We start from the raw sequence: 55,080 nt of genomic DNA, 5'->3' as shown, positions 1-55,080 counted from the left end.
AGCTGGCAGCGCTTGACCCGCCTGCTGGAGCAGATGCCGGCGCAGACGATGCCGACCCAGTTGCAGGCGCCCACCAGCCGGCTCTCGGTCGAGGGCGTCGCCATGGTGCCGCCGGGCGACCAGCGCCTCATCGTGCAGGACATCACCTTCGCGCTCGCCGCCGGCAACGGTCTCGGCGTGATCGGGCCGAGCGGCTCCGGCAAATCCTCTCTGATCCGTGCGCTGGTCGGCGTCTGGCAGCCGGTGCGCGGCAAGGTGCGGCTCGACGGCGCCGCGCTCGACCAATGGTCCTCCGACATGCTCGGTCGCCACATCGGCTATCTGCCGCAGGACGTCGAACTGTTCGGCGGCACCATCGCGCAGAACATCAGCCGCTTCGACCCTGAGGCCGCCTCCGACGGCATCATCGCCGCGGCCAAGGAGGCCGGCGTGCACGAGATGATCATCAAGATGCGCGAGGGCTACAACACGCAGGTCGGCGAGCAGGGCGCCGCGCTCTCCGCAGGCCAGGCGCAGCGCGTGGCGCTGGCGCGCGCGCTCTACGGCAATCCGTTCCTGATCGTGCTCGACGAGCCCAACTCCAATCTCGACACCGAAGGCGACGAGGCGCTGACCCGCGCCATCCGCGCCGCCCGCGAGCGTGGCGCCATCGTCGTCGTGGTGGCGCATCGGCCCATCGGCGTCGAGGCGGTCGACCAGATCCTGGTGCTGCGCGACGGCCGCATGCAGGCCTTCGGCCCGAAGGAGCAGGTGCTCGCCCAGGTGCTCCAGCCGCGCGTGACGCCGCCGGCACCGATCAAGGTCGTCAGTGAGGGCGGAGTGGCCAAGTCATGAGCACGATGGCGATCGGTGGCGGCAAGCCCACGGCCAAGAGAACCGTGCGGGACTCCATCAGGTTTCACTTGATGCTCGGGCTCGGGATCGTGCTGGTCCTGGCCGTCGGCCTCGGCGGCTGGGCGTCCACGGTGCAGATCTCGGGCGCGCTGATCGCGCCGGGCCAGATCGTGGTCGAATCCAACGTCAAGAAGGTGCAGCACCCGACCGGCGGCGTGGTCGGCGAGCTGCGCGCCCGTGATGGCGACGTGGTCAAGGCCGGCGACATCGTGGTGCGGCTCGACGACACCGTCACCAAGGCGAACCTCGCCATCGTCACCAAGAATCTCGACGCCGCGCTGGCGCGCGCGGCACGGCTCCAGGCCGAGCAGCGCGGTGTCGACAGGATTGAATTCCCGCAATCATTGCTCGATCGCGGCAACGACCCCGACGTCAAGACGCTGCTCTCCGCCGAAACCAAGCTGTTCGACGTCCGCGTCAACGGCCGTGCCGGCCAGAAGGCGCAGCTTCGCGAGCGCATCCAGCAGCTCAACGAGGAGATCGAGGGTCTCTCGGCGCAGGAGCGTGCCAAGGACAAGGAAATCTCGCTGGTGCAGCAGGAACTCACCGGTGTCCGCGATCTCTATGAGAAGCACCTGGTGCAGATCTCGCGCCTGACCACGCTCGAGCGCGACAGTGCCCGCCTCAACGGCGAGCGCGCGCAGTACATCGCCTCGCGGGCGCAGGCCAAGGGCAAGATCACCGAGACCGAGCTCCAGATCATCCAGGTCGACAAGGACATGGTGAGCGAGGTCTCCAAGGATCTGCGCGAGACCAACGACAAGATCGGCGAGATGATCGAGCGCAAGGTCGCAGCCGAAGACCAGCTGCGCCGCGTCGATATCCGCGCGCCGCAGGATGGCATGGTGCTGCAATCGACCGTGCATACCGTCGGCGGCGTCGTCACCGCCGGCGACGCGCTGATGCTGATCGTGCCGCAGGCCGACGATCTCCAGGTCGAGGCCAAGGTCAATCCGGTCGATATCGACAAGCTCCAGATCGGCCAGAAGACGCTGCTGCGCTTGTCCGCCTTCAACCAGCGCACCACGCCCGAGCTCAACGGCGTCGTCAGCCGCGTCTCGCCCGACGTCACCACCGACCAGCGCACCGGCCAGAGCTACTACACCATCCGCGTCTCGCTGCCGGCGGAAGAGATCGCCCGCCTCGGCGACTCCCGGATCATCCCCGGCATGCCCGTGGAAGCCTTCGTCCAGACCGGCGACCGCACCATGCTGTCCTATTTGATGAAGCCGCTGCACGACCAGTTCATGCGGGCGTTCCGGGAGAAGTGACGCGCGAAAGCGCGTCATCCCGCGCGCGCGTGCTGCACACTCGCTGTCATCGCCCGGCTTGACCGGGCGATCCAGTATTCATTGGCGGCTGTGATTGACCGCGACGCCGCGGCGTACTGGATGCCTCCGTCAAGCCGGGGCATGACAGCGGTGCACGTGATGCGCAAGCCGCCCTGCGCTGACGACGCCCATCGTTCTTGCTATAGTTCGACTCAAGCCCCACGAACCCGGCCTTCGAACAATGCAGACTCCGCCCTCCATCGCCACCGAATCCTTCTCCGACGCGTCCGCGGCCGTCGCCCGGCTCGAAGAGATCTACGAACGCAACACGAAGTTCCTGCGCGACCGGTTCGAGGCCTATGTCAACGGCGAAGCGATCACGACGCGGGCGCGGGCCTACTATCCCTTTGTCCGCCTCACCACAGCGACGCATGCGCGGCTGGATTCGCGTCTCTCCTACGGCTTCGTCGCCGGCCCCGGCGTGCACGAGACCAGCGTCACGCGGCCGGATCTCTTCCGGGCCTATCTGACCGAACAGATCGGGCTGTTGATCCAGAACCACGGCGTGCCCGTGGAGATCGGCGAGTCGGCGGAGCCGATCCCGATTCACTTCGCCTATCGCCGCGACATCAACATCGAGGCCGCCATCACCACCGGCGAGAATTCCCTTGTGGCGCGATCGCTGCGGGACGCGTTCGATGTGCCCGATCTCGCCACCATGGACGATTCGATCGCCGACGGCACATTCGAGCTTCAGCCGGGGGGGCCCGAGCCGCTGTCCCTGTTTCGGGCTGCCCGCGTCGATTACTCGCTGCGGCGGCTCTATCACTACACCGGCACCGATCCCGAGCACTTCCAGAACTTCGTGATCTTCACCAACTACCAGTTCTACGTCGATGCCTTCGCGCAGCTCTGCCAGCAGCGGCTTCAGTCCGGCGAGGCCGGCCTCGAAGCCTTCGTCGCGCCCGGCAATGTGATCACGCGGAGCGGCGGCGCGACGAGCGGGGACGCGCCGACACGCACGCCGCAGATGCCGGCCTTCCATCTGGTCGAGCCCGGCTATCGCGGCATCACCCTGATCAACATCGGCACGGGCCCGTCCAATGCGCGCAACGTTACCGACCACGTCGCGGTGCTGCGCCCGCACGCCTGGCTGATGCTCGGCCATTGCGCTGGCCTGCGCAACACGCAGCGGCTCGGCGACTACGTGCTCGCGCATGGTTACGTGCGCGAGGACCATGTGCTCGACCGCGAGCTGCCGCTCTGGGTGCCGATCCCGGCGCTCGCCGAGATGCAGGTCGCGCTCGAGGAGGCGGTCGAGGACGTCACGGGCCTCGAAGGCTTCGAGCTGAAGCGCCTGATGCGCACCGGGACGGTCGCGAGCGTCGACAACCGCAACTGGGAGATCTCCGGGCCTGAGGTGATCCGCCGCCTGTCGCAATCGCGCGCGGTCGCACTCGACATGGAATCGGCCGCGATCGCCGCCAATGGTTACCGCTTCCGTGTCCCCTACGGCACGCTGCTCTGCGTCTCCGACAAGCCGCTGCACGGCGAGATCAAGCTCGCGGGCATGGCCAGCGAATTTTATCGCCGTCGCGTCGGCCAGCATCTCGAGATCGGCATGAAGGCGCTGGAGCGGCTCAAGCAGCAGGAATCCGAGCGCCTGCATTCGCGAAAGCTGAGAAGCTTTGCCGAGGTGGCATTCCAGTAAAGGACAACAGAACTGTCGTACGAACGCTGACGTCTCCGTGAGCACTGCGTCACGGAATATCGAAGCCAACGCAGGGTTATCAATTCGTCCGGGGCCGCTTGGATGGAGACAGGAGACAGAAATGATCGAAACGATGATCAGGTTCGTTGCGCTGGGGACGTTTGCGGCAGTGCTGGCGTCCCCGGCATATGCTGCAGGAGGCGGCGGAGGCGGTGGCGGAGGTGGCGGCATGGATCCTTTTGCGAGCACCTATTCAGCGCCGAGCGCGGCCCAACCGACCTATCCGAAGCGCTCGGGAACGAAGGCCACGCAGAAGAACAAAAAGCCCAACAACCAGTCCAGCATAGGCGATCCCGCATTCGCGGCCGGTTACCGCGCGGCCTATGACACCATCTACGAGCGCAACGACTATGCGACCGCGATCGCGCAGTTGAAGTCGCTCGGTCATGACGACCATCCGAACGTCGCCAACCTCATCGGCTACTCCTACCGCAAGCTCGGTGACTACGAGCAGTCGCAGGTCTGGTACGAGCGCGCATTGAAGGCCGATCCGAACCACGTGCTGACGTGGCAATATTACGGACTGTGGCAGCTCGAGCGGGGCAACCGTGAGCAGGCGCTCTATCACCTCGGCCGGATCGCATCCATCTGCGGGACCGATTGCGAGGAGTACCGATCGCTGGCCGCGGCACTCGATAAGCCGACCGGCACGGCGTTCGCCTACTGAAGGTGGCGAGTCGCCGTCTCATAGCGCCGCGCTGGTTGATAGGCTCCGTATGACTGCCATGTCCCCTGGCGCGGATGGTGACAACGCGCCAGATTTTCAGCATTGTCCCGTTCGGGGGCGCGAACGGGACAATTGGATGCCGCTGACGCGCGACAAAATCATTGGTCATGATCTCGAACGGCTGGCCTTTCGCTTCACCATGCTGAACGACGGCGAGGTCGTGCAGTGTCAGATCAGCGACGCCGCTATGGACGAGCTCGCGGGCATGCAGGGCACCGAAAGCAGCGCGCGGCAGGCGCAGTTCCTGTCGCTGCGCGAGACCATCGAGCGGATCGCGTCAGACCTCTACGACGAAGCCCCGCGGTTTCAGGGATATGTGGTGCGGATCTTCATGCGGCATTTGGGCAGGTAGAGTCGCCTTGTTTTCCGCTGTCATCGCCCCATCCTCCGCTGTCATCGCCCGCGAAGGCGGGCGATCCAGTACTCGGAGACGGCAGTGATTGAATCGAGAAGCCGCGGCGTACTGGATGCCCCGCCTTCGCGGGGCACGACAGCAACTATGTAGCAAGACGGTCCCGACTCACTCGCGCAGCAGCTCACCCCTCCAGCTTCCTCAGCAGCAACCTCAGCGCCGTCGCCGCAAATACCTGCATGTTCGCAAACCGGTCGCTGCTGCCCGTCTCCAGCGTCATCACCTCTGCCGCGGGGCCTGCGACCGCCATGCAGCTATGGCCGGCGTCGTCGCCATAACGGTTGCCGGTGGGGCCGGCGGCGCCGGTTTCGGACAGGCCCCAGTCGCAATTGAAGCGGCTGCGCATCTGTTCGGCGAGGAGCTTCGCGTAGGGCTCCGACGAGGAGCGAAAACCCTTCATTCCTTCGTCCGAAATATCCATCAGCACGCGCCTGGCATCGCGGGTGTAGACCACGGCGCCACCGAGGAAATAGGCGGACGCACCGGGCACCGCGAGCAGGCTGGCCGCGATCAGGCCGCCGGTCGAGGATTCCGCCACCGCGATGGTCTGTTTGCGCGCGATCAATTGGGCCGCGACCTGTTCCGCAATGCCGACGAGCTCCTTCATCCCTTTAACCTCTCATTCCCTCGCAACCGAGCTCAGCCTTCCTAGCATAAGCTGGCTGCCTTGGCCGAGTTGCGGGCGACGGTCAGGCCTGCTTGAATGGCGCACACAAGGCGGAGCGGCCTGGCCGCTCGCGAGAAGACGTGACGAGGAAACGTGAAGGAGACGTGATGGCGTCCCTGATCGCCGGCGGGGTGGATTGCGACGTGCATCCGGCCGTGCCGCATCTGACCAACCTGCTGCCGTACCTGAACGATTATTGGCGCGATCAGGTGACGACGCGCGGCATGGTCGATCTCGTTTCGCAATCCTACCCGCAGAACTCGCCGATCGTGGCACGTCCCGATTGGCGTCCCGAGCGCGGCAAGCCGGGCGCGAGCCTGGAAGACATGCAGTGCCACGTGCTCGATCCCTTTCAGCTCAAGCATGCCATCTGCAATCCGCTCTACGGCGTGCAGATGGTATTTTCCGAGGACATGCAGGCTGCGTTCTGTCGCGCGCTGAACGACTGGCTGGTGAAGGAATGGCTCGATCGTGACAAGCGGCTGCGCGGCTCGATCGTGATCCCCACGCAAAGCGTCGAGAAGGCCGTCGCCGAGATCGAACGCTGCGCGCAGGACCGGCGCTTCGTGCAGGTCTTGATGTTGGTCATGGGTGACACGCCACTCGGCAAGCGCGCGCTGTGGCCGATCTACGAGGCCGCGGAACGGCTGGACCTCGCGATCGGCATCCATGCCGGTTCCGCCTATCACAATCCGCCGACCGCGGTCGGCTGGGGTTCCTACCACATCGAGGATTATGTCGGTCAGGCCCAGGCGTTCCAGACCCAGCTCACCAGCGTGATCGTCGAGGGTGTGTTCGCCAAATATCCGCGGCTGAAAATGGTGATGCTGGAGTCTGGCGTCTCCTGGATCTCCCCTTATCTCTGGCGGCTTCACAAATTCTGGCGTGGGGTGCGGATGGAGACGCCCTGGGTCGATCGCGCTCCGCTGGAACTTGTGCGCAGCAACATCCGCTTCTCGTTACAGCCATTTGATGCGCCGCCGGAACCCGAGACATTAATTCGCCTGTTTGATCATATGCAGTCGGACGAATTGGTCCTATTCTCCACGGACTATCCACACTGGCAGTTCGACGGCCAGGACGCGCTCCCCCAGGGCCTCACCCCCGATCTCGTGCGCAAGATCATGATCGACAATCCGCATGCGACCTATCCCCGCCTGACTTAGCCGCTGCCAAAGGAGGCAAGGCGATGAATATTCAATTCCGCGAGAGCACCGAAGCCGCTTCCCCCCTGACGACCAAGACCGCGATCGCGGATTGTGACATCCATCCGGCCCGCGCGACCCGTACCGAGCTCTATCCCTATCTCGCCAAACGCTGGCAGCATCATCTCGAAGTCTACGGTGTGCACGCCTACCAGGGCATGATGGAAGGCCCGCCCTATCCGAAGGCCCAGCCCAATGCCTCGCGCCGCGACGCCTATCCGCCGGAAGGCGGGCCGCAGGGTTCCTCGCTCGCCTTCATGCAGAAGCAGCTGCTCGACCCCAACAACGTGCAGCTGGGCGTGCTCAATCCGCTCAACACGGGGCAGGGCATCCGCAATCACGAGCTCTCGGCCGCTTTGTGCTCGGCGATCAACGACTGGCAGATCGACAAATGGACCAGCAAGGACAAGCGGCTGAAAGCGTCCATCGTCGTCGCCAATGAGGACGGGCTGTCGGCCGCCGCCGAAATCCGCGAGCGCGCCGGCGACAAGAATTTCGTTCAGGTGCTGCTGCTCAGCCGCAACGTCGAGCCGCTCGGCCAGCGCCGCTATTGGCCGATCTATCAGGCCGCGGAAGAGGCCGGCCTTCCCGTCGGCGTCCACGCCTTCGGCTTCGGCGGTAACCCGATCACGCCGTCGGGCTGGCCTTCCTATTACATCGAGGAAATGGTCGGACATTCGCAGTGCCAGCAATCGGCGCTGGCCAGTCTCGTTTTGGAAGGCGTGTTCGAGCGCTTCCCGAAGCTGAAGATGGTGATGATCGAGGCCGGCTTCGGCTGGGCGCCATCGCTTGCGTGGCGACTGGACAAGGCCTGGCAGCGGCTCAGGAGCGAAGTGCCGCATGTCAAGCGTCCGCCGTCGGAATACATCCGCGAGCAGGTGTGGTGGACCACGCAGCCGATGGAAGACCCTGAGCGGCGCGAGGATCTGTTCGACGTCATCAAGTGGATCGGCTGGGACCGCCTGCTGTTCGCGACCGATTATCCGCACTGGGACTACGACGAGCCGTCGCGCGTCTTGCCGGCGGGCGTCAGCGATACCAACCGCGAGGCGTTCTACCTGGGCAACGCCCGGAAGCTCTACGGAACCAATTGATGGCGCGTCACGTGATCGCGCCAGTGGATGAGCTTCCGCCAGGCACGCGAAAATTCCTGGAGATCGAGGGACGGCCGATCGCGGTCTTCAACATCAAGGGCGAATATTTCGGCCTGATGAACCGCTGCCCGCATCAGGGCGCGGCGCTGTGCGAGGGGCCGCTGATCGGGCTCGCGCAATCGAGCCATCCCGGCGAGATCGAATACACCAGGCTTGGCGAGATCATCCGCTGTCCCTGGCACGGCTGGGAGTTCGACATCCGCACCGGCCAGTCCTACTGCGACCCCCGCCGCTTCCGCGTGAAGGCCTATTCGGCCCATGTCGAGCCGGGCGCGAGCGTCGTGAAGGGGCCGTATGTCGCCGAGACTGTCACGGTGAAGGTCGAGAGCGATTACGTGGTGGTGGAGCTGTAGGCCCCCACTGTCATTCCGGGGCGATGCGAAGCATCGAGCCCGGAATCCATCGTGCGACAGGAATGCTGGGAGAAATGGATTCCGGGCTCGCCTCTTCGAGGCGCCCCGGAATGACACTGAGCTAGTGCCCCGCAACCGGCTCCGCCACCGCATCATATGTCGGCACCGCCTTGCCGCCGCTGCGATACACCGTCGAGGCCGCGATGATGCCGAGCAGGGCGGCGAACATCAGCCAGAAGCCGGGCGAGGCCTTGTCGCCGGTCCGCTCGATCAGCCAGGTCGAGGCGAACGGCGTGAAGGTGCCGAACAGCGCGGCCGCCAGCGCGAAGGCGAGCGAGAAGCAGGTGGTGCGGACATGCGCCGGCACGATCTCGACGAGGGCGCCGAGCATGGTGCCGCTGTAGACGCCGAAATAGAACGAGAACATCATCTCGACCGCGAGCAGCTTGCCGAAGGTCGGCGCGGCCACCAGCCAGTGCAGCGCGGGGTAGGCGGTGACGAGCGAAAGGCAGGCGATGGTGATCAGCACCGGCTTGCGGCCGATGCGGTCGGACAGCGCGCCGCCGACCGGATTCCAGAAGAAGTTGGTCACGGCGACCAGCAGCGTCACGAGCAGCGCATCCTGCGTCGACAGCTTCAGCACGGTCTTGCCGAAGGTCGGCGTGTAGACGGTGACGAAGTAGAACGTCGTCGTGGTCAGGATCGCGATCATCATGCCGAGGATGACGATGCGCCAGTTGGCGAGGGCGGAGGCGAACACCTCGCTCGCGGTCGGATGCTTCTTCATGGCGAGGAAGGCCGGCGTCTCCTCGAGCGTGCGCCGCAGGAAGAAGATCAGGGGAATGATCAGACAGCCGACGAAGAAGGGAATGCGCCAGCCCCAGGCGGCCACCGTGTCGGCCGGCATCACCTCGGGGAGGAGATAGCCGAGGATCGAGGCCACGAAGATCGCGACCTGTTGGCTCGACGACTGGAACGAGGTGTAGAAGCCGCGGTTGCCGGGCGTGGAGATCTCGGCGAGGTAGACCGACACGCCGCCGAGCTCGACGCCGGCGGAGAAGCCTTGGAGCAGGCGGCCGATCAGCACGATGACGGGCGCTGCGATGCCGATGGTCGCGTAGCTCGGGCAGAACGCGATCACGACGGTGCCGATGGCCATGATGCCGAGCGTGACGATCAGGCCCTGGCGGCGACCGATGCGGTCGATATACGCCCCGAGCACGATCGCGCCGACGGGCCGCATCAAGGCGCCGAGCCAGAACACGCCGAACGTGTTGAGCAGCGAGGCCGTCTCGTTGGTGGAGGGGAAGAACGCCTTGCCGATGGCGGCGGCATAGAAGCCGAACAGGAAGAAGTCGAACTGTTCAAGGAAATTGCCTGAGGTGGCGCGCAGGATCGCGCCGATACGCGACTTGATCTCGGGCGGATTGGTTGCTGGTCCAGCCATGACGTTGCTCCCGTTCAAATGTGGCCGGACCGGAACTCACTTCTCGGCAGGCGACAGATTGTGTTGCTGCGACAATCTGTCCTACCCCTTGCCGCGCAGGGCGCGGCGGGTCAATCGGTTTTCAGGAGGAAGCTGATGATTTTTCAGGCTTTATTTTGCGTCGCAGCAACGATCCACTGACGGAACGCTGCGAGCTTTGGCGCCTCGCGGCGACCCTCCGGCGCGACCAGGTAGAAGCCCGCATCGGCCGGCAGCGCGATCTTGAAGGGGACGACGAGGCGGCCTTTGGCGATGTCGTCCTGCACGTAGGACGTTCGCCCCATCGCCACGCCGATGCCGTCGATCGCGGCCTGGATGGTCATGAAGATCATGTCGAAGGTGATGCCGGGCTGCTTGGCGATGTCGGCCGGCAGGCCTGCCGCCGTCAGCCACAGCCGCCAGTCGTCGCTGTTGGCGTTGGAGGTGTGCAGCAGCGGATGATTTCGCAGATCCTCCGGACGCTGTAGCGGCTTGTCGCCGCGCAGCAGTGACGGACTGCACACCGGAAACAGCTCGTCGGCCATCAGCCAGTCGGCACGCAGGCCCGGCCACTGGCCGCGGCCATAGCGGATTGCGGCATCGACATCGTCGCGCTGGAAGTCGACGAGGCTGGTCGACGTGGTGATGCGGACGTCGATGCCGGGATGCTGCTCCTGGAAGTCGGTCAGCCGCGGCAGCAGCCATTTTGCGGCAAGCGAGGCCAGCGTCGAGAGGGTCAGCACCTTGTCGTCGTCCCTGCGCAGCAGGCGGTCGGTGGCGAGGCGGAGGTCGTTGAAGGCGGCGCGGACCCCCGGCAGGTAGTCGCGCGCCTCCGGCGTCAGCGCCAGCGCGCGGTTCTGCCGGATGAACAGGCGGATGCCGAGCTCCTCCTCCAATCGCCGGATCTGATGGCTGATCGCGGTCTGCGTCACGTTCAGCTCGCTCGCCGCCAGCGTGAAGCTGAGATGGCGCGCGGCGGCCTCAAAGGCCCGCAATCCGTTCAGGGAGGGCAATCTGGCAGTCATCTGGCAGCAGGATACATGACGTTATTTCATGCGAAGAGGTACAAATTGTCGTTTGTCGCAACGCACTGGAGCGCAGATATTAGCGGTCAACTTAGCTCCAGGAGCTGAAAATGTCTACCTTGACCCAGAATTCGATGACAAATCATCATGCGCCAGGCCTGATCCAGCAGATCGGCGAGACGCTCCATGTCTGGCACGAGCGCTACCGGACCCGCCGCGAGCTGACCAACTGGACGGCCCGCGACCTGCACGATGTCGGCCTGTCCTGGTCCGACATTGCCTATGAGGCCGACAAACCCTTCTGGCGGGCCTGATTGGCCGCTAGGCCGGCGCCGCCTGATCACAGGGGCGCCGGCGGTCCCTCTTTCCGCAGGGCTCGTGTCATGAGCACTCTTCGCCTGGAAGATCTGAAGCAATATTCGGACGCGCTACGCACCCGGCAGGGCGAGGCGATCAACGTTCGCTTCGTCGAGCCGCGCGACACCGAGGAGCTTCAGCACTATTTCCGCTCGCTCTCGACCCGCTCCCGCTACAACCGCTTCTTCGGCGCGCTCAGCGAATTGCCGAAGGGCCTGCTGAACGAATTCCTCGAGGTCGGCGCGCGCGAACGCTTTACCGTGGTCGCGACCAAGATGGTGGACGGCTTCGAGACGATCGTCGCCGAAGCGCGCTACGCTTTCCATGCCGAGACCTCGACGCTCGAATTCGGCCTGTCGGTCGACGACCGCTGGCAGGGCCACGGCATCGCCACCGCGCTCATGAAGAATCTCGAATGCCGTGCGGCCGCGCTTGGCGCCGGGCACATGTTCGGCGACACGCTGCGCGCCAACGAGACCATGATCTCGCTTGCCCGCAAATCCGGATTCGCCTTCGTCAATCATCCCGATGACTGGAAGCTGGTGCGCTTCGACAAGGAGATCGCGGTCGCACCGAAGGACATTCCCTGCGCGAGCTGGCGTCTCGCCGCCCTTTCCCGTCAGGCCGACAGCCCCTCAGCCTCGGCCTGACACGACTGCAAGCCCGGCTCGGGTCGACCTGAGCCGGGCATTTTTTTGCTCTCACTCAAGCGCCGTCGTTGGCGAAGTCGGTGGAGGTCGCGACCGACCGCCAAGCTGCCAGCTCCCTCGCAACGAACGCGTTCTTCGCCTCGATTCGCTCCACCGTGTCGCTGCCGAGCGGCAGCCGCAGCGCCGGGTTCTTGGCGTCCACCAGCTTGAGGAAGGCCTGCGCCAGCTTGCGCGGGTCGCCGCGCTGGCCGCCATTGACGTCGGCCGCGTGCGCGCGGGTCTTGCCGACGCTCTCGTGATAGTCGTCGATCACTTGCGCGGTGCGCGACAGCGAGCTGTCGTCGAGGAAGTCGGTGCGGAAGAAGCCGGGCTCGACCACGGTCACCTTGATGCCGAGCGGTGCGACTTCGCCGGCCAGCGCCTCGCTCAAGCCCTCGACCGCAAACTTGGTCGCGCCATAGACGCCCCAGCCGGGATAGCCGGTGTAACCGCCGACCGACGAGATGTTGATGATATGGCCCGACCGCTGGCGGCGCATATGCGGCAGCACCGCGCGGGTGACGCTGAGCAGGCCGAATACGTTCGTGCCGAACAGCTTTTGTGTTTCCGCGTCGCTGGCTTCCTCGATCGCACCCAGGAGGCCATAGCCCGCATTGTTGACGAGGATGTCGATGCGCCCGAACTTCTTCACCGCCTGGCCCGCGGCCTCATGCGCTTCCGCCTCGCTGGTGACGTCGAGCCGGGTGGCCAGCAGCTGCTCGTGGCTGCCGAGCCGTGCGGTGACGGTCGATGGGTCGCGCGCGGTCGCGACGACGGCGTCGCCCGCCTTCAGCGCCGCCTCGGCGATCAAAGCACCAAATCCGCGGGACGCTCCTGTGATGAACCAGACACGCATGATGTTGCCCTTTCCATTCTTGGCTACGGCGACGTGCCGAAGCCGATGGGCAAGGTGTAGCGGCTCGCCATAGCTGAGATAATCCGCTATGAATTTTGCAAGCTACTGAATAAAATTCATCAATGCGGATCGACCCGTCCGACCTCGCGACCTTCCTCGCCATCGCCCGCCACCGCAGCTTTCGCGCGGCGGCGACCGAGCTTGGCGTTACGCCGTCGGCGCTGTCCCACGCCCTGCGCAATATCGAGGAGCGGCTGGGCTTGCGCCTCGTCAACCGCACCACCCGCAGCGTCGCGCTCACCGAGGCCGGCGAGCGGCTGTTCGCCCGCATCACGCCGGCCTTCCGCGACATCGACGACGCGCTCGAGGATCTCAATAATTTTCGCGGCAAGCCCGCCGGCGCGCTACGCTTCACCGCCGCGCGCCAATCGGCACAGCTCGTGCTGCTGCCGATCGTGACGCGCTTCCTGAAATCATTCCCTGACGTCAGCGTCGAGATCGTCATCAACGATGCCCTGATCGACATGGTCGCGGCCGGCTTCGACGCCGGCGTGCGTTTCGGCGAGACCATTGCCGCCGACATGATCGCAGTGCCGATCGGCCCGCGGCATCGTTTTGCCGTGGTCGGCTCACCCGCCTTCTTCAAGGCGCACAAGCAGCCAGCCACGCCGCGCGACCTGAAAGGCCTGCCTTGCATTCGCTACCGCTTCACCTCAGGCGCGCTCTACCACTGGGAGTTCGAGCGCGGCGGCATCGAGCTCACCATAGACGTCACCGGACCGCTGACGATGAACGACCAGGATCTAATGGTCGATGCCGCGCTCGATGGTGCCGGCCTCGCCTATGTGTTCGAGGCGCAGGTAGAAGCACTATTGGCAAAACGCAAGCTGGTCCGCGTGCTCGCCGACTGGTGCCCGGCCTATCCCGGCTTCTTCCTGTACTACCCAAGCCGCCGCCAATTGCCGGCAGCGCTGCGGGCGTTCGTGGATTTCGCGCGGTCGGCTGCTACGTAGACACCGTGTCTCCCCGACGTCGTCCTGGCGAAAGCCAGGACCCATTGCCACAGGGAGTGGTTTGACGAAGACACGTCATTCGGTACGGCGATTGAGGCTATGGAGGGATCACGCGGTATGGGTCCTGGCTTTCGCCAGGACGACACCGAGTGTGTGGCACCGCCGCGACGCCCTACTTCCCCGTGAACACCGCCTTGCGCTTCTCGATGAAGGCCTGCACCGCCTCCTTGTGATCGGCGGTCGTGGTGAGGCGGATCAGCCGTTCGGCCTCGTGATCGCGGGCGGTCTCGAAATCGAACTGGATGGCTTCGTCGAGATTGTCCTTCATGTAGCGCAGCGCCTGGCGCGGGCCTTCGGCGAGGGATTTGGCCAGCGCGAAGGCCTCGGCTTGCAGTCGGTCGTCGGGCACGACGCGGTTGACGAGGCCGATGGCTTCACAACGCGCGGCATCGACCCTGTCGCCGGTGAACATCAGTTCGCGCGCCCGCGCGGTGCCGACCAGCCGCGTCAACAGCCAGGCGATGCCGTAATCGCCGCTCAGCGCGATGCGGGCATAGCCGGTGGCGACGAAGGCGGATTGCGCGGCGATGCGGATGTCGCAGGCCATGGCGATGGCAAGCCCCGCGCCGACCGCCGGCCCCGGCAGCGCGGCGATCGTGGGTTTGCGCACCGACACGAGCGCGCCGGTGAGCAGGCGCTGCCGCTCCTGGAGATCGGTGATGCGATCATCCAGCGACATCTCCAGCTTCTTCGGATCGCGATGCGCGCCCATGCCCTTGACGTTGCCGCCGGCGCAAAAGGCTTCGCCCGCGCCGGTGATCAGCAGCGCGCCGACGTTGGGATCCTCGGCGCAGGTCCGTATCATCGTGCGCAGCGCCGGCGTCAGCGTGTCCGACAGCGAATTGCGCGCCTCCGGCCGGTTCAGCGTGATCACCGCGACGCGGTCGCGGATGACGCAGAGGAGTTCGCTGGTGCCGGTGTCGACGGTGGTGTCCGTGGTCATGTCGCTCCCCTTGTTCCTGTTGTCATTCCGGGCCGATGCGAAGCATCGAACCCGGAATCTCGAGATTCCGGATTCGGCTCTTCGAGCCGCTCCGGAATGACAAACTTAACTCAAAACTTCTCAACCCAAGGCCGCAGCTCCAGCTCCCAGCTCCAGGCGCTGCGCGGCTGCTGCAACACGTTCCAGTAGCTTTCTGCAATCGCGTCGGGATCGAGCATTGAATCCGGATTGTCGGCTGCTTCCGTCCGCGCCGCACTCCTGATACCGCCGTCGATCACGAAATGTGCGACATGGATGCCTTGCGGCGAGAGTTCGCGCGCCATGCTCTGGGCGAGGCCGCGCAGCGCGAACTTGCCCATCGCGAAGGAAGCGGACTGCGCATAACCCTTGACGCTGGCCGAGGCGCCGGTGAACAGGATCGCGCCGTGCCTGTTCGGCAGCATGCGCTTGGCCGCCTGTTGCGCCACCAGGAAACCACCATAGGCGCTGACCGCGATGGCCTGTGCGACATCGGCCGGGACGAGGTCGACGATCGGCCCCCGGGTGCGGCCGCTGGCATTGTAGACGACGAGATCGGGCGTGCCGATCTCGCGCTCGACGAGGCCGAACAGGCGCTCGACCTCATCCGGCTCCGTCGCGTTGCAGGCATAGGCTCTTGCACCGGTCTCGGTGCAGAGCGCGCCCAGCTTCTCGATCTTCCGCGCGGCAAGCGCCACGCGAATGCCTTGTGTGGACAGCAGCCGCGCCAGCGAGGCGCTCAGGCCCTCGCCGGCGCCGACGATGAGCGCGATCTTGTATTTCGGGTGTTCCATGGCGTGATCTCTCGGAGACGGGAAGCCGCTGATCTATGCATCCGCCGTGCGGACAACCAGCCGGGGTGCAGGCCCGGCCGATCACAATTCCGCAGAGCGAATTGCTCCTTCACCGCGATCATGCCTCCCTGACAATTTGCGGCTTTATCCGGCTTCCTGGCTGGAGCATGATCGACATCATCCCAAGCGGCAAGCGCTAAGAAATGCCGGCGGGCGGAAACGAAGAGGACAATCATGCACAAGCCGGTCACAGCGCAGCCGAAAGATGCCGCGGCCGCACCATCCGGCCTGCTGGCGCCCGATACCACGGGCATGAATTTCTACCGTGCCGATCCGGCGCTGACGGATTTGTTGCGCATCCATCTGCCGGAGACGCTGTTCCGTCACATCGAGCCGCATCTCGATCGCCTCGGCGAGCTCGCCGGCGGCCATCTCGACGACTGTGCGCGCCTCGCCGACCGGCACACGCCGGTGCTGCACCAGCGTGACAAGTTCGGCCGCGACGTGCAGTGGATCGAATACCACCCGGCCTATCGCGAACTGGAGAAGGCTGCGTTCGGCGAGTTCGGCATCCACGCGCTGTCGATCCGCAAGGGCATCATGGGCTGGCCGGACAAATATCCTGTCGTGGCAAAGCACGCCTTTACCTTCCTGTTCAACCAGACCGAATTCGGCATGGGCTGCCCGATCAACGTCACCGACGGCTGCGCAAAACTCCTGGCGAATTTCGGCAGCGAGGCGCTGAAGGCAAAATATCTCGATGGTCTCACCCAGACCGACATGAGCAAGCTGACGCAAGGAGGCCAGTTCATGACCGAGAAGGAGGGCGGCTCCGACGTCGGCACGCTGACCACGCGCGCCGTGCAGGAGGGCGACCATTGGCGCCTCACTGGCGAGAAATGGTTCTGCTCGAACGCGGACGCCAAGGTGGTGATGCTGCTGGCGCGTCCCGAAGGCGCCGGCCCCGGCACGCGCGGCGTCGGCCTGTTCCTGATGCCGCGCTTCCTCGACGACGGCGCGCAGAACCACTACCGCATCGTGCGTCTGAAGGACAAGCTCGGCACGCGCTCGATGGCCTCAGGGGAGATCAAGCTCGAAGGCGCGATCGCCTACGCCGTCGGCAAGCTCGACCGCGGCTTCGTGCAGATGGCCGAGATGGTGAATTCGTCGCGGCTCTCCAACGGCGTCAAATCCACCGCGCTGATGCGCCGCGCCCATCACGACGCCATGACGGTGGCGAAGAACCGCGTGGTGTTCGGCAGCCGCATCATCGACCTGCCGCTCGGCCGGCGGCAGATGCTGAAGATCATGCTGCCGGTCGAGCAGGCGCTGTCGATGAGCTTCCTCACCGCCGACGCGCTCGACCGCGCCGAGGCCGGCAGCCAGGATGCGGCGGCGCTGCTGCGTATCCTGACGCCCACGCTGAAATTCCGCGCTACGCGCGATGCACGAAAAGTCTGCGGCGATGCGCTCGAGATGCGTGGCGGCATCGGTTATATCGAGGAATTCGCCACCGCCCGGCTGCTGCGCGACGCTCATCTCGGCTCGGTCTGGGAAGGCACCGGCAACATCGTCGCGATCGATGCGCTGAGGCGCGCGGTCGGCCGCCACGGCGCCGAGGCTGCGCTTGCCGCCGACCTGCATGCCCGGCTCGATGACAGCGCGTCTGTGCCGCAGGCCTGGCGCGACCGCCTGCGCGGTCTCACCGATCGCGCGGTCGGCTTCGCGCGCGAGGTCGCGGGCAAGTCAGAGAACGAGGCCGACGCGCGGCGTGCCACCAGCCTGCTCTATCATGTCGCAAGCGCCGTCGCGCTCGCGTGGGAAGCGCATCGCATCCACGCCATGCGAGGCGATGCGCGCCGGCTGCTGCTGTCGCGTCTGGTGATCGATCACCGGGTGTCGCCGAGCGATCCGTTCCGGCTGACGGAAAATGCCGCGCAAGCGAAGATTGCCGCGCTGCTGTTTGGCGATCGCGCGGCTGGGGTGAGCGAGGTTGGCGAACTGGTTCTGGCAGCGTAGGCTGCGCCCGCGTTCAAAATAAAAAAGCGACAGGGAGTGCTCGATGAAGGCCGCCGTCCTCTATGAAGTCAACAAGCCGCTGGTCATCGAGGATGTCAGCCTGCCGAAGCCGGGCCCGCGCGAGGTTTTGATCCGCACATCGGTCGCCGGCCTCTGCCATTCCGACCTGCACTTCATGGAAGGCCTCTATCCACATCCGCTGCCCGCGGTGCTCGGGCACGAATCCGCCGGCGTGGTCGAGCAGGTCGGCTCCGACGTCACCTACGTGAAGCCGGGCGACCACGTCGTCACCTGCCTGTCGGTGTTCTGCGGCACCTGCGACAATTGCACCACCGGCCGTACCGTGCTCTGCACCGATACCACGGTGAAGCTGCTGCCGGGCGTCTCCGACCGCATGCAATGGTCGCGCTCCGAGAAGCTGCATCAGTTCCTCAATCTCTCGTCCTTCGCCGAGCAGATGCTGGTGCACGAGAACGCGATCGTCAAAATCCGGAAGGAGATGCCGCTCGATCTCGCCGCGCTGATCGGCTGCGGCGTCATCACCGGCTATGGCGCGGTGGTGAACACGGCGAAAGTGACAGCCGGCGAGACCGTGGCGGTGATCGGCTGCGGCGGCGTCGGCATGGCCGCGATCAACGGGGCGCAGATCGCGGGCGCCGGCCGCATCATCGCCATCGACACCAACCCGGCCAAGCTCCAGCTCGCGACCAAGCTGGGCGCGACCGACATCATCAACCCCGTCGACGGCGACGTCGTGAAGCAGGTCCGCGATCTCACCAATGGCGGCGTGCATCATTCCTTCGAGGTGCTCGGCCGCAAGGAAACCGCGGAGCAGGCGTTTGGCATGCTCGCCTCCGGCGGCACCGCCACCATCGTCGGCATGATCCCGTTCGGCCAGAAGATCGAGCTGCACGGCTTCGACTTCCTGCGCGAACGCAAGATCCAGGGCTCTTCGATGGGCTCGAACCATTTCCGCGTCGACATGCCGCGCCTGGTCGATTTCTTCCTGCGTGGCCGGCTGCACCTGGAGGACTGGATCTCGGCCAAGCTGAAGCTGTCGGAAATCAACGAGGGCTTTGCCAACATGAAGGCGGGCAAGACGCTGCGAAGCGTGATCGTGTTTGATAGCTAGCACCGGCGGCGCCCCGAAACAGGTGTCATCGCCCGGCTTGACCGGGCGATCCAGTACTCCGCGGCGGGAGTTGAATGAACGAACTGCTGCCGCGGAGTACTGGATGCCCCGCCTTCGCGGGGCATGACAGTCCGTAGCCCGGATGGAGCGAAGCGCAATCCGGGATCTTTGTCGCGGATCGGCCGTCCCGGATTTCGCTTCGCTCCATCCGGGCTACAGGAAACCCCGCCTCACCGCGACACGTGGGCCGACACCGCGAGCCATTTGCCGTTCTTCTTCGACCAGCAATCGGTGTAGCGGCCCGTCGCCTGCTGGCCGTCTCCCGTGGTGTAGCTTGTCGCGGCGTGGATGATGGCGAAGTCGCCCATGATGCGGATGATGACGTCGTGCTCCCTGAGGTTCCGGATCGCGATTGGCCGCGCCGTCTGTTCCAGGAAAGCGGCGCGGTCGACCAATGTCTTGTCGGGATTGGAGCAATAGAACTCCGGCGCCAGGATCTGGTCGAACCGCTTGACGTCGCAGTTCTGCACGGAGGCGACGTAGTCGCGGTTGAGCGCGGTGAGCTCTTGCATGTCCTGGCTCATGACGTCCTCTTCCCTGTGGTCGTTGACGACAGGACTAATCATCGAACAATGGCGGCGGTGTGAAGCCGCCGAATTCGCGCTCGATCAGCTCGGCGAGCTTCAAGGGCGTGCGATCCTCGAGGAAGGGGCCGACGATCTGGACGCCGACCGGCAGGCCGCCCTTCGACAGACCGAGCGGAACGGCCGTTGCCGGCAGGCCCGGAAGCGTCGCAATGCCCGGCCATGCGAGCTGGTCGGAATAAGGATAGTCCGTGCCGTCGATGTCGATTCTTCGCAGGCGTTGCTCCGGCAAATGATCATGCGGAAAGGCCGGCGTCGGCATGATCGGGCAGATCACCGCGTCGAAGGTCTTGAACAGCGCGCGCCATTGCGCGCGCAGGCCGGCGCGGGCGCCGGCGTCGAACACCCAGGCGCGGTGGCTTGCAGTAATGCCGCGCAGTCGCTCCGCGCCGAGGCTCCGGTCCTCCGGCGACAGTTGACTCGCTCGGGCTTGCGCATCCGCCAGCTCGTCGGGCAGGAAGAACGCGCCGAGGAAGCTCAGCAGCATGCGCATGTAAAGCCGCGACGTTTCCGCGAAGTCCGGAAGCAGCGTGCTCTCGCGCGCGACGGTCACGCCGGCTTTCGTGAGGTCGGTGGCGAGCTTGTCGATCGCGCCGCGCACGTCCCGGTCAGTCGGCAGCAGCGGATGGCTCTCGATCACCAGGACGCGAAAATCGCGCAGCGCCTGATGCCGCGCAGCAGGCAAATCGAGTCTGTAGGCGACGCCGGCATCGAGCGGATCCGGTCCGGCCATGACGTCGAGCAGCAAGGAAAGATCCGCTGCCGTGCGCGCCATCGGACCGATGACGGCGAGGTCGCCTTCGCGCGGAATGGCCGGAAACGGCGGCGGAGTCTCGCCGCGCGCTGCGCAGAGATTGATGGTCGGCTTGTGAGCGAAGATGCCGCAATGAAATGCCGGCACACGCAGGGAGCCGCCGATGTCGGAGCCGGTGGCGAGCACGCAATAGCCCGCGGCGAGGGCTGCCGAAGATCCCCCGGACGATCCACCCGGCGTGCGGCCGAGATCATAGGGGTTGTTCGTGGTGCCGTAGATGTCGTTGTAGCTCTGCCAGTCGCCGAGGCCTACCGGGACGTTGGTCTTGCCGAGGATCACGCCGCCGGCCTGCTTGATGCGTACCACCGGTAGCGCGTCTTCGACAGGCTTGAAATCCTTCTGCGGAACGAAGCCCCAGGTCGTCGGCAGGCCGGCGATGTTGAAGGATTCCTTGATCGTCAAGGGCAGGCCGAGCAGCGGCTTGCGCTCGCCGCGCGCCAATCCGGCGTCCGCCTCGCGCGCCGCAACGAGTGCGCGATCGAAATCGCGCACGCAGACCGCGTTGATCTTGCCGTCGTGCCGTTCGATGCGGTCGATCGCGTCCCGCGTGAGCTCGACCGCGGAGACCTTCTTCGTGGTCAATGCCGCCGACAGCTCGACCGCGCTCTTGAAACTCCATTCGGATTTGGCCACGGCGCTTCTCCCGCTCTGGTTGTTGGAGGATGATGCGCAGTTTGGCCGAACGCCGCAACCGTTGTTTGATCGCGATTGATATGTGGATGAGGCTCGTCGGGCAGTGCCAAAAAGTCAGTGTCATCGCCCGGCTTGACCGGGCGATCCAGTACTCCAGAGGCCCGCGTTTGAGAGCTCGCTCTCGCCATATCCGCTGCGGCGTACTGGATCGCCCGCCCCAGTGCGCAAGTGCGCACAAGGCGGGCGATGACAGCGAGTGTGAGGTCGTTATGCCGCTCCGATCAATATCCCCACCGCCAGCACGATCGCGCCTCCGAGCACGATCTGGAACACGGCCTGGAGGAACGGCGTGTCCATGTAGCGCGAGCGGATGAAGGCGATCGCCCATAGCTCGAAGAACACGACGACTCCGGCGATGGCCGTTGCGATCCAGAATGCATTGGCCCAGCTGTCGGGCACCAGATAGGGCGCGGTATGACCAAGCCCGCCGAGCGTCGTCATCAGGCCGCAGGTGAGACCGCGCAGCCACGGCGAGCCGCGCCCCGTCAGCGAGCCGTCGTCGGACAGCGCTTCCGCAAATCCCATGCTGATGCCGGCCCCGATCGAGGCGGCGAGGCCCACCAGAAACGTCTGCCAGTTCTGGTGGGTGGCAAACGCGGCGGCAAACAGCGGCGCCAGCGTCGAGACCGATCCGTCCATCAGGCCGGCAAGGCCGGGCTGCACATATTGCAGCACGAACATGCGGCGGTTGGTGCGATCTTCCTCCGCGCGCACATCGGGACTGAGGATCTGGTCCGCCAGCTTTGCGGCCATCTCTTCGTGGCCTTTCTCGGCTTCGGCGAGATCGCCGAGCAAACGGCGTACGCCGACATCCTGCGCCTGTTCGGCGGCCTTCACGTAAAAGCGCTCGGCCTGCAATTCCATGGTCTCGACTTCCCTGCGGATGGTGTCGAGCGACAGGTTCTTGGTGAGCCAGACCGGGCGGCGGCGCAGGAAGCCTTTGACATCCTCGCGGCGGATGGGAGGCAGGTGCGGACCGAAACGCTGCTCGTACATTTCCAGCAGCATGTGACGATGTCCGCGCTCCTCCTCGGCCATCTGCTCGAAGATCTTGGCCGAGTCCGGGTAACGCTCCCTCAGATCCTCGGCGAAGGTCATGTAGATGCGGCTGTCCTCCTCCTCGGAGGAGATCGCGACCGCAAGCACCTCGCGCTCGGTCAGATCGGCAAAATTCTTCACGACGGCCCTGTCCCACTAGTTTAGAATTATTCTAAACTATATAGGCCGCCGTGGTTCCCGGGTCAAATCAACCGGCGCGGGCCTTATTCAGTAAGTCTTGGCAAGGAAGTCGAGCAGCAAGCGGCTCACCTCGGCCGGCTGCTCCTGCTGCACCCAATGGCCGGCTCCGTCGACGAGATGACAGCCGAGCATCTTGGTGCACGCGCTCTTCTGCATCGCCTCAAACACGCCGGGGCGCTGATAGGTGCCCCAATCCTGTTTGCCCGAGATGAAGCAAGAGGGAACGTCGATGCTGCGGCCCGCAAACAGCTGCAACTCGTTGTTGAAAGCGGCCGAGGTGCCGCAGCGATACCATTGCAGCCCGCCCTGGAAGCCGGTGCGGCCATATTCGGAGCTGTAATAGGCGAGGTCGTTGTCCGGCAGCCATTGATTGGCGGCGATCGCTGCCGGCGAAGGCATCTCCTTGGCGACCGTCTCCGCCATGGTCTCGTTCAGATCCATCACATAATAGGTCGGCAGCTTTGCCAGCTCACCTGCCGACCACGATTTGAGCGGATAGGGCTTGTTGTCGGTCCAGTCCGCGCTCTTGTGATGGTAATAGGCGCGCAGGAAATCATGCACGCCCTGTTGTGCGTGATGCATGTCGGCGTTGGCGGTGCGCGTCGAATAGTACCATTGATAGTGGATTCGCGGACGTGGCAGGGCCGCGAGCTCGCGATGCACAGGATCTTCGGCCGGCGCCTGCGCCGGCGCATCGACCGTGCCAAACGGCAGCGGCGGTGGTCCGCCGAACGGCGCGCTCATCATCACGACCGAGCGGAATATGTCGGGCCGGATCAGCGCGCACCAGGATGCGACCGGGCTGCCGAAATCATGCCCGACCAGATCGACCTGCCTGTAGCCGAACGCCGACACCAGACCCAGCGCGTCGCGCACCAGGTTGAACAGACGGAATGGCGCGAGGTCGCCGTCGTAATCCCCGGTCCATCCGGTGGTGCGGCCATAGCCGCGCTGGTCCGGCGCGATCACGTGATAGCCGGCGGCGGCGAGCGCCGGCATCACCTTGCGCCAGGAGAAGGCAAGCTCCGGAAAGCCGTGCAGCAGCAGGATGCAGGGGCGGCCCTTGGTCTCGAAGCCGGCCTCCAGCACATGCATGCGCAAGCCGTTGATGCCGTCGACATAGCGCGAGCGGATGCCGGCGGGCAGGGGGACGTCGGGGAGCGCTGTCATCGTTTCCTCCACTTGGGTGGAATCGTAGGGTGGGTTAGCCGAAGGCGTAACCCACCACTTCTGTCTCTGCAGAACTTAAAGAGGTGGGTTACGCTCAGCGACTGCGCTTTGCGCAGCCGCAGAGCTAACCCACCCTACGGCATCTCGTTAAACCGCCGCGCAGACGAACGCGTTGCCCTTGCGCCTGATCTTCCCGACCGACGGGGAGGGGAAATGCGCCGTGCAGCAAAGCGCGTCGGTGTCGCAATAGCGTTCCAGGAAGCTGCGGCGCGTCGTTGCGGCCGCGGCCGGATCGACGTCGAACTTGATCGACAGCTCCGGATAGAGCGTCTGCAGCGGCGAATGCATGAGATCGCCGGAAAATACGGCGTCGTCCTTGCCGCGGCCCATCGTAAACGCAACATGCCCCGGCGTGTGACCGGGCGTCGGCAGGATGCGGACGTGATCGCCGATCTGGTGGTCGTTGCCGACGAGCTCGTGGCGGTTCGCCTCGACCACCGGCAGCACACTGTCCACGAAGGGCGGGATCTCCGTCTTCGCGTTCTGAGCCGACCAACGGTCGAACTCCTGCTTGGCGAAGACGTAGCGGGCCTTGGGGAAGGTCGGCACCCAGCGGCCGTTCTCGAGCCGCGTGTTCCAGCCGACGTGATCGACGTGGAGATGCGTGCACATCACGAAGTCGATGTCGTCAGGCGAGAATCCGGCAGCGCCCAGTGCGCGCAGATAGGTGTCGTCGGTCTTCATGTTCCATTTCGGCCGCTGCGGCCGCGGCTTGTCGTTGCCGATGCAGCTGTCGATCAGGATGGTGTGGTGCGGTGTCTTCACCACATAGGACTGGAAGCACAGCAGCAGCACATCCTGCTCATCCAGCGCCTTGGCCTGCCGCATCCATGTCCGGTTCTCGGCCAGCACCTCGGGTGTCAGTCCCGGCAGCATCTCGAGCGCCGGGACGAACGAGGTTTCCTGCTCGATGACGCGATGGATGGTGAGATCGCCGACTGAAAACTTCAGGCTCATGCTCGCTTCCCTCGTGATCAGTGCGCGTCGCGCACGGATGGAATGACGATATTGGAGAGGATGTCGATCGCGGCCAAGCCTTCCTTGGGCTGGCCGTATTGCGCGGCGGTCGTCATCATGACGAGATCAAGCTCGCGCACGATGAAGATGCGCTGGCCGCCCCAGCCGAAGGCGGCAACCCATTTGACTTCCTTGTCGCCGGCCAGCGAGCGGCCCATCCACCATTGATAGCCGTAGAACAGCGTGCTGCCGAAATTGCCGATCGCCTGGAAGCGCGGCGTGATCGATTGTGCGATCCAGTCGGCCGAGACGATCTGCTGGCCGTTCCACTGGCCGCGATTGAGCACGAGCTGGCCGATCTTCGCCGCATCGCGCGGTCGCAAGCGCAGGCCCGCGGCCGCCGCGATCTTGCCGTTCTTGTAGGCCTTCCACTCGACATCGGTGATCCCAAGCGGCTGGAACAGCACCTCGCGCGCGAATGCCTCCAGCGGCTTGCCCGAGACGCGTTCGAGGATGTTGCCGAGCAGCTCAGTCCCGCCGCCATTGTAGGTCCACAGCGCATCCGGCGGCGCGGCGACCGGCTTTGCGAGCACATAGCCGATCGGATCGGCTTCAAAGGTGAGATGCGGCTCGTCGTTGCTCGGATCGGTCCAGGCCCGCGCCTCGTCCCACTTCATCCCCGAGGACATCGTCAGCAGATGGCGCAGCGTGATGGCCTCCCAGCCCGCCTGCTTCACCGTCTGATGGTCCGGGAAGAATTTGAGCACGGGCTCGTCGACCCCTGCGATCAACCTGCGATCGATCGCGATGCCGACGAGCAGCGAAACGACGCTCTTCGAAGCCGAACGCATGTCGTGCTTCGTCGTCGCGGTGAACTCGTGCTGGCCGTCCGGCTGTCCCCAGGGTTGGTCGTAGCCCGGAAAATACTGCTCGAAGACGAGCTTGCCGTGGCGTGCGACGACGACCGAATGGACCTTGGTCGCCCGCTGCTCGAGCCTCGCGGCGATGCCGCAGAGCTGCGCGCCGTCCATGCCGACACTGTCGGGTGACGCAGTGGACCAGCCGTCGTCGATCGACGATGGCGATCCGCAGGCGAGGTTTTGTTGTCCAGGCGCCATGCCGTCGGCCTGCACGGAAGTGGCTGAGACGGTCAACGCGAGCACGAGGCTCGCGCCGAGAATGCCGAGGTGGGGGAAGCGGTCGCGCATCGTCCTTCTCCCCGCCGGCCACGTGCTACGCCGCGGGCGGCACCGAGATCTTCACCGAGGGCCGCTCCAGCATCTTCTGGTGGAAGGCGTCGAGCTTCGGATAGGCCTTGCGCCAGCCGCAATCGGCGAAGCGGAAATCGGCATAGCCGAGCACGCAGACGAGGCCGATCTGCGAGATGTCGAACGGACCGTTCAGGACATCGGGCATGTTCTCGAAGCGCGCCATGCCGGTCCAGGCCCGGTTCCAATGGTCGTCCGACCACGCCTGCCATTGCAGGCCTTGCGGCCGCACCATCTTCTCGTAGCGGCACAGCAGCATGGAATCGAGCATGCCGTTGATCAGCGAGTGATTGGTCTTGGCCTTCCAGCGCCGCGGGCCGTAATCCGGGATCAGGCTGCCGCCGGCCAACTCGTTGAGATATTCGACGATGACGTAGGAATCCAGGATCACGTCGCCGTCATTGGTGATCAGCACCGGCAGCTTCTTCAGCGGCGTGATGCGCGAGTAGTCCTCGTTGGCCGTGCCCGGCGCGACGGTTGCGGGCGTCAGCTCGATCTTGTCGATCAGCCCAAGCTCGATCGCGGCGATGCGCACCTTGCGGGCGAAGGGCGATGCGGCGGAGAAGGAGAGTTTCATCGGAAATATCCTACGCGGTGACCGGCAATTGGTTTTCGTCATTGCGAGCGAAGCGAAGCAATCCAGTCTGTCTCCGGGGAAATAGTCTGGATTGCTTCGTCGCTTCGCTCCTCGCAATGACGGGGAGAGGGCGGAGGCTTACGCCGCAATAATCTCCTGCCGCTGCTCGCCGAGGCCCTCGATGCCGAGCGTCACGACGTCGCCGACATTGAGGAAGGTCGGCGGCTTCATGCCGAGGCCGACGCCGGGCGGGGTGCCCGTGGTGATGATGTCGCCCGGCAGCAGCGTCATGAACTGCGAGACGTAGGAGATGCACTTGGCCATGGAGAATATCATGGTCGTGGTCGAGCCGGTCTGGCGACGCTGACCGTTGACGTCGAGCCACATCGACAGGTTCTGCACGTCCTTGATCTCGTCCCTGGTGGCGAGCCACGGGCCGACCGGGCCAAACGTGTCGTGCGACTTGCCCTTGGTCCACTGTCCCAGGCGCTCGGTCTGGAAGTTGCGCTCGGAGACGTCGTTGCAGACGCAATAGCCGGCCACGTAGTTCAGCGCATCGGCTTCCGAGACGTACTTGGCGCGGGTGCCGATGATCGCGGCGATCTCGACCTCCCAGTCGAGCTTGGTCGAGCCGCGCGGCTTCTCGACCGCGTCGTTCGGGCCGGACAGCGAGGTGTTCGCCTTCATGAAGATGATCGGCTCGGTCGGAATCGCTGCTCCCGTTTCCTTGGCGTGGTCGCTGTAGTTGAGGCCGATGGCGACGAATTTCGAGATGCCGGTGACCGGCGCGCCGAACCGCGGCTTGCCGGAGACGGCGGGCAGCGCGGCGGGGTCGAGGGCGGCGAGCTTCTTCAGGCTTTCCGGCGAATAGGCCTCGCCGGTCAGGTCCTTCACATGCGCCGACAGGTCGCGCAACTGGCCGGATTTGTCGATCAGGCCGGGTTTTTCCGCACCCTTTTCGCCATAACGAACAAGCTTCATTCTCGTTTCTCCCTGGAGATGGACCGATCGGTTAAACAGCTTCATGGAACAGGGCGGCGGGAAATTCAACCGCTCAAAGCGGGGCGCATTGCAGCCCCTCGCTCGTAGGGTGGGTTAGCACGTGGCTGCGCGAAGCGCAGTCCGGGCGTAACCCACCTCTTCTGTTTCCGAGGGGATAGACCGTGGTGGGTTACGCCTTCGGCTAACCCACCCTACGATTGCATCTCACCCCAGCGCCACGAGCCTGAACGCGTCCCCGTCCCGCATGATGTGTCCGGCCGAGTAATGCCCGCCGATCACCAGCGTCGGGGTGTCGGCAAAGCGCGAGAACACCTTGTGCCGGGTCGCCGCCGATTGAGCGGGATCGGTATCGACGACCGAGCACCAGTCGAGATGCGCCATCTGGCAGGGATGATGGGCGACGTCGCCGGTGAGCAGCCCCTGTTCACCGCCGGACTCGATCAGGACGCTCATGTGACCGGGGCTGTGGCCGGGGGTCGGGATCACGCTGATCTCGTCGGACAGCCGGTGGTCGTTCGGGATCAGCTCGGCCTGGCCCGCATCGACGACCGGTTTCACGGAATCGTCGAACACCGCGATCTTGTCCGGTTCGGTCGAATGGTCGCGCCAATACTCATATTCGGTCCTGCCGAACACATAGCGCGCCTCCGGGAAGGTCGGCACCCATTTGCCGTCGACCAGTTTCGTATTCCAGCCGACATGGTCGACATGAAGATGCGTGCACAGCACGGTGTCGATGCTGTCAGGGGCAAATCCCGCTGCCGTCATGGTCTCCAGAAACGGCGTGCTGCGGTTATTCCAGACCGGGACGCCGCGGCCCTGCTTGTCGTTGCCGAGACCGGTGTCGACCACGATGCGGCGCGTCGGCGTCTCCACCACCAGCGCGTGGATCGACATTTTCAGCCGGCCCTCGTCGGTGGCGAAATGCGGGATCAGCCAGGGCAGCTTCCGGATTTCATCGTTGGTCGCGGCCGGCAGGATGAAGCGGGTCGAGCCGACTGTCTCCATCTCGACGAGCTTCGTAATCCTGACCTTGCCCACCTTCCACGACATCCGGCGTGTCCCCATGTTCTTGCTTTGCGCCTCGCTGTCATTCCGGGGCGATGCGCAAGCATCGAACCTGGAATCTCGAGATCGTTGCGTGAGATTCCGGGTTCGCGACTACGTCGCGCCCCGGAATGACGAGAGAGGACGCTTTGGCGCGGAAACATGCGGGTTTCCGCCATGAAGCGCAATGGATCATCTGATGGCGCGCCGCGTTATCGCTAGAACACAGGACAAGCCGGAGGGAAAGACGATGCCAGAGCTTGCAATTTCCGCCGAGAAGGTCGCTTTCATCATCGAGAAGGCCCGCGAATTCGACGTCAAGGAAGCTGCATCCGATCCGGACTCGGGCTCGAACCCCTCCGACGATGACGAGATCGACGTGCTGGAAGACACGACGTCCGATCCGGTCGCAAGCGAGTTGATCGGCTTCATCGGGGCGCTGAACGAGGACGAGCAGCTCGACCTCGTGACGCTGATGTGGCTCGGCCGCGGCGACGGCTCCGTCGACGAGTGGGACGACCTGCGCGCCCGCGCCGCCGAGGCCCGCGCCGAATACAAGGCGCCCCGGCGCGAAGCTGTGCAATATCTACTGGGCGAGCCGATGCTGGGCGATCTGTTGGCCGACGGCATGGACGAGCTGGGCATCGACTGGACCGACGAGCGGACCACGCCGGTATCCTAGAGCTGAAGATCTACACGAGGTCGTCATGCCCGGGCTTGTCCCGGGCATCCATGTTCTTCGTGCCGTGAGCAAGACGTGGATGGCCGGGACGAGCCCGGCCATGACGCTGTGGAAGCTTCAACGGACCAACTCAGCTCTCACCGTGCGCAGTCGACGATCACGGTACCGAGCTTGTCGCCCTTCTCGACGGCGAGATGCGCCTGCGCCGTGTCGGATAACGCAAACTGCGCCGCGATAGTGTGTAGCCGCGGCCCCGCCGCCAGCCATTTCGTGATGTCGGCCTGCGCCGCCGCGAGCAGCACCGGCGGCAGTGCGAACAGCACCAGCGTGCGCAGCACGATGCACTTTTCCATCAGCTCGCGCATCGGGACAACCGGCGTGCGGTTGCCGTTGGTGGCATAGACCGCAATGGTCGAATTCAGCGCCATCAACTTCAAGGTGGTGGCGATGTTGCCGCCGAAATCGACGTCCACCACGCGGTCCACGCCGCGTCCGCCGGTGAAGGCCATCGCCTTGGCAACGACGTCTTCGTCCCTGTAATTGACCACGAGATCGGCGCCCGCACGCCGCGCCTGCTCGGCCTTCATCGCCGAGCTGACGGTCGCGATCACCTGCGCGCCACCCCATTTGGCGAGCTGCACAGCATAGTGGCCGACCGCGCCGGCACCGCCGGTGACGAGCACGGTCTTGCCGACGATCGGCCCGTCCGCAAACAGGCCGCACCATGCAGTCATCGCGGGGATGCCGAGCGTTGCGCCCTCCGCGAAAGAGAGGTTATCCGGCAGCGGCGTCACCAACTGCTCGGCGAGCGCGATATATTCCGCCGCCGTGCCGAACGCGCGGCCGTTGCGCTGGCCGTTGAACAGCCAGACGCGGTCGCCGAGCTTAAAGCGCGTCACGTCGTCGCCGACCTGGTCGACAAACCCCGCGCCGTCGCTGTTCGGAATGACGCGCTCGTATTCCATCGCGCGATAGCCGCCGCCGCGCCGGCCGACATCGGCCGCGTTCACGCCGGAGGCTTCCAGGCGAATGCGCACCTCGCCTGGGCCCGCGACCGGCGCCGGCATCTCACCGTAGGTGAGGACGTCGACGGCCGGCCCCGTCTGTTCGTACCAGACCGCCCTCAAAGCGTGCCCGGGAACGCGCCGCCGTCGAGCAGAATATTCTGCCCGGTGATGAAGCCGGCTTTGGCGCCGCAGAGGAAGGCGCAGGCATAGCCGAACTCGTCGGGCTGGCCGAAGCGGCCGGCGGGGTTGAGCTTGGCGCGCTCGGTCAGGATCTGCTCGGGCGTTGTACCGCGCTTGTCGGCCTCGGCCTTGGCGGTGCCGGTCAGGCGATCGGTCTCGAACGGGCCCGGCAGCAGGCCGTTGATGGTGACGTTGTTGATCACGGTCTTGCGCGACAGGCCGGCGATGAAGCCGGTGAGGCCGGCGCGCGCGCCGTTGGAGAGGCCGAGGATGTCGATCGGCGCCTTCACCGCGGCCGAGGTGATGTTGACGATGCGGCCGAACTTGCGCGCCATCATGCCGTCGACGGTCGCCTTGATCAGCTCGATCGGGGTCAGCATGTTGGCGTCGATCGCCTTGATCCAGTCGTCGCGGGTCCAGTTGCGGAAATCGCCGGGCGGCGGGCCGCCGGCATTGTTGATCAGGATGTCGGGCTCCGGGCAGGCCTTCAGCACCGCCTCGCGGCCCGCCGGCGTCGTGATGTCGCCGACGATCTCGGTGACCTTCACACCCGGATAGGCTTTGCGGATGTCGTCGGCCGTCTTCTTCAGGGCTTCGGCGCCGCGCGCGGTCAGCGTGACGTCAACGCCGGCTTCCGCCAGCGAGACGGCGCAGGCGCGGCCGAGGCCCTTGCTGGATGCGCAGACGATGGCGCGGCGACCTTTGATCCCAAGATCCACAGTTTCACTCCCGTAATGTCAGGCAGGTTTTGGACGGGCGGCACTCTAGCCAACTGTGGCGCCGCTGGTAAGGGACGGGCTCGCACCAAAATGCATGGCGCGCGGCGCGGCGATGCAAATGCGCAGGCATGATCCGGACCCGAAGGGCGCGTTAGCGAAAAGTGTGTAGCGGTTTTCCCTCGCGACAAACGCGGAACGCGTCTGCGCGGAGATCATGCTCAAACAAATGAGCTGGAGCGCGATTTCATCGCGCTCTAGATCCGCCGCTCCTGCTTCAGGCGGTCGATCGCGGCGGCGGCCTCCGGCGGCAATGTCTTGAAGCCCATCTGCCCGACCGTCGAGAACAGCGGCCGCAGATGCGAGCCGGCGAGGAAGGGCGGCTGGCGATTGGCCGGCACGATCTGGTCGAACACCAGCACCAGCGTGGTGGCGACGAGGCCGACCCTGACGGCGCCGAGCGCGGCGCCGCCGAGGCGGTCGCCGATCCCGGCTTCGCGTATCGTGTCGTTCAGCGCCAGGCGGCCGATATACCCAAGCAGCATGCCGACGACCACGAAGATGCCGAAGAACCAGATCCAGTTTTGCAGCAGCGGCGCGTTCGGATTGCTCGCGACCTGCGGCACGATCAGCGGCATCAGTGCGACCGCGATGGGTGCGGCGAGCAGATAGGCGAGGATGGTCATGGCGCTGCGCAGCAGGCCAGTCCTGAATCCGAAGCCGATGGCGATGGCGAGCGCCGCATAGACGGCGAGATCGAAACTGTTCATGAGGAAGGCCCTGCTTCGGTGGAACGAATGAACGCCGAACCAATCATTCCGGTTTCAGATCGCTAAAATCGTCTGTACTTTTGGCTCCAGAAGCTCAGGGGTTACGCCCAAGGACATCGTCATGTCAGGCCTATTCGACGTCAGTAAAGAAACCATCCTCGTCACCGGCGCGAGCCAGGGGCTGGGGCGGCAGTTTGCCCGGGTGCTGGCGGCGCATGGCGCGGCCGTCGCGCTCGCGGCACGGCAGACCGACAAGTTGAAGAATCTGGAACAGGAGATCCGCGGCAACGGCGGCCGCGCCGCCGCCGTCGCGCTCGACGTCACCGACATGTCATCGATCGCCAAGACTGTGGATGCCACGGAAGCCGCACTCGGTCCGATCACAGTGCTGATCAACAATGCCGGCATCGCCATCGAGAAGCTCGCGACCGAGCAGACCGAATCCGATTGGGACGCCGTGATCGGCGCCAATCTCAAGGGCGCCTATTTCCTCGCGACCGAAGTCGCGCGGCGCATGATCGCGCGCAAGCAGGACGGCAACATCGTCAACATCGCCTCCGTGCTCGGCACCGGCGTCTTGAAGGCGGTGTCACCCTACGCGATCTCCAAGGCCGGCATCATCCAGGCGACGAAATCGATGGCGCTGGAGCTCGCGGGGCAGAACATCCGCATCAACGCGCTGGCGCCCGGCTATATCGACACCGAGATGAACCACGCCTTCTGGTCGACCCCGGCGGGCGAGCGTTTGGCAAAACGCATCCCCCAGCGCCGTGTCGGCGCCGAGTCCGATCTCGACGGCGCAATCCTGCTGCTGGCCTCGAAGGCCTCGCGCTACATGACGGGGAGCGTCATCACTGTCGACGGTGGGTTCTTGCTGAATTGAGCCCCGCTGTCGTCCCGGGGCGCGCGTAGCGCGAGCCCGGGACCCATAACCCCAGGGAGGAATTTGGCGAAGACTCGGAGTTACCAGCTCGCGCAGCAACTTCTCCCTGGGGTATGGGTCCCGGCCCCCCGTGCGCAATTGCGCACTAGGCCGGGACGACGGCGGAGAATGACGCGATAGCGTCGCGCTACCTCGCCCGCATCTCCCCCCGGATCATATCCGCTGCCTTCTCCCCGATCATGATCGTCGGCGCGTTGGTATTGCCGCCGATCAGCGTCGGCATGATCGAGGCATCGACGACGCGCAAGGCCTCGACGCCGTGTACCTTCAACTGCGGATCGACCACCGCCATCGCGTCCGTGCCCATCTTGCAGGTGCCGACGGGGTGATAAACGGTGTCGACGCGATTGCGCAGGATGGCGCGAATGTCGTCGTCCGTTCTCACATCGGACGTGAACATGTCCTTTTTCTGCAACGCGCGCATCGCAGGCGTCTCCATCAGCCGTCGCGTGGTCTTGAAGCCCGCGACCATCGTCTCGAGATCCTCCGCCTCGCCCAAAAAGTTCGGATCGATCATGGGTGCAGCGAGCGGATCGGCGCTCTTCAGCCAGACGCTGCCGCGGCTCTTCGGTCTGAGCAGGCAGACATGGCATGAGAAGCCCGCTTCCTTATGCTTCTTGCGGCCGTGGTCGTCGAGCATCGCGATGATGAAGTGCAGTTGAATGTCGGGCACGTCGAGGTGGGCCTGCGTCTTCAGGAAGCCGCCACACTCGGCGAAATTGGTGGTCATCAGGCCGCGTCGCTCGCGGCGGTACCGCTGGATCGCGCGCAGCAGGGATGGCAGCCGGCCGAGTGAGGCGTGAACGAAGTGCGGATAGTCGGAGGCGTAGACGAACACGAAATCCGGATGGTCCTGCAGATTGCGCCCGACGCCCGGCAGGTGATGCACGACGCCGATGCCGTGCGCGGCAAGCGCATCGCCGTCGCCGATACCCGACAGCATCAGCAATTGCGGTGACTGGAAGGCGCCGCCGGCGAGGATCACCTCGCGGCGGGCGCGCAGCTGCTTCAGCTCCTTGCCCTGCCGGTACTCGACGCCCACTGCGCGCCTGCCTTCGAACAAGATGCGCGTGGCATGCGCCTGCGTCTCGACGCGCAGATTCGCTCGCTTGCCCATGTGGGGATCCACATAGGCGCGCGCCGCGCTCCAGCGCTCGCCACCGTGCTGCGTCACCTGATAGCTGCCGAGCCCTTCGTGGTCCTCGGCATTGAAGTCCTCGCGGATGCGGAACTGCGCTTCGCGCGCGGCCTGATGGAAGACGTCATGGATCGGATTGTCCGAGCGTAGCTTGTTGACATACAGCGGGCCGCCCTTGCCGTGATATTCGCCGTCGAAATCGGCGTTGTTCTCCGAGCGCTTGAAGTAGGGCAGCACATCCGCATACGACCAGCCGGAATTGCCGAGCGCGGCCCAGTGGTCGTAGTCCCATTTGTTGCCGCGGATGTAGACCATCGCGTTGATCGCCGAAGAGCCGCCGAGCCCCTTGCCGCGCGGTTGATAGCCGATGCGGCCGTTCAATCCCTTCTGCGGCACAGTATCGAACGCCCAGTTGGCCGCGCGGTATGGCAAAGCGAGCCCGAATGGCGTGGTGATCCGCCAACTGTCGTTCCGTCCGCCCGCATCGAGCAGCGCCACGGATGTCGCCGCATCCTCCGACAGCCGCCCCGCAACGGTGCAGCCGCCGGAGCCCGCGCCCACGACGACGAAATCGAATGTCTCAGTCAATGTTGTTTCCCCCTTTATTGTCATTCCGGGGCGATGCGAAGCATCGAGCCCGGAATCTCGCGGTTCCGGGTTCGCTTCGCGCCCCGAAACGACTTTCCCCTACGACATGAACCGCATCAACTTCTCCAGCCGCGCGATCTTGCCGCCATAGGGCGGGTAGAGGTCGGCGAGGCGGTTGAATTTCGAGCGGTAGAACACCGGCTTCAGCTTGCTGAACGTCCTGAAGCCCCATTCGCCGTGATAGGCGCCGGTGCCGGATGCGCCGACGCCGCCCATCGGCTGGTTGATTTGCGCGAAGTGGAACAGGCAGTCGTTGACGGTGACGCCGCCGGAGACGGTGCGCGACAGCACCGCGTCGCGCGCGTCGCGGTCCTTGCCGAACCAGTACAGCGCGAGCGGCCGGTCGCGGCGGTTGACGAAGGCGATGGCATCCGCCGGCTCGCGGTAGCCCAGCACGGGCAGCACCGGGCCAAAGATCTCCTCCTGCATCACCGCCATGTCTTCGCCGGCACCGAGGATCAGCGTCGGCGGGAATTTGCGGTGTGCCTTCCAGTTGGGATCATCAGGCTTTGCCGGCTGCAGGATCTTTGCGCCGCGCTCTACGGCATCCGCGACGAGACCTTCGAGCCGCGCGTAGTGCCGGTCGGAGATGACGGAGGTGTAGTCCTTGTTGGCGGGATCGGTGCCGAACATGCGCCGCATCTGCGCGCGCACCTTTTCGGCGAAGGCCTGCAACGAGTGCTCCGGCACCAGCACGTAATCCGGCGCGATGCAGGTTTGCCCGGCATTGAGCAGCTTGCCGTAGGCGATGCGCTCGGCCGCCTCCTCGAGATCGGCGGATTGATCGATGATCGCCGGCGACTTGCCGCCGAGCTCGAGCGTGACAGGCGTGAGATTCCGCCCCGCGGCCTCCGCGACCAGCCGCCCGACCCGGGTCGAGCCGGTGAACACCAGATGATCGAACGGCAGGCTCGCAAAGGCCTTGGCGATCTCGTCCTCGACGCCGGTGACGAGCAGTTCGGTCGCATCGAACCTTGCGGCGACCGTCTCCTTCAGCAGCGCCGAGAAGTGCGGGACCAGCTCGCTCGGCTTGATGATGACATGGTTGCCGGCGGCGAGCGCGCCGATCGCCGGCGCGAGCGTGAGCTGGAGCGGATAATTCCAGGGCGCGATGATGCCGACGACGCCGAGCGGCTGCGGGATCAGCCGGTTGCGCGCGGGCAGGAATTGCAGCGCGGTGGCGACGCGCTGCGGCGCCATCCAGCTCTTCAGGTGCTTTGTGGCATGCCGGATCTCGCTGTAGACCATCATGGTCTCGGCGATGGTGGTCTCGACCGCCGAGCGGTGGCCGAAATCGGCCGAGATCGCCTGCCGGAAGCGCTCTTCATTGTCCGCGACGACGGCGCGCAGCCGCGCCAGCCGGTCGAGCCGCCCGGCCAGATCGGCGGCCGGCTCCGCCCGCGACCGCGCGACCATGGTGTGGAAGGCGTCTTCGAGGCCGCGAAGCGAGGCGCCCGTCGGGGATCGGTCCAAAGATCGGTCGAAGATCTGATCCCTGATCTGGCCCATGGTGTTCCTCCCCAAAATGGCGTTTCGCCCTTGGTTTTGTTGCCGCAAGCTGGCCCTTTGTGGAACTTCTGGCAAGGGCGCGGCTGGCGGGCCGGAATCCGGTCCATCCACCTGTCATAAAGTCGAAAAAAACGTCCTCGCAGCCCTTTCCAAAGGCAGCCCGGGTTGGTACATACCCCCCGCACCCGACGGGCTTTGCCCCGGGGTTGCCTTCCAAGGAAGCCTTTGGGACGGAAGAAGCAAGCCACGCGAACAGCGTCGGCCTTACCTCATCGTCCCCGGCATTTTGACGAAGGCGCGCAACGGTTTAACGCGGGGTGGAGCAGCCCGGTAGCTCGTCAGGCTCATAACCTGAAGGTCATAGGTTCAAATCCTATCCCCGCAACCAAATTCGGACTTCACCGGTTCCGATACGAAGATGGCCCGCATGATGCGGGCCATTTTTGTATCTGGCGATGTGATCACCGCTACCGGGCCGCAGTCTGCCAGGCGAGCAGTCGCTGCTCGACGAGCGACATCGCAATCGACGTCAAATATCCGGTCGCACCGAGCAGGATGACGCCGGCGAAGAGGTCGGCGGATCGGAACGCGCGTGCCGAGAGCAGGACCCACTGACCAAGGCCGTCGAGTCCGGCCAGGATTTCGCAGACCACGGAGAGAATCAGCGCAACCGTCAGGCTGAGGCGCATGCCGGCGAGGATATCAGGCAATGCCGAGGGCAGGGCGATCTTGCCGATGATTGCGGCGCGCGACATTTGCAGCGAGCGGGCGACCTCATAGAGCCGCGGCTCGACCGCGGCAAAGCCGTGAATGGTCGCAAGCATGATCGGCCAGATCGCGCCGAAGGCGATCACGAACAGCGCCATGCCTCGCGTCAGCCCGAGCATGGCGATCGCAACCGGGATGATCGCCGAGACCGGCAGGGGCCGCAAAAATTCCAGCGACGGCGCGACATAGGCGCGCATCATCTTCGACGATCCGATCAGCGCGCCGAGCGCAATGCCGGCGATCGATGCGGCGAGCCAGCCATAGGCCATGTGCTCGAGCGTGCCGATCAGCTTGCCCGAGAGATCGCCGCTTGAAAAGCCTCGCACCAGGGCGGCCCAGGCGCGGTCCGGACCGGGCAGGAACACCGGCGAGACCAGCCGCAGATTGGCGGCGAGCTGCCACGCCGCGATGAAGCCGGCCGCGACGAGGATGCTTGCGACGCGCCAGAGGATCGCAGCGCGGTTCATGGATTGTCTCCGGCGAGCGCGGCGCGGCCGAACAGGCGGCGCTGGGCCGCAATCAACAGGATGTTCAGTGCGTAGCCGATCACGCCGATCCAAAGCAGATAAGCGAGCATCAGGTCGGCGCGCAGCGCCTGCTGCGCCAGCATGATGCCGGCGCCGAGCCCGATCGGATTGATCGCGATCTCGACGGTGACGGCGACGATCAGAGCAATGCCGGCCGACAGGCGGAAGGCGACGAAGATCCGCGGCAGTGCGGCCGGGATCACGATCTTCGCGATCCGCTGCGGCGCGCTCAGCCGCAGGGCCCGCGACACCTCCATCAATCGCGGCTCGATACTGCGCACCGCGCTGCGCGTCAGGATCAGCATCGGCCAGACGCAGGCGAACGCCACGATCACGATCTCCATCCGGTAGCCGAAGCCGAGCGCGATCAGCGCAATCGGCAGCAGCGCGATCGACGGAATCGGACGGATCGCCTCGACCGTCACCTCCATCAGCCGGTCAAGGGGACGCGAGATGCCGAAGGCGATGCCGAGTAAAAGCCCGATGGCGCTGCCGATCGCGAGGCCCGCAAAGGCGGCGAACAGCGTGTCGCGGGTCGCGATCGGAATTGAGAGGTCGGCAAGCGCAGCGGCCAGCGCCGCGAGGATCGCGCTCGGCGGGGCCAGGCTGTCGCTTTGCAGATGGGTGAGGCGCGCCCACAGCTCGAACGCCAGCATGAGCGCCAGCGGCAACAGCAAGGGCCTGGCGCGGTCGAGGCTCAATGTTCGGTCGCCTTGATGAAGTCGAACAATTGCCGGCGCAGCCGCAGGAATTCCGGATGCTCGCGGGTGGCGAGCTGGTCGCGCGGACGCGGCAGGTCGACATCGAGCTCGATCCCGATCCGGCCCGGATGCGGCAGCAGGCCGACGACGCGGTCGCCGAGATAGATCGCCTCGTCGAGATCGTGGGTCACGAAGATCACGGTCGTCTGGCTCGCGTGCGTCAGCGACAGGACCTCGTCCTGCAAGCCCTGGCGCGTCATCGCGTCGAGCGCGCCGAACGGCTCGTCCATCAGCAGCGTCGTCGGCTCCTGCGCAAGACAGCGCGCGATCTGCAGGCGCTGCTGCATGCCCCCCGACATTTCGGTCGGATATTTGTCGGCATGGCCGGGCAAGCCGACCTTGCGCAGCAGCGCCTCGATGCGCGCGCCGCGCTCGCGCGCCGGCACACGAGAGGCTTCCAGCGCTAGCGAGATGTTTCCGGCTGCGGTCCGCCACGGCAACAGCGCCTTGCCATAATCCTGGAACACGATCGCGACCTCGCGGCGCGGCTCGGTGATCGGCTCGCCGTCGAAGGTGACGGCGCCGCTTGTGGGGCGATAGAGGCCCGCGGCGAGCCGCAGCGCCGTGGTCTTGCCACAGCCTGAGGCGCCGACGATGCAGAGGAATTCGCCCGGCCGCACCTCCAGATCGAGATTCTCGATGATGGTCTTGCCGCCGAGCCGCAGCGTCGCGGCGTTGAACGCGATCAGCGTTTTTTGCCGCCGCGCGGCGCGCGCTTCGTCGAGCATGGCAACGACACTCATGATTGCTCCCCGCTCGCCTGCGGATAGACGAAATCGATGGTCGAGTGCAGATGCGCCGCCAGCATTTTTTGCGCGGCGGCCAGGTCACGGGCAAGCACATGGTCGGCGAGCATCTGGTGACTCCGGATAAACCCTTCGCCGCTGTCGATCGCACCCATCATCACGCGGCGGTAGCGATAGGCCTGGTCGTAGAGGTCGGAATGGGCCGCCAGCATGCGCTGTGAGCCGCAGGCGGCGAGCAGCGCGGTGTGAAAGCCCTTGTGGAGCCGGTCGAAATCGGCCGCGCCTTCGCGGAATTCGTTGCCGGTGCGCTCGATATGCCGGCGCATCTGATGCAGCGCGCTGACGATGCCAGCCTCCCAGGCGACATCGCCATGGAGAATGGCGAGCCTGACGGCCTCGATCTCGACCGCCGTCCGCATGCAAGTGATGTCAGCGAGATCCTCGCGGCTGACCTCTGCGACGCGAAAGCCGCGCTGGCCGATGCCGACGATCAGGCCGCGTGACATCAGCCGCGACAGGCCTTCGCGCAGGGGCGTCGCGCCGATCTCGTAGCGCTGCACGAGATCGACGATGCCGAGCCGCGATCCCGGTGCGAGATGTCCGGCCAGGATGTCCTGCTCGATGAGGGTTGCGGCGCGCTCGCTCAACGTTCCGGCTTCCGCCGGAGCACGGTCGAGAGCGCGTTCGGGAGCAGGCATCGCCAATGTCCTTTAGTTCAGCACCAGTTTCGCGGTGACGAGCTTCGATTGCAGCATCTTTTGCGACGACATCACGTCGATCCACCAGCTTAGGTTTTCCGGCTTGAGGTTCGGCTCGGACTGGTTCGGCGGCGTCGCCTTGACGAGCTCGAGCGGCTGCTTGGTGAACCTGGCGATCGAGGCGGAGGCCTTCTCGCGATCGTTGTTGACGATTGGGGCGGCCTCCGCGATGGCCTCGCGGAATTTCTTCACGGTCGCAGCGTTCTTCTCCGCCCAGTCTCGCGACGCGGCGTAGAAGATGATCGGATCGGTGCGGCCGAGCTCGGCGCCGTACCGCGCGCCGACTGAGCCTAATCCCGCATTGGTCATGCGTGTGACGAACGGCTCGGCCGTGAGCACGGCATCGACGCCGCCGGACTTGATGATGTCGGCCATGGTCGGGAACGTGACTTCGACGAAATTGACGCTCTTGGGATCGACGCCTTTCTCCACCAGCCATTTCACGAACAGCACGTGGAGGAAGGCGTTCAGGCCGGGCGCGCCGACCTTCTTGCCGACGAAATCCTTCGGCTCCTTGATGGTGAGGCCGTTGCGGACGAAGGCGGCGATCGCGGTGTTCGAGATCGTGTTCATGACCGAGGCGCCGGCGATCGCGACGAGGTCGAGGCCGCCGTCGACGGCCTGGAGGAAGACGGTGGAGGTGGGGCCGCCGACCTGAATCGAGTTCGACAGGATTGCCGCCGGGATGTTGGAGTTGATCGCGATCGGCGTCATCTCGACGTCCAGCCCGTGCTTCTTGAAGATGCCTTCGTCAACCGCGACCATGGCCGATGCGCAGTCGGAGGTCGCGGTGCAGCCGATCTGGATCTTGGCCTGCGCCAGCGCTGGCGCCGTCAAGGCAACAGACACCCCAACTCCGAGCGCGAGACCCGCCAACATCGCCCCTATCTGCGTTCGCCTCACCACGCTCTCCCTAATTTGTATTTTTCATGCTTGTTTATCGATATTTTATCTGATCATATATTTGAAACGATAGCAAGGGGTGCCCAAGGTGAAGCTCGCAACATTCAGATCTGCCGGTCAGGAGAAGATCGGCGCCGTCCACGCCAATGACAGCCAGCTGTTCGACCTCGCCGCCGCCGCCGCGCGGGACGGCCAGGCCGATCCGGCCTTCGGCTCGATGCTGGCGCTGATTGATGCCGGGCCCGGCGCACTCGATCGGGCCCGTGCCCTGCTCGACAAGCAGGGCCAGGACGCCACGCTGTCGGCGGCGGTCAGCGCCGTCGACATCCTCGCGCCGGTGCCGGAGCCGCGGCAGATGCGCGACGGCATGTCGTTTGCCCTGCACATCCTGCAAGCGCCGCGCGGGCAGCGAAAGCTCGCCGCGCGCGCCAAGGGCGACATGGCGGAATTGGCGCGCATCGACGCCGAGCCGCTCGGCGAGCTGCCCGAGGTCTATCGCAAGCAGCCGATCTTCTACATCACCAACCGCTTCAGCGTCCGCGGCACCAACACCACGGTGAAATGGCCGCGCTACAGCAAGGTCATGGACTACGAGCTCGAATTCGGGATCATCACCAAGAACAAGGGCGCGAACATCTCCGCCGCGAAGGCGAAGGATCACATCTTCGGCTACACCATCTTCAACGATTTCTCCGCGCGCGACGCACAGCGCATCGAGATGGAAGGACGACTCGGCCCGGCCAAGGGCAAGAGCTTCGACGGCGGCAACGTGATGGGTCCCTGGATCGTGACGCCGGACGAGATCGGCGATCCCTATCGTTTGAAGATGGAAGCGCGCGTCAACGGCGAGACCCGCTCGCAAGGCGTCAGCGAGGGCATGCTGTTCTCCTTCGAGGAGATCATCGCCCACGTCACCCAGGACGAGACGCTGATGCCCGGCGAATTCATCGGCTCCGGCACGGTCGGCAATGGCTGCGGCCTCGAGCTCGGATGGTTTCTCGAGCATGGCGATACGATCGAGCTCGAGGTCGAGAAGATCGGCATTTTGAAGAACCGCGTCGAGCGGCAAGAAGTCTGAAGGGACGCCTGACCGCCGCCAACGAGAACAATCAACGAGGAAGCGCCATGACGAGCAAGCTGATCGACATTTCCGTCCCCCTCCAGAACGACGTGCCGGCCGACCCGCCTGGCAATCATCCGACGATTCAGTACATCAACCACCAGCAGGGCCTGCCGCGCATGCTGCAGTTCTTCGACGGGTTGAAGGCCGAGGATCTGCCGGACGGGCAGGGCTGGGCGGTGGAACAGGTCAGTCTCTCGACCCACAACGGAACGCATCTCGACGCACCCTGGCATTTTCACCCGACTATGAATCGCGGCGAGCGTTCCTGGACCATCGACGAGGTGCCGCTGGAATGGTGCTTCCAGCCCGGCGTGAAGCTCGACTTCCGGCACTTGCCGGACGGCTATGTCGCAACGGCCAAGGACGTCGAGGCCGAGCTCAAGCGCATCGGCCATGAGCTGAAGCCGCTCGAGATCGTCGTGGTCAACACCAGCGCCGGCGCCAAATATGGCCGGCAGGACTACGTCACGTCGGGCTGCGGCATGGGCTATGAAGCAACCATGTACCTGCTCGAGCGCGGTGTGCGCCTGACCGGCATCGACGGCTGGAGCTGGGACGCGCCGTTCGTTCATACCGCGAAAAAATACGCCGAGACGAGGGACGCAAGCCTGATCTGGGAAGGTCACAAGGCCGGCCGCCATATCGGCTATTGCCATCTGGAGAAGCTGCACAATCTCGAACTGCTGCCGTCAACCGGCTTCAAGGTGTCATGCTTCCCCGTGAAGATCGAACGAGCCTCGGCAGGTTGGACGCGAGCGGTCGCGATTTTGGAGAGCTGAGCTTCTTAAGGCCCGCGTTGAGCGGGCCATTTTGCTTTGGTGACTGCACGGGGGCCCCTTTAATCGTGCCGCGCTGCTCGACAAAATCGGCTTTCTCGGATGTCGCTGCGACAGCTATACCATCGCTGTCCTGCTTTCCTTGAAGTGAGCTATCCGATGACCGAGGTCGAGCTTGTCAATGTGTTCACCCACATGGGGCGGGGCGGCAATCCGTGCCCGATCGTCGTCGACGCGTCGCGCCTTCAGCCTGCGGGAATGCAGTCGGTGGCCCGGCACTTTGGGCATGAGTCGGGCTTCGTTCTGCCGGCGCCCGGACTTGACTCCGACTACGTCTTCCGGTTCTGGGTTCCGCGGCACGAGATGGAGATGTGCGGTCATGCGACGATTGGCGCCCTCTGGGTCCTCGCGACCAAGGGGCGCTTGCCGGGCGAACAGGTCCGCATCGAGACGCGCAGTGGATCGGTGACGGGTTATGTCGACCGTGCGGCCTCGGGCGAACCGTCCGTCGAGATCAGCCAGCCCGTCGGCAAGGTCGTTGATCTCTCGCCTGCCGAAGAGGAGGACGTTCTGTCGACGCTCAAGCTGTCGCGCCGCGATCTGCTTGACCTACCCGTGCAGAACGCCGTCACCTCGCGCGTGAAGACGCTCATCCCGATCAAGGGCGTCCGCGAGCTCAACGAACTGGTGCCGGACCCGGCGCAGATCGAGGCGTGCTGTGGACGGATCGGGTCCACCGGACTCTACCCCTACGCCATCGACCATCAGGGCGAACGGCGTTTCGAGGCGCGGCAGTTTCCAAAGTCGTCCGGTTACCCGGAAGATGCTGCCACCGGCATTGCCGCCGCGGCGCTTGCGTTCGGACTGCTCAAGAACGAACTGGTCGAACCCAACAGCAAGCGGATCACCATCATGCAGGGCCGCGCGATGGGAGCGTTGTCCGAGATCCGGGTGCGCCTCGGCTTCGCGGGCAGTAGGCCCGTCGGTTGCCTGCTGGGAGGCTCGGTCACGCGCGCGGAGCAGCACGTCTTGCAGCCTTAGCAGGTCGGCGCAGGGACGGCGGCTACACCTGTGCCTTCAGCGCGAATGCCCTCAGTCCGGAAAGCTCAGGATCATCTTGAGCAGTTTCGGAAACCGCGTGTTGATGTCCTCCTCGCGCAGGACGTTGCGGTGCTGGACGCCTTGCTTTGACGTCCGGACCAGGCCGGCCTCCCGCAGAATGCGAAAATGGTTCGACAGGGTCGACTTCGCCATATCGGGGCAAGGCGCCGCCTCGGTGCACGACATGCAATCCTTCTGCGCGGCCAGACTCTTGACGATACGCAGGCGCATGGGATCCGCGAGGGCGCCGAGCACCCCGGCCAGTGTAATCTCCTCCCGCGCCGGGTGAACGAACTGCGCCATGCCCAAAATATAGCACGTCCCTTGAACTGGTCCAATAGTTCATTAGTATTGAACTATTGAATATCGGCATCCTGCCGAACAATGGAGACATGCGATGACCAAGAGACTCGAAGGAAAAGTTGCGCTCGTGACCGGCGCATCCAAAGGCATCGGTGCCGCAATCTCCGCCCGGCTCGCGGCCGAGGGGGCGGCGGTCGCCGTCAACTACAGCGCCAGCAAAGAGGCCGCCGACCGCGTGGTCGCCGCAATCATCGCCAAGGGTGGCAAGGCCGTCGCAGTCCGCGGTAATCTCGCCGACGCCAAGGACGTGAAAAGCGCCGTCGCGGAGACCGTGAAGGCGTTCGGTGCGATCGACATCCTCGTCAACAACGCGGGCGTCTACGAATTCGCGCCGCTCGAGTCCATCACGCCCGAGCATTTCCACAGGCATTTCGACCTCAACGTGCTCGGCCTTCTCCTGGTCTCGGGTGAAGCGTCGAAGCACTTCAACGCCAATGGCGGGAGCATCATCAACATCAGCTCCGGCGTATCGACCATCGCGCCGGCGAACACCGCCGTCTACACCGCGACGAAGGCATCGGTGGATGCGATCTCCGCCGTGCTGGCGAAGGAGCTGGCGCCGCGCAAGATCCGTGTCAACGCCGTCAATCCAGGCATGATCGCCACCGAAGGCGTGGTGTCGGCCGGCCTGCACGAGGGCGACATGCGCAACTGGATCGAATCCGTCACCCCGCTTGGCCGGATCGGCAAGGCTGAGGAGATCGCTGCCGCGGTGGCCTTCTTCGCCTCGGACGAGGCGTCCTACGTCACGGGCGAGACGCTTCACGTCACCGGCGGTCTTCGCTGACGCGACGGGTGATCCGGCGGTCCGACGTCGCTGAAGGCCACGTTCGGATTCTCACAGCTTTGGATGAGAAAATGGCCCGCATTGAGCGGGCCATTTTTGCTTTGGCGACAGGCAATCGTCAGAAATGGACGATGGGCTTGCCGTCCGCTCCGACCAGGCTCGACGGCGCCTCCCCGAACACCAGCCCTTCCGGCTGAAACTTGATCGCCTTCCCGCCCTCGACGAACTCCGCGAAATTCCGCGGCGTGGCCGAGTGCACGCCATTGGTCAGGAAGTCGTCGATCGCGTAGCAGGTGTCGGGCTTGCCGCCGGAGCCTTCGCCCAGGAACTTCTGGAAATTCTGGCTGGTTACCTTCGCCTTCTTGCGCGCCGACCAGTTGGTATAGCGGCGGTAGGGCTTTGGCATGATCACCGGGCCCTTGTCGGTCGCGAGCACATCTGTCTCGTTCTTCCTGGGCTCGCGCAGGTCGAAGTCGAACGCGGGAATGGTTCTGGCGAGATGCTTCCAGACCAGCAGCTTCTTGGTTCGCGCGGTCTTGGCGAGGGCGAGGAAGGCCTTGATCTCGTCGTCGTTCATCGAGGAGTAGAACGTCGGATAGGCAAAGCCCTGCTCGACCAGCCAGTGGTTGATGTCGACCGTCCGGTTCGCGACCGTCACCTCGATGTCGCCAACCAGTCGTCCATAGGTGTCGAACACCTCGTTCGGCGCATCGACATGGGTGAACACCCGGCAGGCCAGCGTCGGTCCGCCGGCACGGCTGAGGAAATCATGCAGCGCCTTGCTCGACGTCGCGCCGAGGAATTGCCGGTAGGGGTGCGTGACCTCGTGATAGGCCTGCCGCTTGGCATCCGTCAGGCCCTTCTTCTCGGCGGGCGACAGCGGCGAGGGCTGGTAGTGCAGCTCCGGCGCGTCGATGCCCTGAAGGCGAACGGTCAGCTTGCCGTTCTTGATCGGCGCCGTGTTGGTTCGGCCCTTGACCTTGGCGTTGTCGAAGACGTGGGTCGACTGGAACGGCGAGGTGTCGTTCTTGCGAAAGCGGATCGCATCGGGCGCGACGTTCACCACGACCTTGGTGGTGTCGGCGTCAGACCGTCCCTCCGGCCAGAACTGGCTGACCTCGATGGTGCCTTCGACCTCCAGCAGTCCCACGGGCATCGGCCGCTCCTGTCAACGGGCGCGACGGTCGCCTCAAGCAGGCGGCTCGCGCGCGCAGCTGGAAGGAACGGATCATTTTCGTGCGACAGGCCCATGACGGGGCGCGGCTGCGAAGCCGTGGTGACGCCGCCCGCGGGCGAAGAGAATAAGGCCGCGATCCTTGCCGCCCTCCGCGCGGCGATCGCGATCGCATCCGACAGCGGCGCACTGCCGCTGAAGCAGAAGGCCGAGGCGATGCTGAACGGGATGCTCGCCCGGGGCGACGAACTCACCTGATCTTGCTGTTCAACCGCCCGGCGTGCGATCGTACCGTCGGTGGCGATTGTCGGGCCCGATATGCCGTCTTTATTTATTAGATAAAACAAAGACTTAGATCGCCGCTTCTACTGTGCATGGGGTTGTTTTCGAAGTTTTTGTGAGCCGGCCGCCGCTTCGGCGCGGCCCGGCGGCGGTCACCACCGCCCGTCATGACGAAGTCTCTTGCGCGGGCATCTGGGTCGGCTACCGTTGGCAGTCAGCTAGCCGCAGGGCCAGGTGATCTTTTGATGCAGATTTTTTAGCATTCCATTTTGCCGGCGCCGCCATGGCGCGACGCCCACCGGAAGAGGCGGGGCCATGATCACACGAGACCAGTCGGCACTCCTGGCGCCGGTCGAGCGCGACCTGCGGCTCGATCTGTTCCGCGGCATCGGGCTGTGGATGATCTTCCTCGACCACATCCCGCACGACGTCGTGGCCTGGCTGACGCTGCGCAACTACGGCTTCAGCGACGCCGCCGAGTTCTTCGTCTTCATTTCCGGCTACCTCGTCGGCTGGATCTACGGGCCGATCATCGCGGGCGGCTGGTTTCTCGCCGCGCTCAAGCGGTTGTGGCGGCGCGCCGCCGAGATGTACGTCGCCCACATCATGCTGTTCCTGCTGTTCACGGCGCAGATCGCGCGCACCGCGCGCCGCTTCGACAATCCGATGTACGAGCACGAGTTCAACGTGTTCAATTTCCTGTCGCATCCGGACGAGCTGATCGGGCAGGCGATCCTGCTGAAATACAAGCCGGTCAATCTCGACGTGCTGCCGCTCTACATCGCGCTGGTGTTCGCCGCGCCCTTCATCGTCTGGTGCCTGGTGCGGCGGCCGAACCTGACGCTTGCGGCGTCCGTGGTGCTCTATGTGCTGTCGCGCTGGTTCGACTGGAACATCGCCTCCTATCCGCCTGGCACGAAATGGTACTTCAACCCGTTCTGCTGGCAGCTGATGTTCGTGTTCGCGGCCTGGTGCGGCATCGGCCAGATCGGGACGATCGCGAAATGGGTGTGGTCGAAGGCGGCGATGACGCTCGCGGCGGCCTGGCTCGTCTTCGCGCTCCTGATCGTGATGACCTGGCACGTGCCCGCGCTCGAGGCCCTGATCCCGAAATGGATGATCAAGGCGATCTACCCGATCGACAAGACTGATCTCGACATGCTGCGCTTCACGCATTTCATGGCGCTGGCGATCTGGGTCACCTATTTCATCTCGCGCAAATGGCGGTTGCTGTACAGACCCTGGCTGCGCCCCGTCATCCTCTGCGGCCAGCATTCGCTGCCGATCTTCTGCTTGGGGGTGTTCCTGTCGTTCTCCGCGCACTGGATCCTGACGCAATACACCAAGGGCGTCTGGGAGCAGCTCGCCGTCTCGGTCGCCGGCATCGTCATCATGATCGGCGCCGCCTGGCTGCTCGGTCGTACCGAGCGGGTGCCGAACCTGTTCGTGAAGGTGACGGAGGTCGAGGATCCCGAGCCCGAAGTCGAAGGCGCTCCGGCTACGGCCGCCACGCCCGCGAGCCGTTGAAAGCATCGTGGCGCCAGTCCGCCATCTCACGGAGAGATCCAACGGAGAGGTTCATGTCCAGACGTTTGTTGACGATCGCCGGCGCTCTCCTGTTCCTGGTCTGCGGCGCCTTCGCACAGGCACCGTCGCCGGAGGCGATGAATGCGGCGCGCAAGCTGGTGGTCACGTTGAAGATCGCGGATCAATACCGCGTATTGCTGCCGCAGCTCCTGCTCAAGCTCAGGCCCGTGGTCGCCCAGGACAGGCCGGAGATCGAGCGTGACTATGATACGCTGACGGCGCCTGGCTCCGAGATCTACGCTCCGTTCGTCACCTCGATGATCGATCAGATCGCGGCTCTCTACGCCGCCAGCTTCACCGTCGATGAGCTGCGGCAGATCGAGGCGTTCTACGCCCAGCCGGCGGGACGGAAGTTTCTGGAGAAGTCGGATGCGCTGGCGCAGGCGAGCACGCAGATCGGCCAGGACGTCAGCCAGAAGGCGGCCGACGAGCTGAAGCAGCGCCTGATCGAGGCGCTGCGGCAGAAGGGGCACAAGCTCTAAGCGAAAAACAGCACAAGGCCACGAGCGGCTAAGGTCCGGTGCGAGCTTCACCCCCAGGCTGCGCACGTCGGAGATGAACATCACGATCGCCGCCAGGTTCTTGCGTCATGACGCCGGCCGCATGGAATTTGACGGAGCCGACAGCGCCGACTACGCTTCGCGCAAATTGCAAATCTTGGGGAATGGAAATGTCCGGCGACATCGCAGCCACCATCTCGAAAGCGCGCGAGCATTCCATTGGCGATCTCCTGCGCCGTTCGGCAGGGCGTGAGCCGAACAAGCTCGCAGTGAGCTGCGGCAGCGTGAGCTGGACCTTTGCCGAGATGGACGCGATCTGCAACCGGCTCGGTCGCGGCCTGCTCGGTCTCGGCGTCAAGAAGGGCGATCGCCTCGCCGTGCTCTCGCGCAACTCGCACGCCTTTGCCGCACTCCGCTTCGCGGTGGCGCGAATCGGCGCGGTCTTGGTGCCGATCAACTTCATGCTCAATCCGGACGAGATCAATTTCATCCTGAAGAGCTCCGGCGCAAAGCTGCTCGCGACCGGACCTGATTTCGTCGAGCCCGCGCGTGCCGCCTCGGCCAGGGACTGTGCGGTCGAGAAGATGATCTGGCTGCCGGGCGAGGATCCCGCCACCGCGCCGGCCGGCCTCACCACTTTCGACGATCTGCTTCATGCCGACGGCGCGTTCCTGGAGGCGTCGGTCGACAGCCGTGACCTCGCGCAGATCGTCTACACCAGCGGTACGGAGTCGCTGCCCAAGGGCGCGATGCTGACCCATGAAGCGGTGATGTGGCAGTATGTCAGCTGCATCATCGACGGTGGCATGAGCCTGGACGACAAGTTCCTGCATGCGCTGCCGCTCTATCATTGCGCCCAGCTCGACGTGTTCCTGGGGCCGCAAGTCTATCTCGGCGCCTCCGGCGTGATCACGGGCAAGCCGACCGCCGACAACATCCTGGCGCTGATCCAGGCCCACGGGATCACGTCCTTCTTCGCGCCGCCGACGATCTGGATCGCGATGCTGCGCTCGCCCAATTTCGACAAGACCGATCTGTCGACCCTTGGTGGAAGTCCTGCTGGAGCTGCAGCGCCGTCTGCCCGCCGTAAAATTCTGGAATTTCTACGGCCAGACCGAAATCGCGCCGCTCGCGACCGTGCTGCGCCCCGAGGACCAGCTGCGCAAGGCCGGCTCCGCCGGCAAGCCGGTGCTGAACGTCGAGACGCGCGTGGTCGATACGGCGATGGAAGATGTGAAGATCGGCGAGGTCGGCGAGATCGTGCACCGCTCGCCGCATCTGCTCTCCGGCTATTACAACGATCCCGTCAAGACCGCGGCGGCGTTCTCCGGCGGCTGGTTTCACTCCGGCGATCTCGCCACCGTCGACGAAGAGGGCCACATCACCGTGGTCGACCGCGTCAAGGACATGATCAAGACCGGCGGCGAGAATGTCGCGAGCCGCGAGGTCGAGGAGATGGTCTACCGCATCCCGGCGGTGTCCGAGGTTGCCGTCGTCGGGCTGCCCGATCCGCGCTGGATCGAGGCGGTCACCGCGATCGTCGTGGTCAAGAGCGGCGAGAAGCTCGACGAGGAGTCCGTGATCAAGCACTGCGCCGCCCAGATGGCGCATTTCAAGGTGCCCAAGCGGGTCATCTTCGTCGACGCGCTGCCCAAGAACCCGAGCGGCAAGCTGCTCAAGCGCGAGCTGCGCCAGCGCTTCGTCGGCGGCGAGACGCTCGACAAGGCGATCCAGAAGAATTTCGGGACGTGAGGGCGGGCGAAGTGGTGACGCCCCGGCTCGGCTCGAGCAGTCGTCGCGGCAGCACCGCGGCGGCGTCTAGCCGACGTCGCCGGCCAGCTTCCTGACATCGTCCGGTGTCCGTCCGAAGCGGCGGCGAAACGCGCGATGGAAGTAGGAGACGTCGTGAAATCCGGCAAGATGCGCGATCTCGATGATCTTGCGCGTGCGCAAATTTGGATTTCGAAGCAGCCGCTCGGCGCGCAGCAATCGCTGCTCCAGCACGAATCCGCTGTAGGTGATGCCGGCCTGCTCGAACAGCAACTGGATCGTGCGCGGGCTGACCCGGTGCGCGGCTGCAAGATCGGTGAGCGACAGCGCGGAGTTGCCCAGCTGCATCAGGATGTCGGATTTGAGGGTTTCGAGACGCGCCGCCGCCAGGCCACGCATGCGCGCTTCCTCGGCGACATCGCCGCGCGCTCCGATCATCAGCACGGCGAGGTCGAACAAATGCTGAGAGACGGCGTCGAGCTCCGCGGGCGCGAGCTTGTCGGCATAGGCATGCGCGAGATCGTAATATCGCAGGTACATCGACGTGATCGGATTGGCGCCGGGGATCGACTGCGCGATCAGGTCTTCGGCATTCGGGCACGCGCGCAGCAGCGCCTTGCGCGGCAGCAGCGCGGTCTGGAAATTTCCGTAGGCCGTCTGGGTGATGTGGGCGCCCTTGATCGAGGGATCGCCGATCGTGATGTCGCCCGCGGCGATCTCCAGCGGGCGTTTTCCCATGGCCCCGCTCAACGCCGAATTGGGCGACATCGTGATCACCAATTCGTCGTTCGTCCCCAGTGACACGAAAGACAGCGGCGTGCCGAACGAGGCCGAGAGTCTGAGGCGTGGAAGAATGGCCGGCGCAATGGTCCGGTGAACACGCCCTTCCCCGACCGGCACGAAATCGACATTCGCCACCTGGCGGCAAAACTGCTCGCGCCATCTTTCATAGGCCTGGCCGTTCGGGTCGCCATCGAACGAGAGTTGAGGCTGGGTCATCGATCGAGAAGGAAAAGTTCGTTGCGATATGTCGCAGGTTGTATCTTCGGACCGATGCGCCGCAAGCGGCAAAAGCGCCGGATTGCGGGATAAGCCACTCGCGATGACGCGTTGAGACCGCGACCAGGTGCCGCAGCCTGGCATGCCCGGATCGCAAAAGCAGTTGGCGCCGTGGCGTCCGTCCGGCGGCTGGCCTCGATACTTCTTCACCGCAGCCCCGAACGCGAGCCACAGCGCCGTCGAAGCGAGGCCGAATCCGCCGAGCATAGGGAAGGTCGGGCCGTAGCCGATCCACTCCGCGATCCAGCCGCCAAGCGCAAAACTGATCGTGATGGCCGGCCAATTGCGCCGGCGTGGACCAGAACGTAGCCTGCGTTGACAACGTTGGTTTCTCCCCTCTTGCCCCGTAGGGCGATGTCACGTCCCTCCGTCCCGGCCTCTTTCGGATCCTGGCCATGCCCCTCTGGACCTGCGAAACCTGCGGCGCGCAATTCCCGGCCAGCGGCGATCCGCCCGTGTCCTGTCCGGTCTGCGAGGACGAACGGCAATTCGTCGGCTGGAAAGGGCAAACCTTCCTCACCCGCGAGGTGTTGGCGGAACGCCACCGCATCGTCTGGCGCGACGATCTCGGCCTGACCGGCCTTGCACTCGAGCCGAGCTTCGCCATCGGTCAGCGCGCCTTGCTCGTGCCGCTCGCAGACGGCTGCGTGATGTGGGACTGCGTGCCGCTGGCAACGCCGGAGGCGATCGCGCATGTGCGCTCGCTCGGCGGACTGAAGGCGATCGCGATCTCGCATCCGCATTATTATGGCGCGCTCGCCGACTGGAGCGAGGCTTTCGGCGGTATCCCGGTTTATCTGCACGCGGATGACCGCGAATGGGTGACGCGACCGCACGCGTCGATCGTGCACTGGACCGGCGACAGCCATCGCATCTCCGACGACGTGGTGCTGCTGCGCAGCGGCGGCCATTTCGCCGGTGCGACCATGCTGCACTGGCGGCAGGGTGCGGACGGCAAGGGGGCGCTGCTCACCGGCGACATCGCGCAGGTGACGATGGACCGCCGCTTCGTCAGCTTCATGTACTCCTATCCGAACTACATGCCGCTCAATGCCGCCGCGGTGCGGCGGATCGCCGGCGTTGTCGAGCCGTTCGCCTTCGACCGCATCTATGGCGCCTGGTGGGGGCGCAACATCGCCACGGGGGCCAAGGCCGCATTCGCGGCGTCTGTCGCGCGCTATCTGGCAGCCATCGCCTGAGCCGGCAAGCCAACCAGATTTATCTTGCCGCCCGCTAATATATGTACTATTTGTACAGTTATTAAGCGTGGCGCAACGATGCGTGAACGGCTCGGCATGATCGATGCATCGCCATTTCAGCGGCGCGTTCTGCGGCCGCGTGAGCGGGAGTTCGTCCCATGACGGCGCAGCGCGACTACGAGATCTTCGAGGCCGGCGACGTCACGCTCCAGTCCGGAGCCATCTTCCCCTCGATGAAGCTCGCCTACAAGACGTACGGCGCCCTGAGCCCGGCCAAAGACAACGTCATCCTCTACCCGACCTCGTTCAGCGCGCAGCATTACGATACCGAATGGCTGATCGGGCCCGGCGGCGTGCTCGATCCCGAACGCTACTTCGTCATCGTCCCGAATCTGTTCGGCAACGGCCTGTCGTCCTCGCCCTCGAACACGGCTGGCCCGTTCCCTGAGCTGACCTATCACGACGCGATCGCGGTCCAGCACCGGCTCCTCACCGGGCGCTTCGGCATCTCGAAGCTCGCGCTGGTCTATGGCTGGTCGATGGGCGGCATGCAGGCCTATCACTGGGCCGCCTCTCATCCCGAGATGGTCGAGCGCGCCGCGGTGGTCTGCGGCAGTGCGCGCTGCGCGCCTTATAATTATGTCTTCCTGGAAGGCGTGAAGGCCGCGCTATCAGGCGATCCCGCCTTCCGTGATGGCCGTTTCGTCGAGAAGCCCACGGTCGGCTATCGGGCCATGGGGCGCGTCTATGCCGGCTGGGCGATGTCGCACGGCTTCTATCGCGACGAGCTCTGGCGCGAGGCCGGTTTCAGCTCGCTCGAGGACTATCTCGTCCGTGGGTGGGACGCAACGTTCGCGCGGCGCGATGCCGACGACCTGCTGGCGCAGATCGGCATCTGGCAGCGCGGCGATATCAGCCGCTGCGGCGCATTCGGCGGCAATCTCGATCGGGCGCTCGCCGCGATCAAAGCGCACATGCTGCTGATGCCGGGCGCCACCGATCGCTATTTCGACGTCCGCGACAACGAAGACGAGCTCGGCCGGCTGGCCAACGCAAAATCGGCGGTGCTGCATCCGATCCCGTCGCTGCACGGCCATCGCGCCGGCAACCCCGTGAACAATCCACCCGACCAGGCCTTCCTCAAGGCCGAGATCGCAGATCTCCTCAGCAAGTAAGACAGGCATCCGATCATGACTGACGCAACCGTTTCAGAGCCGGGCCACCGCCTGAAGCCGCTCACGCCGGCGATGCTGCGTGAATTGTCGGTGCGCTCCAATCTCAGGGGGGCCGCGAAAAGCCTCAGCCATTATGGCCTGGTCGTGCTGGTCGGCGCGCTGGTCTGGAAGGTCTCTTCGGCCTGGGGGGTGTTATGGGCGCTGCCGCTGATGGCGGTGCAGGGCTATTTCGTCGCCTTCCTGTTCATGGCGTTGCACGAGACGGCGCACAAGACCGCGTTCAGGAGCCGTGGCCTCAACCTTGCGGTCGGCTATCCCTCGGCCTTCATCATCGGACAGCCTTACGAATATTACTGCCTGTTTCACTGGGACCATCACCGCTACACCCAGGATCCGGACAAGGACCCGGAGCTGATTGTCGGCGTGAAGCCGAAATCCGACACGCAGCTGGCGCTCGCCTATAGCGGCCTGCTCCAGGTCGCCGGCCGTCTCCGGCTGATGTTCGGCCATGCCGTCACCGGCAAGGTCACGGTGCCCTGGATTCCCGAAAACAAGCGCGCCACCATCGTGCGCGAGGCGCGCGCCTATGCTGCGCTCTATGCGCTGCTGCTTGCGCTCTCGCTGTGGTTCTCCTCAGCGCTGCTGCTCTGGGTCTGGATCGTGCCGCTTGTCATCGGGCAGTTCTTCCTGCGGCCCTATCTCTATGCCGAGCACACCGGCTGCGACCGCACCCGCAGCGCCTTCCAGAACACGCGCACCACCTACACCGCCGCGATCGTCAAATGGTTCGCGTGGAATATGCCCTACCATGTCGAGCATCACGCCTATCCCTCGATACCCTTCCACGCTTTGCCGAAGCTGAACGAGATCGTCGACGGCGAGATCGTCCATCGCGGCCGCGGCTACATCGCGACGACCCGCGAGACCTGGGCCTGGTTTCGCCGGCAGCGGCAGGCCGGCTAGGCAAATGCAAAACCCCGATCGCGGAGCGATCGGGGCTTTGTCGACGGCGCGAAGTATCAGTAGATGCCGTAGGCGCAGACATTCACGACGCGAACGCGCAGGCCGTGGCGGGTCTGGACGACGCGCTCCTGGTAGCAGTTGTTGACGCCGGTGTTGACGTAGATTCCGCCGAAGCCCCAGCCGGGACCCCAGTGATGGTGGAAGCCGTGGGCCGAAGCGGCGGTGGGGGCGAGGGCCGCAACGCCGAGCGAGCCGGCAGCGATCAGACCGAGTGCAAGCTTACGAAACATCTTCATTCTCCAGTATGGCGCGAGGCCGTTGTTGTGTCCCTGCATCTCCGTCGGGTCGAAATGCGAATGCGTTCACGGCGCCGGCCGAGAATCGTGTTTCAGGATTGTTTCGTCGGCTGCGGCGCGTTGCGCCGCTGTCATGCTTTCCGCGCCGCGTGATAGCGCGCGGCCATTGCCTGCGTCAGCTCGGCCATTGTCTCGCGGAGATCGGCGGGCTCCAGCACCTCGGCCTCGGGACCGAGCCGCAGCAATTCGGCCGCGGCGTGCCATGACGTCTTGCCGGTCGGCACTCTGGCGATGCGCCAGCCGTCCGCATCGGCGGCGTCTTCGATCTGCGTGCGTGCCCTGACGTAAGGCTGGCTCAGCGCGTCGAGCATTTTCACGCCGAACGGCGATAGCCGCACGATCGCGACATTCGGATGCATCTCGGCCTCGAGGCGCAGCGTCGCGGCCTGCCAATAGGCGGCGAGATCGAAATCGGCGGGACGATCGAAGCGGTCGTCGAGCGCCGTGCAATCGAGCACGCGCGCGACGCGATAGGTGCGCACGCTGCCGTCGACCTGCCCTGCGAGATACCAG

At 64.9% G+C, this 55,080-nt stretch carries 56 protein-coding genes, 1 tRNA gene and 1 pseudogene (2 of these 58 cut by a window edge); 28 read left to right on the top strand and 30 right to left on the bottom strand.

The window, feature by feature from the left end; translation table 11 throughout:
- The 5 genes from XI08_RS37385 to XI08_RS37365 all read left to right on the top strand — a co-directional run.
- On the top strand, positions 1-834 hold the 3' end of the coding sequence (locus XI08_RS37385) for a type I secretion system permease/ATPase (RefSeq protein WP_271578252.1). It extends 915 nt beyond the left edge of the window; 834 of the gene's 1,749 nt are visible here — the last part of the coding sequence; the start codon falls outside the window, past its left edge; it ends in the stop codon at positions 832-834.
- Complete coding sequence (locus tag XI08_RS37380; protein ID WP_027543418.1) at positions 831-2,165, top strand: HlyD family type I secretion periplasmic adaptor subunit; 1,335 nt, start codon at positions 831-833, stop codon at positions 2,163-2,165. The genes XI08_RS37385 and XI08_RS37380 overlap by 4 nt, the downstream gene beginning before the upstream one ends.
- Before the next feature lie 241 nt (positions 2,166-2,406).
- Positions 2,407-3,876 (top strand): AMP nucleosidase, encoded by a 1,470-nt coding sequence (locus XI08_RS37375; RefSeq protein WP_271578251.1) that lies wholly within the window; start codon positions 2,407-2,409, stop codon positions 3,874-3,876.
- 121 nt (positions 3,877-3,997) lie between these two features.
- Complete coding sequence (locus XI08_RS37370) at positions 3,998-4,603, top strand: tetratricopeptide repeat protein (RefSeq protein WP_271578250.1); 606 nt, start codon at positions 3,998-4,000, stop codon at positions 4,601-4,603.
- A 136-nt stretch (positions 4,604-4,739) separates the two neighbouring features.
- A complete protein-coding gene (locus XI08_RS37365) occupies positions 4,740-5,015 on the top strand; it encodes a DUF1488 family protein (RefSeq protein WP_027543415.1) in 276 nt (91 codons plus the stop codon).
- Between the two features lie 184 nt (positions 5,016-5,199).
- Here the strand turns inward: XI08_RS37365 and XI08_RS37360 are convergent, their stop codons facing one another.
- Positions 5,200-5,682 carry a CinA family protein gene (locus XI08_RS37360; RefSeq protein ID WP_271578249.1) on the bottom strand — a complete coding sequence of 161 codons (483 nt, stop codon included), beginning with the start codon at positions 5,680-5,682 and terminating at the stop codon, positions 5,200-5,202.
- Between the two features lie 167 nt (positions 5,683-5,849).
- Here XI08_RS37360 and XI08_RS37355 point away from each other — a divergent pair, with 167 nt between their 5' ends.
- The 3 genes from XI08_RS37355 to XI08_RS37345 are packed head-to-tail and all read left to right on the top strand — an operon-like array spanning position 5,850 to position 8,454.
- A complete protein-coding gene (locus XI08_RS37355; protein WP_271578248.1) occupies positions 5,850-6,908 on the top strand; it encodes an amidohydrolase family protein in 1,059 nt (352 codons plus the stop codon).
- A 23-nt stretch (positions 6,909-6,931) separates the two neighbouring features.
- Positions 6,932-8,041 carry an amidohydrolase family protein gene (locus XI08_RS37350; protein WP_271578247.1) on the top strand — a complete coding sequence of 370 codons (1,110 nt, stop codon included), beginning with the start codon at positions 6,932-6,934 and terminating at the stop codon, positions 8,039-8,041.
- A complete protein-coding gene (locus XI08_RS37345) occupies positions 8,041-8,454 on the top strand; it encodes a Rieske (2Fe-2S) protein (protein WP_271578246.1) in 414 nt (137 codons plus the stop codon). Before XI08_RS37350 ends, XI08_RS37345 begins: the two co-directional genes overlap by 1 nt.
- 121 nt (positions 8,455-8,575) lie before the next feature.
- On the opposite strand, the gene XI08_RS37340 is transcribed toward XI08_RS37345, so the two are convergent.
- Complete coding sequence (locus XI08_RS37340) at positions 8,576-9,901, bottom strand: MFS transporter (protein WP_271578245.1); 1,326 nt, start codon at positions 9,899-9,901, stop codon at positions 8,576-8,578.
- A 143-nt stretch (positions 9,902-10,044) separates the two neighbouring features.
- Positions 10,045-10,944 (bottom strand): transcriptional regulator GcvA, encoded by a 900-nt coding sequence (locus XI08_RS37335; RefSeq protein ID WP_011090628.1) that lies wholly within the window; start codon positions 10,942-10,944, stop codon positions 10,045-10,047.
- 110 nt (positions 10,945-11,054) lie between these two features.
- Between XI08_RS37335 and XI08_RS37330 the strand changes: the two genes are divergently transcribed.
- Together XI08_RS37330 and XI08_RS37325 are read left to right on the top strand one after the other, a co-directional pair.
- Positions 11,055-11,258, top strand: coding sequence for a DUF1127 domain-containing protein (locus XI08_RS37330; protein WP_027543408.1), 204 nt, complete (start codon positions 11,055-11,057; stop codon positions 11,256-11,258).
- Positions 11,259-11,327: 69 nt separating this feature from the next.
- A complete protein-coding gene (locus XI08_RS37325; protein WP_271578244.1) occupies positions 11,328-11,951 on the top strand; it encodes a GNAT family N-acetyltransferase in 624 nt (207 codons plus the stop codon).
- A gap of 55 nt (positions 11,952-12,006) precedes the next feature.
- Here XI08_RS37325 and XI08_RS37320 read toward each other — a convergent pair whose 3' ends face one another.
- Entirely contained in the window at positions 12,007-12,846 is an 840-nt protein-coding gene (locus XI08_RS37320; protein WP_271578243.1) for an oxidoreductase, read from the bottom strand.
- 122 nt (positions 12,847-12,968) lie between these two features.
- Here XI08_RS37320 and XI08_RS37315 point away from each other — a divergent pair, with 122 nt between their 5' ends.
- Complete coding sequence (locus tag XI08_RS37315; protein ID WP_271578242.1) at positions 12,969-13,859, top strand: LysR family transcriptional regulator; 891 nt, start codon at positions 12,969-12,971, stop codon at positions 13,857-13,859.
- A 172-nt stretch (positions 13,860-14,031) separates the two neighbouring features.
- Here XI08_RS37315 and XI08_RS37310 read toward each other — a convergent pair whose 3' ends face one another.
- Together XI08_RS37310 and XI08_RS37305 are read right to left on the bottom strand one after the other, a co-directional pair.
- Complete coding sequence (locus tag XI08_RS37310; protein WP_271578241.1) at positions 14,032-14,862, bottom strand: enoyl-CoA hydratase; 831 nt, start codon at positions 14,860-14,862, stop codon at positions 14,032-14,034.
- Positions 14,863-14,972: 110 nt separating this feature from the next.
- Positions 14,973-15,674, bottom strand: a complete 702-nt coding sequence (locus tag XI08_RS37305) for an SDR family oxidoreductase (protein WP_271578240.1) — start codon at positions 15,672-15,674, stop codon at positions 14,973-14,975.
- 234 nt (positions 15,675-15,908) lie between these two features.
- Between XI08_RS37305 and XI08_RS37300 the strand changes: the two genes are divergently transcribed.
- Both XI08_RS37300 and XI08_RS37295 read left to right on the top strand, forming a co-directional pair.
- Positions 15,909-17,693, top strand: coding sequence for an acyl-CoA dehydrogenase family protein (locus XI08_RS37300; protein ID WP_271578239.1), 1,785 nt, complete (start codon positions 15,909-15,911; stop codon positions 17,691-17,693).
- 43 nt (positions 17,694-17,736) lie between these two features.
- Positions 17,737-18,825: a Zn-dependent alcohol dehydrogenase gene (locus XI08_RS37295; RefSeq protein ID WP_271578238.1), complete on the top strand. Its 1,089-nt coding sequence runs from the start codon at positions 17,737-17,739 to the stop codon at positions 18,823-18,825.
- A gap of 230 nt (positions 18,826-19,055) precedes the next feature.
- Here XI08_RS37295 and XI08_RS37290 read toward each other — a convergent pair whose 3' ends face one another.
- The 9 genes from XI08_RS37290 to XI08_RS37250 form a co-directional block, all read right to left on the bottom strand.
- A complete protein-coding gene (locus tag XI08_RS37290) occupies positions 19,056-19,409 on the bottom strand; it encodes a nuclear transport factor 2 family protein (protein ID WP_271578237.1) in 354 nt (117 codons plus the stop codon).
- Between the two features lie 34 nt (positions 19,410-19,443).
- Positions 19,444-20,916 carry an amidase gene (locus XI08_RS37285; protein WP_271578236.1) on the bottom strand — a complete coding sequence of 491 codons (1,473 nt, stop codon included), beginning with the start codon at positions 20,914-20,916 and terminating at the stop codon, positions 19,444-19,446.
- 267 nt (positions 20,917-21,183) lie between these two features.
- Positions 21,184-22,155: an iron exporter MbfA gene (gene mbfA / locus XI08_RS37280; protein ID WP_271578235.1), complete on the bottom strand. Its 972-nt coding sequence runs from the start codon at positions 22,153-22,155 to the stop codon at positions 21,184-21,186.
- A gap of 87 nt (positions 22,156-22,242) precedes the next feature.
- Positions 22,243-23,385, bottom strand: a complete 1,143-nt coding sequence (locus XI08_RS37275; protein ID WP_271578234.1) for an alpha/beta hydrolase — start codon at positions 23,383-23,385, stop codon at positions 22,243-22,245.
- A 147-nt stretch (positions 23,386-23,532) separates the two neighbouring features.
- Entirely contained in the window at positions 23,533-24,402 is an 870-nt protein-coding gene (locus XI08_RS37270) for an MBL fold metallo-hydrolase (RefSeq protein WP_271578233.1), read from the bottom strand.
- Positions 24,403-24,419: 17 nt separating this feature from the next.
- On the bottom strand, positions 24,420-25,610 hold the full coding sequence (locus XI08_RS37265; RefSeq protein WP_271578232.1) for a serine hydrolase domain-containing protein: 1,191 nt from the start codon (positions 25,608-25,610) through the stop codon (positions 24,420-24,422).
- A 25-nt stretch (positions 25,611-25,635) separates the two neighbouring features.
- Positions 25,636-26,247 carry a glutathione S-transferase family protein gene (locus XI08_RS37260; protein WP_271578231.1) on the bottom strand — a complete coding sequence of 204 codons (612 nt, stop codon included), beginning with the start codon at positions 26,245-26,247 and terminating at the stop codon, positions 25,636-25,638.
- Positions 26,248-26,385: 138 nt separating this feature from the next.
- On the bottom strand, positions 26,386-27,228 hold the full coding sequence (locus XI08_RS37255; RefSeq protein WP_027543393.1) for a fumarylacetoacetate hydrolase family protein: 843 nt from the start codon (positions 27,226-27,228) through the stop codon (positions 26,386-26,388).
- Positions 27,229-27,453: 225 nt separating this feature from the next.
- Positions 27,454-28,302 (bottom strand): MBL fold metallo-hydrolase, encoded by an 849-nt coding sequence (locus tag XI08_RS37250; protein ID WP_271578230.1) that lies wholly within the window; start codon positions 28,300-28,302, stop codon positions 27,454-27,456.
- A 244-nt stretch (positions 28,303-28,546) separates the two neighbouring features.
- Here XI08_RS37250 and XI08_RS37245 point away from each other — a divergent pair, with 244 nt between their 5' ends.
- Positions 28,547-28,978 carry a DUF3775 domain-containing protein gene (locus tag XI08_RS37245; RefSeq protein WP_027543391.1) on the top strand — a complete coding sequence of 144 codons (432 nt, stop codon included), beginning with the start codon at positions 28,547-28,549 and terminating at the stop codon, positions 28,976-28,978.
- 137 nt (positions 28,979-29,115) lie between these two features.
- On the opposite strand, the gene XI08_RS37240 is transcribed toward XI08_RS37245, so the two are convergent.
- The 3 genes from XI08_RS37240 to XI08_RS37230 form a co-directional block, all read right to left on the bottom strand.
- Entirely contained in the window at positions 29,116-30,105 is a 990-nt protein-coding gene (locus tag XI08_RS37240) for an NADPH:quinone reductase (protein ID WP_271578229.1), read from the bottom strand.
- A complete protein-coding gene (locus XI08_RS37235; RefSeq protein WP_027543389.1) occupies positions 30,102-30,884 on the bottom strand; it encodes an SDR family oxidoreductase in 783 nt (260 codons plus the stop codon). Before XI08_RS37235 ends, XI08_RS37240 begins: the two co-directional genes overlap by 4 nt.
- 254 nt (positions 30,885-31,138) lie before the next feature.
- Entirely contained in the window at positions 31,139-31,651 is a 513-nt protein-coding gene (locus XI08_RS37230; RefSeq protein WP_271578228.1) for a CvpA family protein, read from the bottom strand.
- Between the two features lie 121 nt (positions 31,652-31,772).
- Here XI08_RS37230 and XI08_RS37225 point away from each other — a divergent pair, with 121 nt between their 5' ends.
- On the top strand, positions 31,773-32,534 hold the full coding sequence (locus XI08_RS37225; protein ID WP_271578227.1) for an SDR family oxidoreductase: 762 nt from the start codon (positions 31,773-31,775) through the stop codon (positions 32,532-32,534).
- Positions 32,535-32,721: 187 nt separating this feature from the next.
- Here XI08_RS37225 and XI08_RS37220 read toward each other — a convergent pair whose 3' ends face one another.
- Together XI08_RS37220 and XI08_RS37215 are read right to left on the bottom strand one after the other, a co-directional pair.
- Positions 32,722-34,320 carry a GMC family oxidoreductase gene (locus tag XI08_RS37220; protein WP_271578226.1) on the bottom strand — a complete coding sequence of 533 codons (1,599 nt, stop codon included), beginning with the start codon at positions 34,318-34,320 and terminating at the stop codon, positions 32,722-32,724.
- A 99-nt stretch (positions 34,321-34,419) separates the two neighbouring features.
- Positions 34,420-35,889: a coniferyl aldehyde dehydrogenase gene (locus XI08_RS37215; protein WP_271578225.1), complete on the bottom strand. Its 1,470-nt coding sequence runs from the start codon at positions 35,887-35,889 to the stop codon at positions 34,420-34,422.
- A 311-nt stretch (positions 35,890-36,200) separates the two neighbouring features.
- On the opposite strand from XI08_RS37215, the gene XI08_RS37210 reads away from it, so the two are divergent.
- Positions 36,201-36,277 (top strand) — tRNA-Met (locus XI08_RS37210).
- 79 nt (positions 36,278-36,356) lie between these two features.
- Here the strand turns inward: XI08_RS37210 and XI08_RS37205 are convergent.
- The 5 genes from XI08_RS37205 to XI08_RS37185 are packed head-to-tail and all read right to left on the bottom strand — an operon-like array spanning position 36,357 to position 40,328.
- The gene (locus tag XI08_RS37205) at positions 36,357-37,124 is read right to left on the bottom strand and encodes an ABC transporter permease (RefSeq protein ID WP_271578224.1); all 768 of its coding nucleotides are present in this window, start codon (positions 37,122-37,124) and stop codon (positions 36,357-36,359) included.
- On the bottom strand, positions 37,121-37,885 hold the full coding sequence (locus XI08_RS37200; RefSeq protein WP_271578223.1) for an ABC transporter permease: 765 nt from the start codon (positions 37,883-37,885) through the stop codon (positions 37,121-37,123). Before XI08_RS37200 ends, XI08_RS37205 begins: the two co-directional genes overlap by 4 nt.
- Positions 37,882-38,688 carry an ABC transporter ATP-binding protein gene (locus XI08_RS37195; RefSeq protein ID WP_271578222.1) on the bottom strand — a complete coding sequence of 269 codons (807 nt, stop codon included), beginning with the start codon at positions 38,686-38,688 and terminating at the stop codon, positions 37,882-37,884. The genes XI08_RS37200 and XI08_RS37195 overlap by 4 nt, the downstream gene beginning before the upstream one ends.
- Positions 38,685-39,389 (bottom strand): GntR family transcriptional regulator, encoded by a 705-nt coding sequence (locus XI08_RS37190; protein ID WP_027543381.1) that lies wholly within the window; start codon positions 39,387-39,389, stop codon positions 38,685-38,687. The genes XI08_RS37195 and XI08_RS37190 overlap by 4 nt, the downstream gene beginning before the upstream one ends.
- A 12-nt stretch (positions 39,390-39,401) precedes the next feature.
- Complete coding sequence (locus XI08_RS37185) at positions 39,402-40,328, bottom strand: ABC transporter substrate-binding protein (RefSeq protein ID WP_333929075.1); 927 nt, start codon at positions 40,326-40,328, stop codon at positions 39,402-39,404.
- Positions 40,329-40,440: 112 nt separating this feature from the next.
- Here XI08_RS37185 and XI08_RS37180 point away from each other — a divergent pair, with 112 nt between their 5' ends.
- The 3 genes from XI08_RS37180 to XI08_RS37170 all read left to right on the top strand — a co-directional run bounded on the left by XI08_RS37180 (position 40,441) and on the right by XI08_RS37170 (position 43,292).
- Positions 40,441-41,430: a fumarylacetoacetate hydrolase family protein gene (locus XI08_RS37180; protein ID WP_027543379.1), complete on the top strand. Its 990-nt coding sequence runs from the start codon at positions 40,441-40,443 to the stop codon at positions 41,428-41,430.
- Between the two features lie 47 nt (positions 41,431-41,477).
- Complete coding sequence (locus XI08_RS37175) at positions 41,478-42,254, top strand: cyclase family protein (RefSeq protein WP_135175554.1); 777 nt, start codon at positions 41,478-41,480, stop codon at positions 42,252-42,254.
- Between the two features lie 156 nt (positions 42,255-42,410).
- Entirely contained in the window at positions 42,411-43,292 is an 882-nt protein-coding gene (locus XI08_RS37170) for a PhzF family phenazine biosynthesis protein (RefSeq protein ID WP_271578220.1), read from the top strand.
- 51 nt (positions 43,293-43,343) lie between these two features.
- On the opposite strand, the gene XI08_RS37165 is transcribed toward XI08_RS37170, so the two are convergent.
- Entirely contained in the window at positions 43,344-43,655 is a 312-nt protein-coding gene (locus XI08_RS37165) for an ArsR/SmtB family transcription factor (RefSeq protein WP_271578358.1), read from the bottom strand.
- A gap of 94 nt (positions 43,656-43,749) precedes the next feature.
- Here XI08_RS37165 and XI08_RS37160 point away from each other — a divergent pair, with 94 nt between their 5' ends.
- Positions 43,750-44,502 carry an SDR family NAD(P)-dependent oxidoreductase gene (locus XI08_RS37160; RefSeq protein WP_271578219.1) on the top strand — a complete coding sequence of 251 codons (753 nt, stop codon included), beginning with the start codon at positions 43,750-43,752 and terminating at the stop codon, positions 44,500-44,502.
- 118 nt (positions 44,503-44,620) lie between these two features.
- Here XI08_RS37160 and XI08_RS37155 read toward each other — a convergent pair whose 3' ends face one another.
- Positions 44,621-45,658: a thermonuclease family protein gene (locus XI08_RS37155; protein ID WP_271578218.1), complete on the bottom strand. Its 1,038-nt coding sequence runs from the start codon at positions 45,656-45,658 to the stop codon at positions 44,621-44,623.
- Between the two features lie 93 nt (positions 45,659-45,751).
- On the opposite strand from XI08_RS37155, the gene XI08_RS37150 reads away from it, so the two are divergent.
- The 5 genes and pseudogenes from XI08_RS37150 to XI08_RS46475 all read left to right on the top strand — a co-directional run bounded on the left by XI08_RS37150 (position 45,752) and on the right by XI08_RS46475 (position 49,797).
- Positions 45,752-45,934 (top strand): hypothetical protein, encoded by a 183-nt coding sequence (locus XI08_RS37150; RefSeq protein WP_271578217.1) that lies wholly within the window; start codon positions 45,752-45,754, stop codon positions 45,932-45,934.
- A 339-nt stretch (positions 45,935-46,273) separates the two neighbouring features.
- Complete coding sequence (locus XI08_RS37145) at positions 46,274-47,485, top strand: OpgC domain-containing protein (RefSeq protein ID WP_271578216.1); 1,212 nt, start codon at positions 46,274-46,276, stop codon at positions 47,483-47,485.
- Between the two features lie 53 nt (positions 47,486-47,538).
- Complete coding sequence (locus tag XI08_RS37140; RefSeq protein ID WP_271578215.1) at positions 47,539-48,027, top strand: DUF2059 domain-containing protein; 489 nt, start codon at positions 47,539-47,541, stop codon at positions 48,025-48,027.
- A gap of 107 nt (positions 48,028-48,134) precedes the next feature.
- Positions 48,135-49,281: pseudogene (locus XI08_RS46480) on the top strand (AMP-binding protein); the annotation flags it as partial.
- On the top strand, positions 49,270-49,797 hold the full coding sequence (locus XI08_RS46475) for an AMP-binding enzyme (RefSeq protein WP_442869901.1): 528 nt from the start codon (positions 49,270-49,272) through the stop codon (positions 49,795-49,797). The pseudogene XI08_RS46480 and the gene XI08_RS46475, both read left to right, overlap by 12 nt.
- Before the next feature lie 66 nt (positions 49,798-49,863).
- Here XI08_RS46475 and XI08_RS37130 read toward each other — a convergent pair whose 3' ends face one another.
- Entirely contained in the window at positions 49,864-50,814 is a 951-nt protein-coding gene (locus tag XI08_RS37130) for a helix-turn-helix transcriptional regulator (protein WP_271578214.1), read from the bottom strand.
- Positions 50,815-51,269: 455 nt separating this feature from the next.
- On the opposite strand from XI08_RS37130, the gene XI08_RS37125 reads away from it, so the two are divergent.
- The 3 genes from XI08_RS37125 (at position 51,270) to XI08_RS37115 (ending at position 54,211) form a co-directional block, all read left to right on the top strand.
- The gene (locus tag XI08_RS37125; RefSeq protein ID WP_271578213.1) at positions 51,270-52,073 is read left to right on the top strand and encodes an MBL fold metallo-hydrolase; all 804 of its coding nucleotides are present in this window, start codon (positions 51,270-51,272) and stop codon (positions 52,071-52,073) included.
- A 158-nt stretch (positions 52,074-52,231) separates the two neighbouring features.
- Positions 52,232-53,248, top strand: a complete 1,017-nt coding sequence (locus tag XI08_RS37120) for an alpha/beta fold hydrolase (protein ID WP_271578212.1) — start codon at positions 52,232-52,234, stop codon at positions 53,246-53,248.
- Positions 53,249-53,263: 15 nt separating this feature from the next.
- Positions 53,264-54,211, top strand: coding sequence for a fatty acid desaturase (locus tag XI08_RS37115; protein WP_271578211.1), 948 nt, complete (start codon positions 53,264-53,266; stop codon positions 54,209-54,211).
- 56 nt (positions 54,212-54,267) lie between these two features.
- Here the strand turns inward: XI08_RS37115 and XI08_RS37110 are convergent, their stop codons facing one another.
- Positions 54,268-54,501 carry a hypothetical protein gene (locus XI08_RS37110; protein ID WP_027543365.1) on the bottom strand — a complete coding sequence of 78 codons (234 nt, stop codon included), beginning with the start codon at positions 54,499-54,501 and terminating at the stop codon, positions 54,268-54,270.
- Positions 54,502-54,638: 137 nt separating this feature from the next.
- Positions 54,639-55,080: the 3' end of a helix-turn-helix transcriptional regulator gene (locus tag XI08_RS37105; protein ID WP_271578210.1), read on the bottom strand. The gene runs 539 nt beyond the window's last position; 442 of the gene's 981 nt are visible here — the last part of the coding sequence; its start codon lies beyond the right edge, outside the window — the gene reads right to left on this strand; it ends in the stop codon at positions 54,639-54,641.

Source organism: Bradyrhizobium sp. CCBAU 11361 (assembly GCF_028128935.1).
Taxonomy (GTDB): Bacteria; Pseudomonadota; Alphaproteobacteria; order Rhizobiales; family Xanthobacteraceae; genus Bradyrhizobium; species Bradyrhizobium niftali.
Note: the sequence above shows the minus strand (reverse complement) of the source record. Positions and strands in the feature narration are given on the sequence as shown.

What these genes read in the sequence shown, in the direction of transcription:
- XI08_RS37380 (WP_027543418.1), top strand. Translation starts at nt 831, where the DNA reads ATGAGCACGATGGCGATCGGTGGCGGCAAGCCCACGGCCAAGAGAACC.
- XI08_RS37375 (WP_271578251.1), top strand. Translation starts at nt 2,407, where the DNA reads ATGCAGACTCCGCCCTCCATCGCCACCGAATCCTTCTCCGACGCGTCC.
- XI08_RS37370 (WP_271578250.1), top strand. Translation starts at nt 3,998, where the DNA reads ATGATCGAAACGATGATCAGGTTCGTTGCGCTGGGGACGTTTGCGGCA.
- XI08_RS37365 (WP_027543415.1), top strand. Translation starts at nt 4,740, where the DNA reads ATGCCGCTGACGCGCGACAAAATCATTGGTCATGATCTCGAACGGCTG.
- XI08_RS37360 (WP_271578249.1), bottom strand. Translation starts at nt 5,682, where the DNA reads ATGAAGGAGCTCGTCGGCATTGCGGAACAGGTCGCGGCCCAATTGATC.
- XI08_RS37355 (WP_271578248.1), top strand. Translation starts at nt 5,850, where the DNA reads ATGGCGTCCCTGATCGCCGGCGGGGTGGATTGCGACGTGCATCCGGCC.
- XI08_RS37350 (WP_271578247.1), top strand. Translation starts at nt 6,932, where the DNA reads ATGAATATTCAATTCCGCGAGAGCACCGAAGCCGCTTCCCCCCTGACG.
- XI08_RS37345 (WP_271578246.1), top strand. Translation starts at nt 8,041, where the DNA reads ATGGCGCGTCACGTGATCGCGCCAGTGGATGAGCTTCCGCCAGGCACG.
- XI08_RS37340 (WP_271578245.1), bottom strand. Translation starts at nt 9,901, where the DNA reads ATGGCTGGACCAGCAACCAATCCGCCCGAGATCAAGTCGCGTATCGGC.
- XI08_RS37335 (WP_011090628.1), bottom strand. Translation starts at nt 10,944, where the DNA reads ATGACTGCCAGATTGCCCTCCCTGAACGGATTGCGGGCCTTTGAGGCC.
- XI08_RS37330 (WP_027543408.1), top strand. Translation starts at nt 11,055, where the DNA reads ATGTCTACCTTGACCCAGAATTCGATGACAAATCATCATGCGCCAGGC.
- XI08_RS37325 (WP_271578244.1), top strand. Translation starts at nt 11,328, where the DNA reads ATGAGCACTCTTCGCCTGGAAGATCTGAAGCAATATTCGGACGCGCTA.
- XI08_RS37320 (WP_271578243.1), bottom strand. Translation starts at nt 12,846, where the DNA reads ATGCGTGTCTGGTTCATCACAGGAGCGTCCCGCGGATTTGGTGCTTTG.
- XI08_RS37315 (WP_271578242.1), top strand. Translation starts at nt 12,969, where the DNA reads ATGCGGATCGACCCGTCCGACCTCGCGACCTTCCTCGCCATCGCCCGC.
- XI08_RS37310 (WP_271578241.1), bottom strand. Translation starts at nt 14,862, where the DNA reads ATGACCACGGACACCACCGTCGACACCGGCACCAGCGAACTCCTCTGC.
- XI08_RS37305 (WP_271578240.1), bottom strand. Translation starts at nt 15,674, where the DNA reads ATGGAACACCCGAAATACAAGATCGCGCTCATCGTCGGCGCCGGCGAG.
- XI08_RS37300 (WP_271578239.1), top strand. Translation starts at nt 15,909, where the DNA reads ATGCACAAGCCGGTCACAGCGCAGCCGAAAGATGCCGCGGCCGCACCA.
- XI08_RS37295 (WP_271578238.1), top strand. Translation starts at nt 17,737, where the DNA reads ATGAAGGCCGCCGTCCTCTATGAAGTCAACAAGCCGCTGGTCATCGAG.
- XI08_RS37290 (WP_271578237.1), bottom strand. Translation starts at nt 19,409, where the DNA reads ATGAGCCAGGACATGCAAGAGCTCACCGCGCTCAACCGCGACTACGTC.
- XI08_RS37275 (WP_271578234.1), bottom strand. Translation starts at nt 23,385, where the DNA reads ATGACAGCGCTCCCCGACGTCCCCCTGCCCGCCGGCATCCGCTCGCGC.
- XI08_RS37270 (WP_271578233.1), bottom strand. Translation starts at nt 24,402, where the DNA reads ATGAGCCTGAAGTTTTCAGTCGGCGATCTCACCATCCATCGCGTCATC.
- XI08_RS37265 (WP_271578232.1), bottom strand. Translation starts at nt 25,610, where the DNA reads ATGCGCGACCGCTTCCCCCACCTCGGCATTCTCGGCGCGAGCCTCGTG.
- XI08_RS37260 (WP_271578231.1), bottom strand. Translation starts at nt 26,247, where the DNA reads ATGAAACTCTCCTTCTCCGCCGCATCGCCCTTCGCCCGCAAGGTGCGC.
- XI08_RS37255 (WP_027543393.1), bottom strand. Translation starts at nt 27,228, where the DNA reads ATGAAGCTTGTTCGTTATGGCGAAAAGGGTGCGGAAAAACCCGGCCTG.
- XI08_RS37250 (WP_271578230.1), bottom strand. Translation starts at nt 28,302, where the DNA reads ATGTCGTGGAAGGTGGGCAAGGTCAGGATTACGAAGCTCGTCGAGATG.
- XI08_RS37245 (WP_027543391.1), top strand. Translation starts at nt 28,547, where the DNA reads ATGCCAGAGCTTGCAATTTCCGCCGAGAAGGTCGCTTTCATCATCGAG.
- XI08_RS37230 (WP_271578228.1), bottom strand. Translation starts at nt 31,651, where the DNA reads ATGAACAGTTTCGATCTCGCCGTCTATGCGGCGCTCGCCATCGCCATC.
- XI08_RS37225 (WP_271578227.1), top strand. Translation starts at nt 31,773, where the DNA reads ATGTCAGGCCTATTCGACGTCAGTAAAGAAACCATCCTCGTCACCGGC.
- XI08_RS37215 (WP_271578225.1), bottom strand. Translation starts at nt 35,889, where the DNA reads ATGGGCCAGATCAGGGATCAGATCTTCGACCGATCTTTGGACCGATCC.
- XI08_RS37205 (WP_271578224.1), bottom strand. Translation starts at nt 37,124, where the DNA reads ATGAACCGCGCTGCGATCCTCTGGCGCGTCGCAAGCATCCTCGTCGCG.
- XI08_RS37195 (WP_271578222.1), bottom strand. Translation starts at nt 38,688, where the DNA reads ATGAGTGTCGTTGCCATGCTCGACGAAGCGCGCGCCGCGCGGCGGCAA.
- XI08_RS37190 (WP_027543381.1), bottom strand. Translation starts at nt 39,389, where the DNA reads ATGCCTGCTCCCGAACGCGCTCTCGACCGTGCTCCGGCGGAAGCCGGA.
- XI08_RS37185 (WP_333929075.1), bottom strand. Translation starts at nt 40,328, where the DNA reads ATGTTGGCGGGTCTCGCGCTCGGAGTTGGGGTGTCTGTTGCCTTGACG.
- XI08_RS37175 (WP_135175554.1), top strand. Translation starts at nt 41,478, where the DNA reads ATGACGAGCAAGCTGATCGACATTTCCGTCCCCCTCCAGAACGACGTG.
- XI08_RS37170 (WP_271578220.1), top strand. Translation starts at nt 42,411, where the DNA reads ATGACCGAGGTCGAGCTTGTCAATGTGTTCACCCACATGGGGCGGGGC.
- XI08_RS37165 (WP_271578358.1), bottom strand. Translation starts at nt 43,655, where the DNA reads ATGGCGCAGTTCGTTCACCCGGCGCGGGAGGAGATTACACTGGCCGGG.
- XI08_RS37160 (WP_271578219.1), top strand. Translation starts at nt 43,750, where the DNA reads ATGACCAAGAGACTCGAAGGAAAAGTTGCGCTCGTGACCGGCGCATCC.
- XI08_RS37155 (WP_271578218.1), bottom strand. Translation starts at nt 45,658, where the DNA reads ATGCCCGTGGGACTGCTGGAGGTCGAAGGCACCATCGAGGTCAGCCAG.
- XI08_RS37150 (WP_271578217.1), top strand. Translation starts at nt 45,752, where the DNA reads ATGACGGGGCGCGGCTGCGAAGCCGTGGTGACGCCGCCCGCGGGCGAA.
- XI08_RS37145 (WP_271578216.1), top strand. Translation starts at nt 46,274, where the DNA reads ATGATCACACGAGACCAGTCGGCACTCCTGGCGCCGGTCGAGCGCGAC.
- XI08_RS37140 (WP_271578215.1), top strand. Translation starts at nt 47,539, where the DNA reads ATGTCCAGACGTTTGTTGACGATCGCCGGCGCTCTCCTGTTCCTGGTC.
- XI08_RS46475 (WP_442869901.1), top strand. Translation starts at nt 49,270, where the DNA reads ATGGAAGATGTGAAGATCGGCGAGGTCGGCGAGATCGTGCACCGCTCG.
- XI08_RS37130 (WP_271578214.1), bottom strand. Translation starts at nt 50,814, where the DNA reads ATGACCCAGCCTCAACTCTCGTTCGATGGCGACCCGAACGGCCAGGCC.
- XI08_RS37125 (WP_271578213.1), top strand. Translation starts at nt 51,270, where the DNA reads ATGCCCCTCTGGACCTGCGAAACCTGCGGCGCGCAATTCCCGGCCAGC.
- XI08_RS37120 (WP_271578212.1), top strand. Translation starts at nt 52,232, where the DNA reads ATGACGGCGCAGCGCGACTACGAGATCTTCGAGGCCGGCGACGTCACG.
- XI08_RS37115 (WP_271578211.1), top strand. Translation starts at nt 53,264, where the DNA reads ATGACTGACGCAACCGTTTCAGAGCCGGGCCACCGCCTGAAGCCGCTC.
- XI08_RS37110 (WP_027543365.1), bottom strand. Translation starts at nt 54,501, where the DNA reads ATGTTTCGTAAGCTTGCACTCGGTCTGATCGCTGCCGGCTCGCTCGGC.